This window comes from Pseudomonas sp. BF-RE-25, from assembly GCF_019956105.1.
In the GTDB taxonomy this organism is placed as follows: domain Bacteria; phylum Pseudomonadota; class Gammaproteobacteria; order Pseudomonadales; family Pseudomonadaceae; genus Aquipseudomonas; species Aquipseudomonas migulae.
The window spans coordinates 1-41,926 of record NZ_JAHBDB010000045.1; the positions used below are offsets into that span (position 1 = coordinate 1).

The 41,926-nt window shown below is 60.4% G+C and carries 30 protein-coding genes and 1 pseudogene; 19 read left to right on the top strand and 12 right to left on the bottom strand.

Annotated elements, in window-relative coordinates; all coding sequences use genetic code 11:
- Positions 1-426 precede the first annotated feature (426 nt).
- From KGB24_RS20500 to prpD, 6 genes are all read left to right on the top strand, one after another.
- Positions 427-1,146 carry a GntR family transcriptional regulator gene (locus KGB24_RS20500; RefSeq protein ID WP_177318157.1) on the top strand — a complete coding sequence of 240 codons (720 nt, stop codon included), beginning with the start codon at positions 427-429 and terminating at the stop codon, positions 1,144-1,146.
- Entirely contained in the window at positions 1,143-2,033 is an 891-nt protein-coding gene (gene prpB, locus KGB24_RS20505) for a methylisocitrate lyase (protein WP_008027432.1), read from the top strand. Before KGB24_RS20500 ends, prpB begins: the two co-directional genes overlap by 4 nt.
- Positions 2,034-2,188: 155 nt before the next feature.
- Complete coding sequence (gene prpC / locus KGB24_RS20510; protein WP_008027431.1) at positions 2,189-3,316, top strand: 2-methylcitrate synthase; 1,128 nt, start codon at positions 2,189-2,191, stop codon at positions 3,314-3,316.
- Between the two features lie 203 nt (positions 3,317-3,519).
- Positions 3,520-6,117: a Fe/S-dependent 2-methylisocitrate dehydratase AcnD gene (gene acnD, locus KGB24_RS20515; protein WP_223415710.1), complete on the top strand. Its 2,598-nt coding sequence runs from the start codon at positions 3,520-3,522 to the stop codon at positions 6,115-6,117.
- Between the two features lie 56 nt (positions 6,118-6,173).
- Entirely contained in the window at positions 6,174-7,364 is a 1,191-nt protein-coding gene (gene prpF, locus KGB24_RS20520) for a 2-methylaconitate cis-trans isomerase PrpF (RefSeq protein WP_223415711.1), read from the top strand.
- 195 nt (positions 7,365-7,559) lie between these two features.
- Complete coding sequence (prpD, locus tag KGB24_RS20525; protein ID WP_223415712.1) at positions 7,560-9,044, top strand: 2-methylcitrate dehydratase; 1,485 nt, start codon at positions 7,560-7,562, stop codon at positions 9,042-9,044.
- A gap of 93 nt (positions 9,045-9,137) precedes the next feature.
- Here the strand turns inward: prpD and KGB24_RS20530 are convergent, their stop codons facing one another.
- Positions 9,138-10,076 (bottom strand): DMT family transporter, encoded by a 939-nt coding sequence (locus KGB24_RS20530; protein ID WP_223415713.1) that lies wholly within the window; start codon positions 10,074-10,076, stop codon positions 9,138-9,140.
- A gap of 94 nt (positions 10,077-10,170) precedes the next feature.
- Between KGB24_RS20530 and KGB24_RS20535 the strand changes: the two genes are divergently transcribed.
- The gene (locus KGB24_RS20535) at positions 10,171-11,580 is read left to right on the top strand and encodes a PLP-dependent aminotransferase family protein (protein ID WP_223415714.1); all 1,410 of its coding nucleotides are present in this window, start codon (positions 10,171-10,173) and stop codon (positions 11,578-11,580) included.
- Positions 11,581-11,676: 96 nt separating this feature from the next.
- Here KGB24_RS20535 and KGB24_RS20540 read toward each other — a convergent pair whose 3' ends face one another.
- Complete coding sequence (locus KGB24_RS20540) at positions 11,677-12,495, bottom strand: pyruvate, water dikinase regulatory protein (protein ID WP_008027418.1); 819 nt, start codon at positions 12,493-12,495, stop codon at positions 11,677-11,679.
- Positions 12,496-12,669: 174 nt separating this feature from the next.
- Here KGB24_RS20540 and ppsA point away from each other — a divergent pair, with 174 nt between their 5' ends.
- The 8 genes from ppsA (at position 12,670) to KGB24_RS20580 (ending at position 20,792) form a co-directional block, all read left to right on the top strand.
- Positions 12,670-15,045 (top strand): phosphoenolpyruvate synthase, encoded by a 2,376-nt coding sequence (gene ppsA / locus KGB24_RS20545; RefSeq protein ID WP_008027416.1) that lies wholly within the window; start codon positions 12,670-12,672, stop codon positions 15,043-15,045.
- A 164-nt stretch (positions 15,046-15,209) separates the two neighbouring features.
- Positions 15,210-16,199, top strand: coding sequence for an alpha/beta fold hydrolase (locus KGB24_RS20550; RefSeq protein ID WP_032832384.1), 990 nt, complete (start codon positions 15,210-15,212; stop codon positions 16,197-16,199).
- Between the two features lie 121 nt (positions 16,200-16,320).
- The gene (gene rraA, locus KGB24_RS20555) at positions 16,321-16,812 is read left to right on the top strand and encodes a ribonuclease E activity regulator RraA (protein ID WP_008027412.1); all 492 of its coding nucleotides are present in this window, start codon (positions 16,321-16,323) and stop codon (positions 16,810-16,812) included.
- A gap of 26 nt (positions 16,813-16,838) precedes the next feature.
- Complete coding sequence (locus tag KGB24_RS20560) at positions 16,839-17,834, top strand: zinc transporter ZntB (RefSeq protein ID WP_008027409.1); 996 nt, start codon at positions 16,839-16,841, stop codon at positions 17,832-17,834.
- Positions 17,835-17,897: 63 nt separating this feature from the next.
- Complete coding sequence (locus tag KGB24_RS20565) at positions 17,898-18,146, top strand: hypothetical protein (RefSeq protein ID WP_007944521.1); 249 nt, start codon at positions 17,898-17,900, stop codon at positions 18,144-18,146.
- Between the two features lie 2 nt (positions 18,147-18,148).
- Positions 18,149-18,973, top strand: a complete 825-nt coding sequence (locus KGB24_RS20570) for a mechanosensitive ion channel family protein (protein WP_008027407.1) — start codon at positions 18,149-18,151, stop codon at positions 18,971-18,973.
- Between the two features lie 86 nt (positions 18,974-19,059).
- Positions 19,060-19,650, top strand: coding sequence for an RNA polymerase sigma factor SigX (gene sigX, locus KGB24_RS20575; protein WP_017337463.1), 591 nt, complete (start codon positions 19,060-19,062; stop codon positions 19,648-19,650).
- A 107-nt stretch (positions 19,651-19,757) separates the two neighbouring features.
- Positions 19,758-20,792: an OmpA family protein gene (locus KGB24_RS20580; protein WP_008027405.1), complete on the top strand. Its 1,035-nt coding sequence runs from the start codon at positions 19,758-19,760 to the stop codon at positions 20,790-20,792.
- 126 nt (positions 20,793-20,918) lie between these two features.
- Here the strand turns inward: KGB24_RS20580 and cobA are convergent, their stop codons facing one another.
- The 7 genes and pseudogenes from cobA to KGB24_RS20615 all read right to left on the bottom strand — a co-directional run bounded on the left by cobA (position 20,919) and on the right by KGB24_RS20615 (position 31,077).
- The gene (gene cobA, locus KGB24_RS20585) at positions 20,919-21,689 is read right to left on the bottom strand and encodes a uroporphyrinogen-III C-methyltransferase (protein ID WP_223415715.1); all 771 of its coding nucleotides are present in this window, start codon (positions 21,687-21,689) and stop codon (positions 20,919-20,921) included.
- Positions 21,690-21,699: 10 nt separating this feature from the next.
- The gene (locus KGB24_RS20590) at positions 21,700-24,417 is read right to left on the bottom strand and encodes a nitrate reductase (RefSeq protein WP_223415716.1); all 2,718 of its coding nucleotides are present in this window, start codon (positions 24,415-24,417) and stop codon (positions 21,700-21,702) included.
- Positions 24,418-24,437: 20 nt separating this feature from the next.
- Positions 24,438-25,637 (bottom strand): annotated as a pseudogene (locus tag KGB24_RS20595) (NAD(P)/FAD-dependent oxidoreductase); the annotation flags it as partial.
- Positions 25,638-26,046: 409 nt separating this feature from the next.
- Positions 26,047-27,717 carry a bifunctional protein-serine/threonine kinase/phosphatase gene (locus KGB24_RS20600; RefSeq protein ID WP_223415717.1) on the bottom strand — a complete coding sequence of 557 codons (1,671 nt, stop codon included), beginning with the start codon at positions 27,715-27,717 and terminating at the stop codon, positions 26,047-26,049.
- 7 nt (positions 27,718-27,724) lie between these two features.
- Positions 27,725-28,936: a nitrate/nitrite transporter gene (locus KGB24_RS20605; RefSeq protein WP_008027395.1), complete on the bottom strand. Its 1,212-nt coding sequence runs from the start codon at positions 28,934-28,936 to the stop codon at positions 27,725-27,727.
- Positions 28,937-29,274: 338 nt separating this feature from the next.
- The gene (locus KGB24_RS20610; RefSeq protein ID WP_008027390.1) at positions 29,275-29,850 is read right to left on the bottom strand and encodes an ANTAR domain-containing response regulator; all 576 of its coding nucleotides are present in this window, start codon (positions 29,848-29,850) and stop codon (positions 29,275-29,277) included.
- A 15-nt stretch (positions 29,851-29,865) separates the two neighbouring features.
- Entirely contained in the window at positions 29,866-31,077 is a 1,212-nt protein-coding gene (locus KGB24_RS20615; RefSeq protein ID WP_008027389.1) for a CmpA/NrtA family ABC transporter substrate-binding protein, read from the bottom strand.
- 229 nt (positions 31,078-31,306) lie between these two features.
- On the opposite strand from KGB24_RS20615, the gene KGB24_RS20620 reads away from it, so the two are divergent.
- A complete protein-coding gene (locus KGB24_RS20620; protein WP_223415718.1) occupies positions 31,307-32,326 on the top strand; it encodes a quinone-dependent dihydroorotate dehydrogenase in 1,020 nt (339 codons plus the stop codon).
- Between the two features lie 368 nt (positions 32,327-32,694).
- Here KGB24_RS20620 and rmf read toward each other — a convergent pair whose 3' ends face one another.
- A complete protein-coding gene (rmf, locus tag KGB24_RS20625) occupies positions 32,695-32,910 on the bottom strand; it encodes a ribosome modulation factor (RefSeq protein ID WP_003223300.1) in 216 nt (71 codons plus the stop codon).
- A 531-nt stretch (positions 32,911-33,441) separates the two neighbouring features.
- Here rmf and rlmKL point away from each other — a divergent pair.
- Both rlmKL and KGB24_RS20635 read left to right on the top strand, forming a co-directional pair.
- Positions 33,442-35,712, top strand: a complete 2,271-nt coding sequence (gene rlmKL, locus KGB24_RS20630; RefSeq protein WP_008027386.1) for a bifunctional 23S rRNA (guanine(2069)-N(7))-methyltransferase RlmK/23S rRNA (guanine(2445)-N(2))-methyltransferase RlmL — start codon at positions 33,442-33,444, stop codon at positions 35,710-35,712.
- A 143-nt stretch (positions 35,713-35,855) separates the two neighbouring features.
- Positions 35,856-38,246, top strand: a complete 2,391-nt coding sequence (locus tag KGB24_RS20635) for a diguanylate cyclase (protein ID WP_223415719.1) — start codon at positions 35,856-35,858, stop codon at positions 38,244-38,246.
- A gap of 129 nt (positions 38,247-38,375) precedes the next feature.
- Here the strand turns inward: KGB24_RS20635 and dacB are convergent, their stop codons facing one another.
- Positions 38,376-39,836 (bottom strand): D-alanyl-D-alanine carboxypeptidase/D-alanyl-D-alanine-endopeptidase, encoded by a 1,461-nt coding sequence (gene dacB, locus KGB24_RS20640; RefSeq protein ID WP_223415720.1) that lies wholly within the window; start codon positions 39,834-39,836, stop codon positions 38,376-38,378.
- 235 nt (positions 39,837-40,071) lie between these two features.
- Between dacB and KGB24_RS20645 the strand changes: the two genes are divergently transcribed.
- The gene (locus KGB24_RS20645) at positions 40,072-40,416 is read left to right on the top strand and encodes a YggL family protein (RefSeq protein ID WP_008027379.1); all 345 of its coding nucleotides are present in this window, start codon (positions 40,072-40,074) and stop codon (positions 40,414-40,416) included.
- A gap of 185 nt (positions 40,417-40,601) precedes the next feature.
- Here the strand turns inward: KGB24_RS20645 and KGB24_RS20650 are convergent, their stop codons facing one another.
- Entirely contained in the window at positions 40,602-41,795 is a 1,194-nt protein-coding gene (locus KGB24_RS20650) for a benzoate/H(+) symporter BenE family transporter (RefSeq protein ID WP_223415721.1), read from the bottom strand.
- Positions 41,796-41,926 lie beyond the last annotated feature (131 nt).

Genomic DNA, 41,926 nt, shown 5'->3' on the forward strand with positions numbered 1-41,926 from the left:
GAGCGCCCCCTCGAGAGGCCGAGTGGAGGTTCTGCGCAGTGGGCAACCCGGCATGGATGCCGGGTTAGCCGCCCCCGGCCATGGATGGCCGATGGCGGCGGGCCCACGGAGCAGGACCGGAGCGAGGGTATGCCGAGCCACAGCGAGGCACCGAACGAAAGGGGCAAGAGCGCTTTGGTTACTTTCGCGCTTTTCGAAAGTGACTCGCTGTAAAAGCGAAACCATTAGCAGCCGTTACCACAACAACGGATATGTACTCCCTCAAAAAACCGACCGCCTGACACACAGCCTTCGCGAGCAAGCTTCGCTCCTACAAAAAGCAGATAGGTTATTAGACGATTGTCGACAATACCTATTTATCCTTTGACTAATATCCCCGTATTCGCTAGTTTTTGCCGCATCAGCTTTCAAGGTGTCGACAATATGCTGGATCAACTCGATCCCCCAGTCATAGCCCAAGACGATTCGGAAACACTTTCCGAGAACGTCTTCCGGCGCATTCAGGCGGCCATCGTCAAAGGCGAGATCGCCCCGGGCAGCAAGATCTCCGAGCCGGAACTGGCGCGCACCTACGGCATCAGCCGCGGCCCGCTGCGCGAAGCGATCCACCGCCTGGAAGGCCAGCGCCTGCTGGTTCGCGTGCCGCACGTCGGTGCACGAGTGGTTTCCCTGAGCCATGCCGAGCTGCTGGAACTCTACGAAATCCGCGAATCCCTCGAAGGCATGGCCTGTCGCCTGGCCGCCGAACGCATGACGGTCGAAGAAATCGACGAACTGCGCCGGGTCCTCGAAACCCACGAGCGTGACGCCGCGTTTCAGGCCGGTGTCGGCTACTACCAGCAGGAAGGCGATTTCGACTTCCACTACCGAATCATCCAGGGCAGCGGCAACCGCACCCTGACGCAGATGCTTTGCGGCGAGCTTTATCAACTGGTGCGCATGTACCGCATCCAGTTTTCCACCACGCCCAATCGCCCGCGCCAGGCCTTTGCCGAGCACCACCGGATTCTCGATGCCATCGCCGACCGTGACGGTGAACTGGCCGAGTTGTTGATGCGCCGTCACATCGGCGCCTCCAAACGCAATATCGCCCGTCACTACCAGGACGGCGCTAACCCGACAGCCACTGAACGAGGTGAGTCATGAGTTCCAACAAGAGCACTCCAGGCCAGCGTTTCCGCGATGCGGTCGCCAGCGAACATCCGCTGCAAGTGGTCGGCGCGATCAACGCCAACCACGCGTTGCTGGCCAAGCGCGCCGGTTTCAAGGCTATTTACCTGTCGGGCGGCGGTGTCGCTGCCGGCTCCCTCGGCGTGCCGGACCTGGGCATCACCGGCCTGGACGACGTGCTGACCGACGTACGCCGCATCACCGACGTCTGCGACCTGCCGTTGCTGGTGGACGTGGACACCGGTTTCGGTTCCTCGGCGTTCAACGTCGCCCGTACCGTCAAGTCGATGATCAAGTTCGGCGCGGCAGCGATTCACATCGAAGACCAGGTCGGCGCCAAGCGTTGCGGTCACCGTCCTAACAAAGAAATCGTTTCGCAGCAGGAAATGGTCGACCGCATCAAGGCGGCGGTTGATGCGCGCACTGATGACAGCTTCGTGATCATGGCCCGCACCGATGCCCTGGCCGTTGAAGGCCTGGAATCCGCACTGGATCGCGCTGCAGCGTGCATCGAGGCCGGCGCCGACATGATCTTCCCGGAAGCCATCACCGAGCTGGAGATGTACAAGCTGTTCGCCAGCCGTGTGAAAGCACCGATCCTGGCCAACATCACCGAATTCGGCGCGACGCCGCTGTACACCACCGAGCAGTTGGCCGGTGCCGATGTGTCGCTGGTGCTATACCCATTGTCCGCGTTCCGCGCCATGAACAAGGCCGCAGAAAACGTCTACACCGCGATCCGCCGCGACGGTACGCAACAGAACGTGATCGACACCATGCAGACGCGCATGGAGCTTTACGATCGCATCGACTACCACACGTTCGAGCAGAAACTCGATGCGTTGTTCGCCGCGAAGAAGTAATGAACACCCTGTACCTGTAAATGTGGGAGCGAGCCTGCTCGCGATGAGCGCCAACGATAACGCGGGGCTCCTGACACACCGTGGTGTCAGAACTTGCATCGCGAGCAAGCTCGCTCCTACAGGTTTCCCTAATAAATTCAAGATTGGAGACAGCAATGGCCGAAGCAAAAGTACTCAGTGGCGCCGGGCTCCGTGGCCAGGTTGCCGGGCAAACCGCACTGTCCACCGTGGGCCAGTCGGGCGCAGGCCTGACCTATCGCGGCTACGACGTTCGCGAACTGGCGGCTGACGCCCAATTCGAAGAAGTGGCCTACCTGCTGCTGTACGGCGAACTGCCGACCCAGGCGCAACTCGCCGCTTACGTGAGCAAACTCGGCAAGCTGCGCGACCTGCCGCAAGCGCTGAAAGAAGTGCTGGAACGCATCCCCGCCGACGCCCACCCGATGGACGTGATGCGCACCGGTTGCTCGTTCCTGGGCAATATCGAGCCGGAGAAAGACTTCTCCGAGCAGCATGACAAAACCGACCGCCTGCTGGCCGCGTTCCCGGCGATCATGTGCTACTGGTATCGCTTCAGCCACGACGGCAAACGCATCAGTTGCGTGAGCGACGAGCCCTCCATCGGTGGCCACTTCCTGCACCTGCTGCACGACAAGAAACCGAGCGAGCTGCACGTCAAAGTGATGAACGTTTCGCTGATCCTCTACGCGGAACACGAATTCAACGCCTCGACCTTCACCGCACGGGTGTGTGCATCGACTTTGTCCGACCTGTTCTCCTGCATCACCGCCGCCATCGGCTCCCTGCGCGGTCCGCTGCACGGCGGCGCCAACGAAGCGGCGATGGAAATGATCGAGCGCTTCAAATCGCCGGAGGAAGCGATCAAAGGCACCCTCGGCATGCTTGAGCGCAAGGACAAGATCATGGGCTTCGGCCACGCGATCTATAAGGACAACGATCCGCGCAACGAGGTGATCAAGGGTTGGTCGAAAAAACTCGCTGAAGAGGTGGGTGACACTGTCTTGTTCCCGGTTTCCGAAGCCATCGACAAGACCATGTGGGAGCAGAAAAAACTGTTCCCCAACGCCGATTTCTACCATGCGTCGACGTACCACTTCATGGGTATCCCGACCAAGTTGTTCACGCCGATTTTCGTCTGCTCGCGCCTGACCGGCTGGGCGGCGCATGTGTTCGAACAACGTGCCAACAACCGCATCATCCGCCCGAGCGCCGAATACACCGGCGTCGAACAGCGCAAGTTCGTGCCAATCGAACAACGCTGAATGGTGGGGGCCTGAACCGGGATCTGAAATCAACGCAGATCCCTGTGGGAGTGAGCCTGCTCGCGATAGCGGTGGGTCAATCGGCATCAATGTCGGATATGACTCAGTCATCGCGAGCAGGCTCGCTCCCACAGTGGATTGTGTTGGATTCAAGCCCGGTGCCAGACCCCACCCTTTGTTATTACCGTGACCGAGTCCTGACGATGAACACTGAATTCCGTAAACCGCTGCCCGGCAGCCATCTGGATTATTTCGACGTCCGTGCGGCAGTCGAAGCCATCCAGCCCGGCGCCTACGACACTCTGCCGTACACCTCCCGCGTGCTGGCGGAAAACCTGGTGCGTCGCTGCGACCCGGCCACGCTCACCGAATCCCTGAAGCAATTCATCGAGCGCAAACGCGACCTCGATTTCCCATGGTTCCCGGCCCGCGTGGTGTGCCACGACATCCTTGGCCAGACCGCATTGGTCGACCTCGCCGGCCTGCGTGACGCCATCGCTTTGCAAGGTGGCGACCCGGCGCAAGTGAACCCGGTGGTGCCGACGCAACTGATCGTCGATCACTCGCTGGCCGTTGAGCGCGGTGGCTTCGATCCACAGGCGTTCGAGAAGAACCGCGCTATCGAAGACCGTCGCAACGAAGACCGTTTCCACTTCATCAATTGGACCAAGAAGGCCTTCAAGAACGTTGACGTGATCCCGCCGGGCAACGGGATCATGCACCAGATCAACCTGGAGAAAATGTCTCCGGTGATCCAGGTGCGCGACGGCGTGGCGTTCCCTGACACCTGCGTCGGCACCGACAGCCACACCCCGCACGTCGATGCGCTGGGCGTGATCGCCATCGGCGTCGGTGGCCTCGAAGCAGAAAGCGTAATGCTCGGCCGCGCATCGTGGATGCGCCTGCCGGAAAGCGTCGGCGTTGAACTGACCGGCAAGCTGCAACCGGGCATCACCGCCACCGACATGGTGCTGGCGCTGACCGAGTTCCTGCGCAAGCAAAAAGTCGTCGGCGCATGGCTGGAATTCTTCGGCGAAGGCGCTTCCGCGCTGACCCTCGGCGACCGCGCAACCATCTCCAACATGGCCCCGGAATACGGCGCCACCGCGGCGATGTTCTACATCGACCAGCAGACCATCGACTACCTGAAACTCACCGGCCGCGAAGACGAGCAGGTGCAGTTGGTCGAGAACTACGCCAAGACCACGGGCCTGTGGGCCGACAGCCTGAAGGGCGCGCAATATGAGCGCGGCTTGACCTTCAACCTGTCCTCGGTGGTGCGCAACATGGCCGGCCCGAGCAACCCGCACGCCCGCGTCGCCACCTCCGATCTGGCCGCGCAAGGCATTTCCGGCCAGTGGGAAGATGTGCCCGGCCAGATGCCGGACGGCGCGGTGATCATCGCCGCCATCACCAGCTGCACCAACACCAGCAACCCGCGCAACGTGATCGCTGCCGGCCTGCTGGCGCGCAACGCCAACAAGCTCGGGTTGACCCGCAAGCCGTGGGTCAAATCGTCCCTGGCACCGGGCTCGAAAACCGTGGCTTTGTACCTTGATGAGGCAGGCCTGACTGACGAACTGGAACAGCTCGGTTTCGGCGTCGTGGCTTTCGCTTGCACCACCTGCAACGGCATGTCCGGCGCGCTCGATCCGGTGATCCAGCAAGAGATCATCGACCGCGACCTGTACGCCACGGCCGTGCTCTCCGGCAACCGCAACTTCGATGGCCGGATTCACCCGTACGCCAAGCAAGCGTTCCTCGCTTCGCCGCCGTTGGTGGTCGCGTACGCCATCGCCGGCACCATCCGTTTCGACATCGAAAAAGATGTGCTGGGCCTGGATGCGAACGGCAAGGAAATCCGCCTGAAAGACATCTGGCCGAGCGATGAAGAAATCGATGCGGTGGTGAAAGCCTCGGTGAAGCCGGAGCAGTTCCGTCAGGTCTACATTCCGATGTTCGCCATCCACGAAGACACCGGCCCGAAAGTCGCGCCGCTGTACGACTGGCGCGAGATGAGCACCTACATCCGCCGTCCGCCGTACTGGGAAGGTGCACTGGCCGGTGCGCGCCCGCTCAAGGGCATGCGCCCGCTGGCGGTGCTGCCGGACAACATCACCACCGATCACCTGTCGCCGTCGAACGCGATCATGCTCGACAGCGCCGCCGGCGAATACCTGGCGAAAATGGGCTTGCCGGAAGAGGACTTCAACTCCTACGCCACGCACCGCGGTGACCACCTGACCGCGCAACGCGCCACCTTTGCCAACCCGAAACTGTTCAATGAAATGGTCCAGGAAAACGGCAAGGTCAAGCAGGGTTCGCTGGCCCGCGTCGAGCCGGAAGGCAAGGTCATGCGCATGTGGGAAGCCATCGAAACCTACATGGAGCGCAAGCAGCCGCTGATCATCATTGCCGGCGCCGACTACGGTCAGGGTTCGTCCCGCGACTGGGCGGCCAAAGGCGTGCGTCTGGCCGGTGTGGAAGCGATTGCCGCCGAAGGTTTCGAGCGCATCCACCGCACCAACCTGGTGGGCATGGGCGTGTTGCCGCTGGAGTTCAAGCCGGGCACCAACCGTCACACCCTGGCCATCGACGGCAGCGAAACCTACGACGTGATCGGTGAGCGTACGCCGCGCGCCGAGCTGACGCTGGTGATCAATCGCAAGAATGGCGAGCGCGTCGAGGTGCTGGTCACCTGCCGTCTCGACACCGCCGAAGAGGTGTCGATCTACGAGGCCGGTGGCGTGCTGCAACGCTTCGCCCAGGACTTCCTCGAAGAATCGGCGGTTGCCGTCTAAAACACGTTTGGCAGGCAGGGGATTTTAAGTCCCCTGCTTGCTTTGAAGGAGCACCAATGGCTCACGCACCTCAAATCAAAATCCCCGCCACCTACATGCGTGGCGGCACCAGCAAAGGCGTGTTTTTCAGCCTGAAAGACTTGCCCGAAGCGGCGCAGGTTCCAGGCTCGGCGCGCGATGCCTTGTTGTTGCGGGTGATCGGCAGTCCCGACCCGTACGACAAGCAAATCGACGGCATGGGCGGCGCGACCTCCAGCACCAGCAAAACCGTGATCCTGTCGAAAAGCATCAAGGCTGATCACGACGTCGATTACCTGTTCGGTCAGGTATCCATCGACAAACCTTTCGTCGACTGGAGCGGCAACTGCGGCAACCTGTCCGCAGCGGTCGGTTCGTTCGCCATCAGCAACGGTCTGGTCGATGCCAGCCGCATTCCGCACAACGGTGTGGCGGTGGTGCGCGTGTGGCAGGCCAATATTGGCAAGACCATCATCGCCCACGTGCCGATCACCAACGGTGAAGTGCAGGAAACCGGTGATTTCGAACTCGACGGCGTGACCTTTCCGGCGGCCGAAGTGCAGGTCGAATTCATGGACCCGGCGGCAGAAGAAGAGGGCGGCGGTGGTTCGATGTTTCCGACTGGCAACCTGGTGGATGACCTCGAAGTGCCCGGCGTCGGGACCTTTAAGGCGACCATGATCAATGCGGGTATTCCGACCATCTTCGTCAATGCCGAAGACATCGGTTACACCGGCACCGAGTTGCAGGGCGCCATCAACGGTGATCCGAAAGCGCTGGCGATGTTCGAGACCATTCGTGCGTATGGCGCGTTGCGCATGGGGCTGATTTCGAATCTGGATGAAGCGGCCAAACGTCAACACACGCCGAAAGTGGCCTTCGTTGCAAAGCCTGCGGACTACGTGTCTTCCAGCGGTAAAGCGATTTGTGCGGGGGATGTTGACCTGTTGGTGCGCGCGTTATCGATGGGCAAGTTGCACCACGCCATGATGGGCACCGCAGCGGTGGCCATCGGCACTGCGGCGGCGATTTCCGGCACCCTGGTAAACCTTGCTGCGGGCGGCATCGAACGCAACGCCGTACGCTTCGGTCATCCGTCCGGCACTTTGCGTGTGGGTGCTGAAGCCAGCCAGGTGAACGGCGAGTGGACCGTCAAGAAAGCCATCATGAGCCGCAGTGCGCGGGTGTTGATGGAAGGCTTCGTGCGCATACCTGGCGACGCCTTCTAACCCACACAGCCCCTGTAGGAGCCGGCTTGCCGGCGATGGCGTCCTTTCAGGCGATACATGTATCGCTGACCCACCGCTATCGCCGGCAAGCCGGCTCCTACAGTTGATTGCATTTCAGAATAAGAGAGCAGTTACCGGCTGAGATTTACCTGAACCGAGGTCCCATCAACGAACCACTTTACGAGTGAATCGAACATGAGCACCAACGTCGACCCGAACAACCGCCCCGACTACGACACGGTCCTGCAGAACATTGCCGACTACGTCCTCAACTTCAAAATCGAATCCAGAGAAGCCCTCGACACCGCCCGCAATTGCCTGATGGACACTTTGGGCTGCGGCCTCCTGGCCCTGCGCTTCCCCGGATGCACTAAGCACCTTGGCCCGATCGTCGAAGACACCGTCGTCCCGTTCGGCGCTCGCGTGCCGGGCACCCGCTACCGTCTCGATCCGGTCAAGGCAGCTTGGGACATCGGCTGCATCGTGCGCTGGCTCGACTACAACGACACCTGGCTCGCCGCCGAATGGGGGCATCCCTCCGATAACCTCGGGGGCATTCTCGCGGTGGCCGATCACCTGTCGCAGAAGCGTCTGGCCAATGGCGATGCGCCGCTGACCGTTCGCGCCGTACTCGAAGCGATGATCATGGCCCACGAGATTCAAGGCGTGATTGCGCTGGAAAACTCCTTCAATCGTGTAGGCCTCGATCACGTCATCCTGGTGAAAGTCGCCTCGACCGCCGTCACCGCCAAACTTATGGGCGCCAATCGCGAGCAGATGCTGTCTGCGTTGTCCCATGCTTTTGCCGATGGTCAGGCGTTGCGCATGTATCGGCATGCACCGAATGCCGGATCGCGCAAATCCTGGGCGGCGGGCGATGCCTCCAGCCGGGGCGTGCGTCTGGCCGACATCGCGATGCGTGGCGAGATGGGCATCCCCGGCGTATTGACTGCCAAACAGTGGGGCTTCTACGACGTATTGTTCAGTCACAGCAACAACGACCTGGCGCTCAAGCCTGAAGGCAAACGTGTCTTCAGTTTCTCCCGCCCGTACGGCAGTTATGTGATGGAAAACGTGCTGTTCAAGATCAGCTTCCCGGCCGAATTCCACGCACAAACCGCCTGCGAAGCCGCCGTCACCTTGCACCCGCAAGTCAGGAATCGCCTGCACGAAATCGACAAAATCGTCATCACCACCCACGAGTCGGCGATCCGCATCATCTCCAAGGTCGGCCCGCTGGCCAATGCGGCGGACCGCGATCATTGCCTCCAATACATGGCCGCCGTGCCGCTGGCGTTCGGCAATCTGGTGGCCGAGCAATACGAAGACGAGTTCCACGCGGCGCACCCGATCATCGATGTGCTGCGCGAGAAAATGGTCATCGTCGAAGACCCGCGCTTCACCCGCGAATACCTGGAGGCTGACAAACGCTCGATCGCCAATGCGATTCAGGTGTTTTTCAAGGACGGCTCCAGCACTGAGAACGTGGTGGTGGAATACCCGATCGGCCATCGCCGTCGCCGCACCGACGGCATTCCGTTGCTGGAAGACAAGTTCAAAGCCAACCTGGCGACACGCTTCACCGGCCAGCGCAGTGCCGAGATTTTTGCCTTGTGTAAGGACCAGGCAGCGCTTGAAGCCACACCGGTGAACCGCTTCATGGACCTGTTCGTGATCTGACGGAACCCCTTGTAGGAGCCGGCTTGCTGGCGATAGCCGTTACGCGGTCTACCTGAAACACCGCAGCGTCTGTGATCGCCAGCAAGCCGGCTCCTACAAGGCCCGTGTCAGCCATTTCTCTAGCGGCAATTTGGTGATCGCAAACCCTGTCAGCAGAATCGCCGAATAGATCATCAACTCTCGCGAAAGGCTTTGCCCCTCATACCAAGCGCCGATCACCACTGCGAACACCGGAAAAATGATGAACACAAACGACAAAATGATCGGGCTCAGTCGTTTGAGCAGCAAAAAATAAACGATAAACCCGCCCACCGACGCCACCAGTCCCAAGTAAAGCAGGGCGCCCCAGGAACGCAGGCTGATCCCATCGAACACCGGCGCTTCGACATTCAACCCCGCGACAAACAGCATCAAGCCCGCAATGCCGATCGGTAGCGTGTTGTAGGTAATCACGCTGATCGCCGAGCCGTGTTTCTTGGTCACCACGTAACACAACGCATGCATCACCGCCGCACAGAGAATCGCCAGCACGCCGAACAGTTCAGCGTGATCCAGGTGCAATCCCTGGCTGTGAACAATCATGAACAGACTGCCGAAGCCGATGGCAATGCCGAGCACTTGTGACGGGTAGATTTTTTCCCGCAGAAACAGCGCGGAAAACAGCAGGATGAACACCGGCATGCAACTGAACAGCAGTGCTGTCAGGCCTGATGAAACGTGCATCTCGCCGTAATTGAGCAAGTAATACGGCAGGCTGAAATACGACAGCGTCACGAACAGGAAAAACCAGCGGCTTTCCCTGGGGAACATCAACGGTTCACGACGGATGAGGGCGAAAACAAGGAACAACGGAAAGGCGATCAGGAACCGCAGCCCGGCGGCCGTCAGCGGTGGCACCGTTTCAACCGCAATCTTGATCCCGAGCCATGTCGTTCCCCAGCTCAGGCACACGATCAGAAACAGGACGCTGGTGATCAGCGCGGCTAGCCAGGGTTTTCCAGTGCTTGAATTCGCGCTGAGAGCGATGGACATGATCGAGTTCCTTTTTTGTTGTCGGAATTGACCTGCATCTGCAAAAGGTCTATCCCTGATTGAACCTGTTTAAAGCACGCTATTCGGGACTTAAATGAGTGTCAAAGTAAGTATTGCGATGGTGTCAATCCTGCGCGACGGGCTCGTCAACGGACTGGGCGTGAAGTACAAGCGCCTGGCGGACGCTGTGGAAAAAGCGATTGTGGAAGGCGTGATCGAGCCCGGCTGCAAACTGCCGCCGCATCGGCTGTTGGCCGACAGCCTCGGCGTGACCATCGGCACCGTCAGCCGTGCTTACGGCGAACTCGAACGCGTAGGACGGGTGGTCGCTCGCGTAGGAGATGGCACTTACGTGCGTCAGCGCGGGATGGAACGTCAGCGCGATGCTGGCTTTCGCAATGTCAGCGACGAGCCGCAGGCGTTTTTCGACATGAGCCGTAATCAACCGATTCCGGGGCAGAAAGCACTGTTTTTAAGCCAGAGCTTGCAGGCGTTGGCGCTCGATCCCGATGCCTTGCAGAGCATCGGCGGCTACACCGCCGATGCCGGTTCGCTACGCCATCGTGCGGCGGGTGCGCACTGGTTGCGGCACCTGCAATTTGTGCCGGACGCTGAACAGGTCGTGTGCGTGAACGGCGGCCAGCACGGTCTGTTGTGTGCCTTGATGGGGTTGCTCAAGGCGGGCGATACCGTGGTCACGGAACACCTGACTTACCCGGGGTTGATCAGCGTTGCACGCATGCTTGGGATCAAACTGATCGGCGTCGCGATGGATGACGAAGGGCTGATGCCGGATGCGCTGGAAGACGTTTGCCGCAACCATCGTGTGTCGGCGCTGTACTGCACGCCGACGGTCCAGAATCCTACGGCGGCGGTGATGTCCGTCCCACGGCGTGAGGCGATTGCCGAGGTCTGTCGGCAGCACAATCTGCTGATCCTTGAGGATGAAGCCCACGCGTTGTTGGCTCTGCAGCGACCGTTACCCTTGAGTTATTTCGCCCCGGAGCGCTCGGTGTTGATCGGCAGCCTGAGCAAAGCGGTTTCGGCAGGCTTGCGCGTCGGTTATCTGCATGCGCCGCAACCGTTGATCGGGCGCTTGAGCGCAGCGGTACGCGGAACGTGCTGGATGGCCAGTCCATTGGCGCTGGAGGTGGCGAGCCTTTGGATCGAAAACGGTAGTGCGGCGCAGTTGCTGGCTCAGCAGATTATCGAGATCGGTCGGCGCAAGGCGTTGGTCTGTGGGGTGTTGGAGGGCGTGGCGTACAAAACCCATCCCGACAGCCCGCACTTCTGGATCGAAGTGCCCGAGCCGTGGCGGGCGTCGCAGATTGCGGCGGAACTCAAGGAGAACAATTACCTGGTCGCCACCGCCGAGGCGTTTGCGGTCGGGCATGGGGCGGTGCCGCAGTTCATTCGGGCGAGTGTGTGTAATTCGGCGGGGGATGATGGATTGTTGATTCGAGGGTTTGAAGCGTTGATCGGAGCAATAACAGAGACCGTGTAATCGTTCTTCGCGGGCAAGCCTCGCTCCTACAGGGTTCGCGGACATCCTGTAGGAGCGAGGCTTGCCCGCGAAGGCGGCCTGAAGGGCGCTAAAGAGCTACTTGAACCGCCGCTCCACACCTTTCTCCACCAGAATCTTCGCCGAAATCTCTTCCACCGAAAAATGCGTGGAGTTGATGTGCGCAATGTTCTCGCGGCGGAACAGGTTCTCCACTTCTCGCACTTCAAACTCGCACTGCGCGTAGCTCGAATAGCGGCTGTTGGGCTTGCGCTCGTTGCGGATCGCGGTCAGGCGGTCCGGGTCGATGGTCAGTCCGAACAACTTGTGCTGGTGGGCGCGCAGGGCGTTTGGCAGCGTCAGGCGCTCCATGTCGTCTTCGGTCAGCGGATAGTTGGCCGCGCGGATGCCGAATTGCATCGCCATGTACAGGCACGTCGGTGTCTTACCACAACGCGACACCCCCACTAGGATCAGGTCGGCCTTGTCGTAATAATGCGTGCGCGCACCGTCGTCGTTGTCGAGGGCGAAGTTCACCGCCTCGATGCGTTCCATGTAATTGGAGTTGCCACCGATAGAGTGAGACTTGCCGACAGTGTAGGAAGAATGCTCGGTCAGTTCCTGTTCAAGCGGTGCCAGGAAAGTCGAGAAAATGTCGATCATGAAACCATTGGACGTCGCGAGAATCTCACGAATGTCCTGGTTGACGATGGTGTCGAATATGATCGGCCGGAAGCCGTCGGTTTCGGCGGCCTTGTTGATTTGTTGTACCATGGCCCGCGCTTTATCCACGTTGTCGATGTACGGCCGCGTGAATTTGCTGAAGGTAATGTTTTCGAACTGCGCCAGGAGGCTTTGACCCAGGGTTTCGGCGGTAATGCCGGTGCCATCGGAGATAAAGAAAGCAGATCGTTTCATTTGCACCTTGGGCCTTAAGCTAGTGACGAATCTTGGATATGATAGGCGCGGTTTGCCGGCCTCGAGTGGCCCGCATTCTCACTTATTTTCCAGGTCCAGGCCATACAGCCGGCAAATGCTCCTTTCGAGCGCCGGCTTCTGAGCTTTTCCAACACAGTTAGTGGAGAGATCACCTTGGTAGAGTACGTAGTTTCCCTCGATAAGCTCGGCAAACACGATGTTGAGCATGTGGGGGGCAAGAACGCATCCCTGGGCGAGATGATCAGTAACCTTGCAGGTGCCGGTGTATCGGTGCCCGGTGGCTTCGCCACGACAGCTCAGGCTTATCGTGATTTTCTGGAACTGAGCGGCCTGAACGATCAGATCCACGCCGCCCTCGACGCCCTGGACGTCGATGATGTCAACGCCCTGGCCAAGACCGGCGCCCAGATCCGTCAATGGATCATGGAAGCCGAGTTCCCCGAGAAGCTCAACACCGAGATCCGCACCGCGTTCGCCACGCTGTCGGCCGGCAACCCTGACATGGCCGTGGCCGTGCGCTCTTCCGCTACCGCCGAAGACCTGCCGGACGCTTCCTTCGCCGGTCAGCAGGAAACCTTCCTGAACATCCGTGGTGTCGAAAACGTCATTCGCGCCGCCAAAGAGGTGTTCGCTTCGCTGTTCAACGACCGTGCGATCTCCTACCGCGTGCACCAGGGCTTCGACCACAAACTGGTCGCTCTGTCGGCTGGCGTGCAGCGCATGGTCCGCTCCGAAACCGGCACCGCCGGCGTGATGTTCACCCTCGATACCGAATCGGGCTTCCGTGACGTGGTGTTCATCACCGGCGCCTACGGCCTGGGTGAAACCGTCGTACAAGGCGCGGTGAACCCGGATGAGTTCTACGTCCACAAAGGCACGCTGGCCGCCGGTCGTCCGGCCATCCTGCGTCGCAACCTGGGCAGCAAAGCCATCAAGATGATCTACGGCGAAGTCGCCACGGCCGGCAAGTCGGTCAAGACCATCGATGTCGACAAGGCCGATCGCGCACGTTTCTGCCTGAGCGACGCCGAAGTCAGCGAACTGGCCAAACAAGCGATGATCATCGAGAAGCACTACCAGTGCCCGATGGACATCGAATGGGCCAAAGACGGCGACGACGGCAAGCTCTACATCGTTCAGGCCCGTCCTGAAACCGTGAAGAGCCGCACCCAGGCCAACGTCATGGAACGTTACCTGTTGAAAGAAACCGGCACCGTGCTGGTTGAAGGTCGCGCCATCGGCCAGCGCATCGGCGCCGGTAAAGTGCGGATCATCAAGGACGTGTCCGAGATGGACAAAGTCCAGCCAGGCGACGTACTGGTTTCCGACATGACCGACCCGGACTGGGAACCGGTCATGAAGCGCGCCAGCGCCATCGTCACCAACCGTGGCGGTCGTACCTGCCACGCGGCGATCATCGCTCGCGAACTGGGCATTCCGGCCGTGGTCGGTTGCGGCAACGCCACCCAGCTGTTGAAAGACGGCCAGGGCGTGACCGTTTCCTGCGCGGAAGGCGACACCGGTTACATCTTCGAAGGTGAGCTGGGCTTCGACATCAAGAAGAACTCCGTGGATGCCATGCCGGATCTGCCGTTCAAGATCATGATGAACGTCGGCAACCCGGACCGCGCCTTCGACTTCGCGCAACTGCCGAACGCCGGTGTGGGCCTGGCCCGTCTGGAATTCATCATCAACCGCATGATCGGTGTGCACCCTAAAGCGCTGTTGAACTACGACGGCCTGCCGCAGGAAATTAAGGACAGCGTCGACAAGCGCATCGCCGGTTACAACGATCCGGTCGGCTTCTACGTCGAGAAACTGGTCGAAGGCATCAGCACGCTGGCGGCTGCGTTTTATCCGAAAAAGGTCATCGTGCGTCTGTCGGACTTCAAGTCCAACGAATACGCGAACCTGATCGGCGGCAAGCTTTACGAGCCGGAAGAAGAAAACCCGATGTTGGGCTTCCGTGGCGCCTCGCGTTACATCAGCGAATCGTTCCGTGACTGCTTCGAACTCGAGTGCCGCGCCCTCAAGCGTGTGCGCAACGAGATGGGCCTGACCAACGTTGAAATCATGGTGCCGTTCGTCCGTACCCTGGGCGAAGCGAGCCAGGTCGTCGACCTGCTGGCCGAAAACGGTCTGGCCCGTGGCGACAACGGTCTGCGCGTGATCATGATGTGCGAACTGCCGTCCAACGCGATTCTGGCGGAAGAATTCCTTGAGTTCTTCGACGGTTTCTCCATCGGCTCCAACGACCTGACTCAGCTGACGCTGGGCCTGGACCGTGACTCCGGGATCATCGCTCACCTGTTCGACGAGCGTAACCCTGCGGTCAAGAAGCTGCTGGCGAACGCCATTGCTGCGTGCAACAAGGCGGGCAAGTACATCGGTATCTGCGGTCAGGGTCCTTCGGACCACCCTGATCTGGCCAAGTGGCTGATGGAGCAGGGCATCGAAAGCGTTTCGTTGAACCCCGATTCCGTACTGGAAACCTGGTTCTTCCTGGCTGAAGGTCAAGCTTCGGCGTGATGCAGTTGTTGTAGGAGCGAGCTTGCTCGCGATGGACGCTAACGGTGACGCGTTTATCCTGGATAAACGCGGTGTTCTGAAGTCCATCGCGAGCAAGCTCGCTCCTACAGTTGATTACGTAGGGCGGGCTCCTCTGGATGCCGCCCTTTTTTGTGCAAGAGACTATGCAAAGCAGCAGCAACCTATTTCCTGTCGCCCTGATCAGCGCCGAGCGGCGCGGTGATCTGAGCGAAGACGTCTATCGTTTGAAACCCGGCAACAGCCCTGACGGCACCGTGGAACTGGCCGTGACCCGTCTGGGCATGGCGGACGCGCCCGCGCACGGTGGTGTGCCGGTGATTCTGTTGCACGGCAGTTTTTCCAATCGGCGCTTCTGGTTCTCCCCTAAAGGCCTGGGGCTGGGCGCTTATCTGGCGCGTCTGGGATTTGATGTGTGGATCGCGGAAATGCGCGGTCATGGCCTGTCCCAGCGCAACCAGAACTATCGCAAGAACCGCGTCGCCGACTACGCTCGTTACGATCTGCCGGCCATTGGCGCGTTCGTGCGCGAGCAGAGCGGCCAGGTTCCGCACTGGATCGGTCACTCGCTGGGTGGCATTACCCTGGCGGCAGCCTTGGGTGGCGGATACATCGGCGAACCGGTCGTCGCGTCTGCGGCATTCTTCGGTACGCAAGTCAGCCGCACCTATTGGCCGTTGAAAATTCCGCCGGTGGAGTGGAGCGGGCGCTTCATTCTCAAGCGTTTTGCGCAACTTTCGGGGTCAAGACTCAAGCGCGGCCCGGAGGACGAGCCGATTGGCCTGGCCCTGGAAAGCATGCGTTGGTATGGCCTGTTCGGGCGTTTTGGCGATGCCGACAAGGATTGGTGGGCCGGTTTGGCTGACGTTCAGAGCCCTGTGTTGGCCGTGAGCGCCGTCAGCGATCATCAGGATCCAGCGTGGGCGTGCCGCAAGTTGTTTGATCAGATCGGTTCAGAGCACAAGCAATTCATCAACCTTGGCCGCGAGCAGGGCTTTGGCGACAATTTCGGTCACGTGGAAATGTTGGTCAGCAAAGCGGCTCAAGCCGAAGTCTGGCCGTTGGTGGCGCGTTGGCTGTCGGACCAGCACACGCCTTTGCTCGGTGAAAAAGCGGATTTGGCCTCGGCAGTCTGAGCCCGATGCTCTATCAAGGGCATTCCGCTCTGATCGGCTTGCGGCTAAGATATGACGCATTGAGCTTTTCTGGTCACTTTGCGACATCCTCGATTGTCTTCCTCTTTACAGGAGTTTCTCGATGAACCATTACATCACGCCTGACCTGTGCGACGCCTATCCGGAACTGGTGCAGGTGCTGGAACCGATGTTCAGCAATTTCGGCGGCCGTGATTCCTTCGGCGGCGAAATCGTGACCATCAAGTGCTTCGAAGACAACTCGCGGGTCAAGGAGCAGGTCGAGCTCAAGGGGAATGGCAAGGTGCTGGTCGTCGATGGTGGCGGTTCCCTGCGTCATGCGTTGCTGGGTGACATGCTGGCGGAGAAAGCCGCGAAAAACGGTTGGGAAGGGCTGGTGATCTACGGGTGCATCCGCGATGTCGATATCATCGCTCAGACCGATCTGGGCGTTCAGGCTCTCGCCAGCCACCCGAGGAAATCCGACAGGCGCGGGCTCGGCGATCTCAACGTTGTGGTGACGTTTGCCGGTGTGACGTTCCGTCCAGGCGAATACATTTATGCGGACAATAATGGCGTGATCATCTCGCCAAGCCCGCTGAAGATGCCTGAATAAGCGTTGCACCAACCGAAGGGGTGAGGATGTTCGAGGAAGAAAACGCGCAGTGGGGGCTGGTGCATGCCCTGGTGCTGGATGGTAAAGGCGGCGCGCGTTCGATAGCCCGGACTGAACTCGATGACTTGCAGCTTCAGGCCCATGAAAGCCTGTGGCTGCACTGGGATCGCAGTCACCCGCAAACCCAGACCTGGCTGCGCAAATCCAGCGGTCTGAGCGAATTCAGCTGTGATCTGCTGCTTGAAGAGAACACTCGTCCGCGTCTCTTACAGCTTTCCGACAGCGAACTGCTGCTATTTTTGCGTGGGGTCAACCTCAACCCCGGGGCCGAGCCGGAAGACATGGTCTCGGTGCGGATCTTCGCCTCGGCACAGCGGGTTATTTCCCTGCGCCTGCGTCCATTGCGCGCCACCGACGAGTTGCTGGTGCAGCTCGCAGAAGGCAAGGGGCCGAAGACCGCTTCCGAACTCATCCTTTATATGGCCCAGTATCTCACCAATAAGGTGCAGGATCTGGTCAGTTGCCTCTCGGAAGTGGTCGATGAGGAAGAAGAAAAACTGGATGCCGACGAACGGTATTCACCCGAGCATGACTCCATTTTGCAGATCCGTCGCAGGGCTGCTGCGCTGAAACGTTTCCTGGCACCGCAGCGCGATATTTTCGGGCAACTGACCCGGATAAAACTGCCCTGGTTTGTCGAAGATGACGGCGACTACTGGAACGAATTGAACAACAGCCTGACCCGCTATCTCGAGGAGCTGGAATTGACCCGGGAGCGTGTGGGACTGGTCCTCGAGGCTGAGGACAGGCGTTTGAGCGTGCGCATGAATCGCACGATGTACCGCTTCGGGATCATCACCGGAATCTTTTTGCCGATGAGTTTTCTGACCGGTCTTTTGGGTATCAACGTCGGCGGTATTCCGTTCTCTGCCAGCCCGTATGGCTTCCTGATTGCCTGCCTGATGATGATCTCGGTGGCACTGGGGCAGTGGTGGTTATTCCGACGTTTGCGCTGGGTATGACGATGCGCCATGTGACCCGGGTAAATTTGACCGCGTCTTTCACAGACATCACGAGAGGTGCGTATGCACGATCCGTTTGAACAGTCTTTGCGTGACATGCTGAACGCTTCGCCGTCTACCCGCGACGACGATGCGTGTCTTGGGCGCGTCCTGAAAACCGCCAACCGCCAGGTCGGCGCCGGCGATCTGTTCAGCCTGCTGGGCCGCTGGTTGCCCGCGCTGATGATCGCCTTGAACAACGGATCGGCTCACGTCTCGCCGGTTTCCCGTCACCGTAAACCTACCGTTCGCACTGCTGATAAGGCTGATTGAATATGGAACTTGATCTCTGGACTCAGAGCCTCGTCACTGCAATGACTGCGTTATGGACCAAGGTTGCGAATTTCATTCCGAACCTGTTCGGCGCACTGGTCGTGCTGCTGTTGGGTTTCGTCGTGGCGAAACTTTTGGATACTTTGCTGTCCAAGTTGCTCGCCAAGCTCGGTCTCGACCGCTTGATGGGCGGCACCGGTCTGACAAAATTGCTGTCCCGGGCCGGCCTTCAAGTGCCGATTTCGACGCTGATAGGCAAAATTGTCTATTGGTTCGTTCTGCTTATTTTTCTGGTTTCTGCAGCAGAATCGCTTGGACTTGAGCGAGTTTCGGCTACGCTGGACATGCTTGCGCTGTATTTGCCGAAAGTGTTTGGCGCCGCGCTGGTGCTGCTGGTAGGTGTTTTGCTGGCACAACTGGCCAATGGGCTGGTGCGAGGTGCGGCAGAGGGCGTAGGGCTGGATTACGCCGCCGGGCTGGGGCGAATTGCCCAGGGCCTGGTGATTATCATCAGTATTTCGGTCGCAATCAGCCAGTTGGAGGTCAAGACTGACCTGCTCAACCATGTGATTGTGATTGTTTTGATTACCGTTGGTCTGGCGGTAGCGCTGGCCATGGGGTTGGGAAGCCGGGAAATTGCCGGTCAGATTCTTGCGGGAATCTATGTGCGTGAGTTGTATCAGGTTGGGCAACAAGTGCGTGTTGGCGAGGTCGAAGGTCAGATCGAAGAGATCGGCACGGTTAAGACCACATTGCTGACCGATGAGGGTGAGCTAGTCTCTCTCTCTAATCGGATTCTCCTGGAGCAGCATGTGAGTAGCCGCTAACCCGGCAAACCCTGCTAATGTATGCCGCCGCAAAATGCCCTGAAGGGCTGCGGCGGACATTGACCTGACTGTCGGCCAGACTTGTTTTGAATAAAGCTCAATCGCTCTCCACGCGCTACGACCCCCGCGAGCTCTCTGATGAGGAGTTGGTCGCGCGCTCGCATACCGAGCTGTTTCACGTAACACGCGCCTATGAAGAATTGATGCGCCGTTACCAACGAACATTATTTAACGTTTGTGCGCGGTATCTTGGGAACGATCGCGATGCAGACGATGTCTGTCAGGAAGTGATGTTGAAGGTGTTGTATGGCTTGAAGAACTTCGAAGGTAAATCGAAGTTCAAGACATGGCTATATAGCATCACGTACAACGAGTGCATCACACAGTATCGGAAAGAACGGCGAAAGCGTCGCTTGATGGACGCGTTGAGTCTGGACCCCCTTGAGGAAGCGTCTGAAGAAAAGGCGCCGAAACCCGAGGAGAAGGGCGGGCTTGATCGCTGGCTAGTGTATGTGAACCCGATTGACCGTGAAATTCTGGTGCTACGATTTGTCGCAGAGCTAGAGTTTCAGGAGATCGCAGACATCATGCACATGGGTTTGAGTGCGACAAAAATGCGTTACAAACGCGCTCTAGACAAATTGCGTGAGAAATTTGCAGGCATTGCTGAAACTTAGTTCGGCGCAAATATCTCTTACGTGTAGGCAAGTTCTGATAGACTTGCCGCCGAGTTGTCCCCCGGTTTGCGGGACTGCTTCACAATCACCAGATGGGGATTTAACGGATGAAACTGAAAAACACCTTGGGCTTGGCCATTGGTTCTCTTATTGCGGCCACTTCGTTCGGCGCATTGGCACAAGGCCAAGGCGCAGTTGAAATCGAAGGCTTTGCAAAGAAAGAGTATTACGATAGCCAGCGCGATTTCAAAAACGACGGCAACCTGTTCGGTGGTTCGGTTGGTTACTTCCTGACCGACGACGTTGAACTGCGTCTGGGCTACGACGAAGTGCACAACGTTCGTAGCGAGTCGGGCAAGAACATCAAGGGCTCCAACACTGCCCTGGACGCTCTGTACCACTTCAACAACCCAGGCGACATGCTGCGTCCGTACGTTTCGGCCGGCTTCTCCGATCAGAGCATCGGTCAGAACGATCGCGGTGGTCGTAACGGTTCCACCTTCGCCAACGTTGGCGGCGGTGCCAAGCTGTACTTCACTGACAATTTCTACGCCCGTGCCGGCGTTGAAGCTCAGTACAACATCGACCAAGGTGACACCGAGTGGGCTCCAAGCGTCGGTATCGGTGTGAACTTCGGTGGCGGCTCCAAGCCTGCAGCTGCTCCAGTTCCAGCACCAGCTGAAGTCTGCTCCGACAGCGACAACGATGGCGTTTGCGACAACGTTGACAAGTGCCCGGACACCCCAGCCAACGTAACTGTTGACGCTGATGGCTGCCCAGCAGTTGCCGAAGTCGTTCGTGTTGAGCTGGACGTTAAGTTCGATTTCGACAAATCTGTTGTTAAAACCAACAGCTACGGCGACATCAAGAACCTGGCTGACTTCATGAAGCAGTACCCATCCACCACCACTACTGTTGAAGGTCACACTGACAACGTCGGTCCTGACGCTTACAACCAGAAACTGTCCGAGCGTCGTGCAAACGCCGTTAAGCAAGTTCTGACCAACCAGTACGGTGTTGAATCGTCCCGCGTTCAGTCTGTTGGCTACGGCGAATCCCGCCCAGTTGCTGACAACAAAACTGACGCTGGCCGCGCTGTAAACCGTCGCGTAGAAGCGCAGGTTGAAGCTCAAGCTAAGTAATTAGCCCGCAGCTCTGAGAAAAGCCCGGCTTAGGCCGGGCTTTTCTTTGTCTGCGATTTGGGTTTTCGAATCACCGGCCCCCCTGTAGGAGCCGGCTTGCCGGCGATGGTCGTCAACGATGACGCTTTAAGCCTGACACGCTGCGGTGATCTCAGGTTCTTCGCCAGCGAGCTGGCTCCTACAGGTTTCGGGGTGTGCCGCCACCGTACCGATCACCAGAATCGCCGGGCTTTTCAACTCAAAGGCGTAGGCATCTTCCTCCATCGCTGTCAGATCGCTCCGACATTCCCGTTGATGCGGCAGGGAGGCGTTTTCAATCATCGCCACCGGCGTATCCGCCGCCATCCCTCCGGCCAGCAGTTGCTCGCGAATTTCACTGAGCTTCGCCACGCCCATGTACACCACCAGCGTTGTGCCACTTTGCGCCAGGGCTTGCCAATTCAGGCTGCTGCCATCCTGAGTGTGGGCGGTGACCAGCGTCACGCCGCGCGCCACGCCCCGCAGGGTCAATGGAATATCGCATTGCGTCGCACCGGCCAGCCCGGCGGTGATGCCATTGACCAGCTCCACGTCGACCCCGCGTTCGCGCAGCCACTGCGCTTCTTCACCGCCCCGCCCAAAAATGCACGGATCGCCACCCTTGAGCCGCACCACGCATTTACCGTGGCGGGCATAACGCAGCATCAATCGATGAATGAACGCCTGAGGCGTCGAGCGACAGCCACCTCGCTTGCCCACCGGAATGATCCGCGCCTGCGGGCAATGTTCCAGCACGGCGCCATTCACCAGATCGTCGATCAGCACCACATCCGCTTCGCTCAACGCCCTGACGGCTTTGAGGGTCAGCAATTCCGGGTCACCAGGACCCGCACCCACCAGCCAGACTTTTGCGTTCATAGTGTTTTCCTCACGAGATGACGGCGATCGGCTGTGCCGTGGTGGCCAGCAAACGCTTGATTTCCGGGACGCACGAGCCGCATTGCGTGCCGCAGCCCAATTCCTGTTTCAACCCCTGCAAATCCAGGCCTCGACGGATACCGGCACAGACCGCGCCTTGGCTGACGTTTTTGCAGTTGCACAAGGTTTTAGTGCCGGCAACCGATGTGGTGGCGTTGCCCGGTGGTGCGCTCAGCGGTGCAAGCAGCCAGCGCCGCAGTTGTTCATCGGCGCGACCTTCTTGCCAAAGGTCCTGCAGCCAGTGCTGTGCGAGGGTTTCGCCGGCCAGGCGAATCGCGGTGATCCGGCCGTGCTCGATCCGCACCCGTTTGCCGATGGCGCGCCGTGGGTCGTCGTACGCCAGGACCGGCCCTTCATTGAGCCCAAGGCCGCGGTCGATATCGCATAACAATTGCGGATCTGGCGCTGTGGCGCTGGCAGCGCGTATGAGCAGCGCAGGGCGCTCACGACCAGCGAGACTGAGGCTAACGTAGGAAAACGCCTCACAGAGTGGTCGTAGCGTCTCAAAATGCTGTTGAACATCGCCCTCAATCAGTACGAAAAGGTTCCAGGGCAAATGCACGGGGTCGATTCGTACGCCGCTGTGTTTGAGTTCCGGTTGTTTCGACAACGGATCGAATGCCGGTTGGGTGAGCGCATTGACCCCGCCCTTCAGGAACCGGTCGCCCCAGTGCATCGGCAGAAACGCCTGGCCCGGACGCACGCTGTCATCGCTGCCGACGGCGACAATCACCGCGCCGCGACGGCTTTTCAAACTGACCAGTTCTCCCGGTTGCAGCCCATGGCGATGCAATTCATCCGGGTGCAGGCTCAGCACGGCTTCGCTGACATGACCGAACAACTGCGCGGCAGTGCCGGTGCGGCTCATGCCGTGCCATTGATCGCGCAGGCGGCCGGTGATCAGGGTCAGCGGGAATTGCCCATCGCGTTGTTCCTTGGCGGCAAGGTACGGATCGGCCACGAACCGGGCACGCCCGTTGGCGGTCGGGAAAATTCCGTCCCGATACAGTCGGGCCGTACCTTCACGGGCGCCGGCGGGAAACGGCCATTGCTGTGGACCGAGACGATCAATCAGCTCATGACTGATACCGGACAAATCCAGGTCCCGGTCGCGCGTCAGGAGTTTGTACTCATCGAAGACCTGCGCCGGGGTGTCGAACGCAAACAGACTGGGTTGTCCGGGACGCAGGTATTTTTCCAGGCGCTGTGCGAAATCCACTGTAATTGCCCAGTCGGAACGCGTTTCTCCGGGGGCGACAATCGCCCGGCGAACGTGGGAAATCCGCCGTTCGGAGTTGGTCACCGTGCCGTCTTTTTCACCCCAACTGGCAGCAGGCAGCAGCAAGTCGGCGAACGCGGCGGTTTCGGTGGTGCGAAAGGCTTCCTGCAACACCACAAACGGGCAGGCTTGCAGCGCCTCGCGCACGGCGCTCTGGTCCGGCATCGATTGCGCGGGGTTGGTGCAGGCGATCCATAGGGCTTTGATGGTTCCGTTACGAACCTGCTCGAACAATTCGATCGCGGTGAGCCCCGTGTTTGCCGGCAGTTGATCCACGCCCCAATAGGCTGCGACTTCTGCGCGATGCTCGGCATTGGCCGCTTCGCGATGGCCTGGCAGCAGGTTCGACAGGCTGCCGGTTTCGCGGCCACCCATGGCATTCGGCTGACCGGTCAGGGAGAAAGGTCCTGCGCCGGGACGGCCGATCTGCCCGGTGGCGAGGTGCAGGTTGATCAAGGCACTGTTTTTCGCACTGCCGGCGGTGGACTGGTTCAGCCCCATGCACCACAGCGACAGAAAACTCGGCGAGGTCCCGACCCACTCGGCGCATTGCTGCAGTTGCTCGACGCTGATCCCGCACAGCTGCGAGACCATTGGCGGCGTGTAATCGCGCACCAGGTTTTTCAGTTCGGCCAGGCCTTCGGTGTGGGCCTCGATGAAGTCGCGGTCGATCCAGTCTTCCCACAGCAGCAGGTACAAAATCCCATGGAACAAGGCGACATCGGTGCCCGGAAGAATCGCCAGATGCAGGTCAGCCAAGTCGCAGGTATCCGTACGACGTGGGTCGATGACGATGACTTTCATCTGTGGTCGGCGGGATTTGGCCTCTTCCAGGCGGCGAAACAAGACCGGGTGGGCGTAGGCCATGTTACTGCCGACGATCATCACGCAGTCGCTTGTCTCAAGGTCTTCGTAGCTGCATGGCGGTGCATCGGCACCGAGGCTGCGCTTGTAGCCGACCACTGCCGATGACATGCACAGGCGCGAATTGCTGTCGATGTTGTTGGTACCGACCAACGCTCGCGCCAGTTTGTTGAAACTGTAGTAGTCCTCGGTCAGCAACTGCCCGGAGATGTAGAACGCCACGCTGTCCGGGCCATGTTCGGCGATGGTTTCGGCGAATACGCTGGCGGCGTGATCGAGGGCGGTGTCCCAGTCGGTGCGGCTGCGGGCCAGGCCTTTGCCCAGGCGCAGTTCCGGGTACAGCGCTCGGGCTGCGAGGTCGCCGGTCAAGTGCAGGGTTGAGCCCTTGCTGCACAGCTTACCGAAGTTGGCCGGGTGGGCCGGATCGCCGCTGACGCCGAGGATGCGCTCGCCGTCATGCTCGATCAGCACGCCGCAGCCGACCCCGCAGTAGCAACAGGTGGAGGCGGTGATCTGGCGGTTCATCAGCTGGCTTCCCGCATGGTTTCACCAAACATCAGGTGATTGCGGATTTCGTCGATATTCCGGTTCTCGCGAATCTGCCGGAAATACCAACCGCCATCGGCCGTGTCGCCGTACAGGCAGGCCCCGACCAGCACGTCGTCCTTGATCACCAGTTTTTTGTAGATCCCGCCGATCGGGTCGGAAAGGGTGATGGTTTCGGTGCCTTCGCCGCCCATGAAATCGCCGGCGGAGAACAGGTCGATGCCGGTGACTTTCAATTTGGTCGAGGTCACCGAGCCTTTGTAGCTGGCGAAGCCAAGCTGTGCGAGATGATTGGCGCAGACCTTGGCCTGTTCGAACAGCGGCGCCACCAGGCCGTAGGCGATGCCACGATGGCTGGCGCATTCGCCGATGGCGTAAACCCGTGGGTCGTAGGTTTGCAGGGTGTCGTTGACCAGAATCCCACGGTTGCACGGGAGCCCGGAGCGTTCCGCGAGTTCGGTCGCAGGGCGGATGCCGGCGGCCATCACCACCAGGTCGGCGGGGATGCGGTCGCCGTTCTTGAACTCGACCGAGCCGACCCGGCTATTGCCGGCATCGTGCAGGGCCTGGGTTTGCTCGTGCAGGCGAAAGTGCAGGCCACGGTCTTCTAGCGCGGTTTGCAGCAAGCGGCCGCTGACGCTGTCCAGTTGCCGCTCCAGCAACCATTCGCCGTTGTGCACCACGGTGACGTGCATGCCGCGCAGCATCAGGCCATTGGCCGCTTCCAGGCCGAGCAGGCCGCCACCGATGACCACCGCGTGCTTGTGGGTTTTTGCGGTGTTGATCATGGCTTGGGTGTCGGCGATGTCGCGGTAGCCGATCACGCCGTGCAACGTGTTGCCCGGGATCGGCAGGATGAACGGGGTCGAGCCGGTGGCAATCAGCAGGCGGTCGTATTCGGCCTCGGTGCCGTCGTCGGCGATGACCCGACGTTTGATCCGGTCGATTTCTACGACTCTGCGGTTGAGCAGCAACTTGATGTTGTTGTCCAGGTACCAGTCCAGGTCGTTGAGCGCGATCTCTTCGAAGGTTTGCTCGCCGGCCAGTACCGGCGACAGCAGGATGCGGTTGTAGTTGGTATGGGGTTCGGCACCGAAGACCGTGATGTCGTACAGCTCGTTGCTCAGCTTGAGCAGCTCTTCCAGGGTGCGAACCCCGGCCATGCCGTTGCCGATCATCACCAGTTTTAGTTTTTTCATCAGGTTCTCCGGGGAGCTCGGACCCGCCTCGACAGGGCGTTCAGGTCGTGCTCGACAAATTTTGCGCAAACAAAAAAAGGCGTCCCGCTAGTTGCCTAGCGAGGACGCCTTTGTCCTGGTCCCGTTCTCTCGGGAAGCGCATCCTTCGTCGTTGAAGGCTGGGCTTTATGTCTGTTGAGAGAGGTAATGCAGTGGTTGTGCCAAGTTGACCTGCACCCGGTTTTGTTGGCTCAGAGTGCTTAATCAAAGGGGGCTTCTGCACCGAATCGAAGCGTGGTGCCCGCTAATGGAGCGGGTTGCTGATGGATTTGTGTTGGCTGGTCGTCAGCTATCGCGAGCAGGCTCGCTCCTACAGGGGAATGCGATCAACTGTGGGAGCGAGCCTGCTCGCGATGGACGCGACGCGGTATCAACGATGAAACAGCAAAACCAGCAGCACCATATTCACCAGCAGCGCCACCAACGCCAACGTCCGCCAGACCTTCACTGGCTCGCGCTCCAGCAGTGGCCGGGGCCGTACGCTCAAACTGCGTCGTTCACCCTGTTCCAGCACCAATAACCATTCTTCCGCGGTTTCGAATCGCTCCGTCGGGTCCGCCGCCACCGCGCGCTCCAGGCTTTGTGCGATCCATTCGGGCAGGTCCGGTCGGTAGCGACTGGCGCTGACCGGTACACCAAACCGTGGACGCTGGAACGCTTCGATTTCGCCGTAGGGATAATGCCCGGTGAGCAGGAAATACAAGGTCACGCCTGCCGCATACAGATCCTGTTGCGGGCTCGGCGCGTCACCGCGAAAAGCTTCCGGCGCAATGTAACTGGGTGTTCCGGGCAGGGTCGAGGCCTGATCTTCAGACAGGCCAGGGCAGTAGGCCAGGCCGAAATCCAGCAGCCGCAGCTCGCCGTCATCCCCCAGCAGCAGATTCTCCGGTTTGATGTCGCGATGCAGAATCTGCCGTCGATGCAACATACCGACCGCCCGCAGCAAACGTTCCGCCAGATCCTGCCATTGGGCCAGCGGCAGCGTTGTGGTTCGCTCAGCCAGTTGCGCCAAAGTCGAGCCGGAATATTCACGCATCACGTAGTACAAATGCTGACGCTGACTGGCGGCATGGACTTCAGGGAAATGCCGGCCAGCCACGCGCTTGAGAAACCATTCCTCCGACAGCAAGGCTTGCCCGGCCAGGTGATCGTCGCGCAACGCGCCGGGCAGGGTTTTCAGCAGCCAGGGTTGTTGCTGAGCGTCGCGCACCCGATAGAGCAGCGACTGCTGGCTTTGGCCGAGTATTCCTTCGACGTGCCAGCCCTCAAACGTCTGGCCCGGTTTCAGCGCTGGCGGCAGTGGCCATTGCTGCACATGAATCAACGCATCGCCGATGCTCGTTTCACCGAGGGCATCGACCCGCACCAATAACGCGCTGGCGTTGTCCTGACTGCCCGCCAGATGCGCCGCATTCACCAGGGTTTGCGCGGCGCTGTGCAGATCCGGTTGATCGCGCAGAATCGCCGCAATCGCGGTGTCGCCCAGCACAGCCCAGATGCCGTCGCTGAGCAGCACGAAATGCTCATTCAGCCGCAGTTCGCCATCGAGAAAATCCAGCACCAGATGCTGATCGAGGCCGAGCGCCCGTTTGAGCACATGCTGCATGCCCGGTTGATCCCAGACGTGGTCCTCCGTGACCCGCTGCAATTGATCGGCGTGCCAGCGATAAACCCTGCAGTCCCCGACATGCGCCAGGGTAAAACGCCTGCCGCGCACGACCAAGGCACTGACCGTGGTCAACAGCGGTTGCCCACCGCCATTGGCCTGCAACCAGCGATTTTGCGCCAGCAGCAAACGATCCAGTGCCTGGGCGACACCCCAGGTTTCCGGGGTGGCGTAGTAGTCCAGTGCCAGCGCCTGCAAGGTCGAACGTGCCGCGAGGCCGCCATCGGCGCACTGGCTGACGCCGTCGGCGATGGCGAACAGGTAACCCTTGCTCGCCGCCAGCGCCGGGGCCGGCGTCACCAGGCGCAGGGCGTCCTGGTTCTCCTCGCGCGGACCGATGGCGCTGGCTTCGGCAAAACTCAGTTGCAGGCTCATTCAGCCCTCACACCCGCGCAGCGGTGACGGCCGCCGAACCCCAAGTGGTTCTCCAGCGACGCTTCACACCGTGCAGACCGAACCAGGCGAGGACGCCGAGGCTGGCGAACAACCACAGCGCCAGTTGATAACTGCCGGTGCTTTGCTTGATCGCGCCCATGCCCGCCGCGAGGGCGAAGCCGCCGATGCCACCGGCCATGCCGATCAAACCGGTCATCACACCGATTTCGCGACGAAAACGTTGCGGGACCAATTGGAAAACCGCGCCGTTACCGGCACCCAGGCCGAGCATCGTGCAGACGAAAAGTGCCAGCGCCGCGTAGGAACTCGGCAAGTTGAAACCCACCGCCGCAATGCAGATCGCCGCCACCGTGTACATCGCCAGCAATGTGCGAATCCCGCCGAAGCGGTCGGCCAGTGCGCCGCCCAGAGGACGCATCAAACTGCCGCCAAACACGCAGGCCGCCGTGTAGTAACCGGCAGTCACCGGGCTCAGGCCGTATTGGTCGTTGAAGTAGCCGGGCAGGGCGCTGGCCAGGCCGATGAAGCCGCCAAAGGTCACGCTGTAGAAAAACATGAACCACCAGCTGTCGCGGTCGCCCAGGGCTTTGAAGTAGTCGGACACCGACTTGGCTTTCGGCCGCTCAGGGGCGTTTTTGGCCAGCCAGGCGAAGACGATGATGGTCAGGATCAGCGGGATCAGCGCGAAGCCGAACACGTTGCTCCAACCGAACGCGGCGGCCAGCACCGGAGCGATCAGCGCGGCCAGCACCGTGCCCGAGTTACCGGCCCCGGCGATGCCCATGGCCTTGCCTTGATGCTGCGGCGGATACCACTGCGACGCCAGCGGCAGGGCCACGGCGAACGACGCGCCCGCCATGCCGAGGAACAGGCCCAGCAGCAGCGCTTGTTCGTAACTTTGGATGCCGTGCTTCCAGGCGACGAACAGGGCGCAGATGACGATCACCTGGCCGATCAGCCCGGCGGTTTTTGGCGACAGGCGATCGGCCAGCATGCCCATGATAAAGCGCAGTACGGCCCCGGCCAGAATCGGCGTGGCCACCACCAGCCCGCGTTGTTGGGTGGTCAGGTGCAGGTCGGCGGCAATCTGCACCGCCAGAGGGCCGAGCAGGTACCAGACCATGAAACTCAGGTCGAAATAGAGGAAGGCCGCGAACAGGGTCGGGGTATGGCCGGATTTCCAGAAGCTTGAATTCATCGCGCACCTCAGCTGTGAGTCGTCTCGAGAAGGAGTCATGAGCTTGCAGGTGGGGGGCCGCAACGGCCGCACCACCGGCCCCGGTCTGTGGGGCCAAAACAAAAAAACGCCGCCACCCGATTCGCCATGGGCAAATGAGGTGAGCGACGTCTTTGTCGTAGGTGGGGCAACCGCCGTTGGTTACCTGTAGTGATTGCTTAGCGAGATTTGTGCCAACAGTCGGAGACCGGGTCGACCCTTTCGCGGGCAAGCCTCGCTCCTACAGGTTTTGTGTCGTTCACACCATGCGAGTTCGACGCGGAACCTGTAGGAGCGAGGCTTGCCCGCGAAGGCGTCCTTCAGCCGAGCAATTCACTCATCGCAATGATCTGCTCCGCCACCTGAATCAGCTTCTGCTGCCGGCTCATGGCCTGGCGGCGCATCAGCGTGTAGGCCTCTTCTTCGTTGCAGTCCTTCATCTTCATCAGCAGCCCCTTGGCCAGCTCGATGCGCTTGCGCTCGGCCAGTTGCTGGTCGCGGGCGTGCAGTTGCGCGCGCAGGGCCTGGTCGCTTTCGAAGCGTGCCATGGCCACGTCGAGAATCGGCTGCAAGCGTTGTGCGTGGATGCCTTCGACGATGTAGGCGCTGACCCCGGACTTGATCGCCTGACGCATCACGTCGGGGTCATGTTCGTCGGTAAACATCACAATCGGCCGTGGCTGGTCTCGACTCACCAGCACCACTTGCTCCATCACATCGCGGCTCGGTGACTCGGTATCGATCAAAATCACATCGGGACGCACCGTTTCGACGCGCGCGGGCAGGTCGATGGTCAGGCCGGACTCGTCGATGACCTCGAATCCGGCTTCGGTCAGGGCAGCCTTCAAGCGGCCGACTTTCTTCGCGGTGTCGTTGATCAGCAGGATACGCAGCATGTTCGTAGTCTCCTGTCAGCGGCTGGCGAGTAGGGGCGAGCTGTCGCTCATGGCGTGCAGTTTGAAGCTGCGGGCATACCCGGCCGGGTCCGAGCCGTCCCAGATTTTGCCGTCGATCAACTGGCTGCTGCGCATTTCCCTGGCCGAAGAATCGACATCGACCGCGCTGGCGGCCTCTCGATACAAGTCTAGTTGCTGGACCTGACGGGCCACGGCGAGGTAGTCCGGGTCGTCGCGCAGCAAACCCCAGCGACGGAACTGGGTCATGAACCACATGCCGTCGGACAGATAAGGCTGATTGACCTCGCCAGCGCCATGGAAGCGCAGCGCGTGCAGGTCTTGCCAGCGGTTGCCGAGGCCGTCGGCGTAGTCGCCGAGCAGGCGCGGTTCGATGCAGTCGAGCGGCGCGTCCAGGTATTGGGGGGCGCTCAGCAACTGCGCGGTGCTGCGGCGATTCTCGACGCTTTCTTCAATGAAGCGGCTGGCCTCCAGAATCGCCTTCACCAGTGCCCGGGCGGTGTTGGGGTATTGCTCGACGAAGGCGCGGGTGCAGCCGAGGACTTTTTCCGGATGATCGGGCCAGATGGTCTGGGTCGTTGCCATGGTGAAGCCGAGATTGTGTTTCACGGCGCTGGCGGACCACGGTTCACCGACGCAGAAACCGTCGATTCGCCCGGCTTGCAGGTGCGCGACCATTTGCGGCGGCGGCACCACCACACTGTCGACGTCATGCAGCGGGTGAATGCCCTGGCTCGCCAGCCAGTAATACAGCCACATGGCGTGGGTGCCGGTCGGAAAAGTCTGGGCGAAGGTGAGTTTTGGGCGAGTTTGGTGCACGTGGCGGTCCAGTGCTTCAGGACCGGTCACGCCCAACGCCTGCAAGCCGTGGGAAAGGTTGATGCTCTGGCCGTTCTGGTTCAGGCCCATGAGCACCGCCATCTCGGTCGGCGCCACGCCGCCGATGCCCAGGTGCACGGCGTAGATCAAACCGTACAGGCTGTGGGCGGCATCGAGTTCGCCGCTGACCAGTTTGTCCCGCAGGTTGGCCCAGGAAGACTGGCGCTTGAGGTTCAAGGTCAGGCCGTAGGGCTGGGCGAAGCCCTGAGTGGCGGCGACCACCACCGAGGCGCAATCGCTCAGGGCCATGAAACCGAGGTTGATGTCGGTCTTTTCCGGGGCATCGCTGCCGTTGACCCAGGCCAGAGGGCCCGCTGTGGTTTCATTCATGGCAAAACACCTTCCAAAAAAAACGTCGTCCCAGGCCTTCGCTCAAGCAAAGCCGGGTGACGACGCCATTGTCCTTCCACTCATCCCGTCGTTGGCATGAGTGCTGATGCCTGTGTTGGTGCAAGGCATATGCCATCGCTTGCTGATTTTGTCGCGCGCCTCGCTTGCGACCCCGATGCCCGGCTATAATCGCCGCCTCATTTCGCCGCCATTCGAGTCAACGCCGCCCATGTACACCCTGGCCCGTCAGCTGTTGTTCAAACTTTCCCCGGAAACCTCCCACGATCTGTCCCTGGACCTGATCGGCGCGGGCGGGCGTTTGGGCCTCAACGGCTTGCTGTGCAAGGCGCCGGCAAAAATGCCGGTGAGCGTCATGGGCCTGGACTTCCCGAACCCGGTGGGTCTGGCGGCCGGTCTGGACAAGAACGGTGCGGCCATCGACGGTTTTGCCCAGTTGGGTTTTGGTTTTGTCGAAATCGGCACCATCACGCCGCGTCCACAGCCGGGCAATCCGAAACCACGGATTTTCCGTTTGCCGGAAGCCGAGGCGATCATCAACCGCATGGGCTTCAACAACCTCGGCGTCGATCACCTGCTGGCCCGCGTGGCTGCGGCCAAGTACAAGGGCGTGCTGGGCATCAACATCGGCAAGAACTTCGATACCCCGGTCGAGCGTGCGGTCGACGATTACCTGATCTGCCTGGACAAGGTCTACGCCCACGCCAGCTATGTGACGGTCAACGTCAGCTCGCCGAACACCCCGGGCCTGCGCAGCCTGCAGTTCGGTGATTCGCTCAAGCAATTGCTGGCTGACCTGGCGACTCGTCGTGCCGAGCTGGCGTTGCGTCACGGCAAACATGTTCCGTTGGCGATCAAGATCGCACCGGACATGACCGACGAAGAAACCGCACAAGTCGCTCAAGCGCTGATCGAAACCGGGATGGACGCGGTGATCGCCACCAACACCACCCTGAGCCGCGTTGGCGTCGAAGGCATGGAATACGGTGACGAGGCGGGCGGTCTGTCCGGGGCGCCGGTTCGTGACAAGAGCAACCACACCGTGAAGGTGCTGGCGGCCGAGTTGGCGGGTCGTTTGCCGATCATCGCCGTGGGCGGCATCACCGAAGGCAAGCATGCCGCCGAGAAAATCGCGGCGGGTGCGAGCCTGGTGCAGCTCTATTCCGGCTTCATCTACAAGGGCCCGGCGCTGATTCGCGAGTCCGTGGACGCCATCGCCGCCCTGCGCTAAACCCCGTACTTGTAGGAGCGGCCGGGCGGCGTTCCGTTTGCCGGCGAAGGCGTCCTGACGATCGCTTTCGCCGGCAAGCCGTGCTCCTACAGGGACTTTGGCGTCCTCGAGATCGCTTTCGCAGCATTGCATAACCCTTGTAGGAGCCGGCTTGCCGGCGATAGCGGTGGGTCAGCGACACATGTATCGCCTGATAGGACGCCATCGCCAGCAAGCCGGCTCCTACAAGGGGAATGTGTTTTGTCAGAATGCAGGCATAAAAAAGGGCCCCTCGAAGGAGCCCCTGGGCCGAAGCCCGCCGCCCGGATGGGGCGTGCGTGGTAAGTCGTTACGTAATCAGTTTGTCGTGTCGGAGTGTGTGCCCTGTGTTAGCCGACGGCGTGAAGTTCGTTGAGTCTATGGATTCCCGCAGTGCCGGTCATACCGTCCCAGTTGTCGCCGCGTCCTTCTCGCCAGCCGTTAATCCAGGCTTGGCGTACTGACGGTAGAGTAAATGGGCAAAGCTCACGGGATTTGCCACCAACGCCATATTGATATCCGCGTAAAAATGCTCTTTCCAACGGATCACGCTTAAGTCTTCTCATAGGGTGTTGCCCTCACTTGTTGACTGTATGTATCGCGTTGACCTCAATCGAGGTCTGGCAGAAATGTCTGCCGTTGGGGGGCTCGCTGCCGGCGTGGCGAGCCAAGGTGTTGACGTCCGTTGTGGCGCCAACCTGTATTGAGTTCTAACCAATGCGTCACATCGAGGGAATGATCGTTTTGTCATAAGGACGTAACCATAAAGATGCTATGGCCATAAGTAACACGATGTTTGTCCCGTGTTTATTAGCCAAAGCCCTGTATGATCGGCCCCCCGCAGGATGATGGGGTTAATCCTTTAGTGAGAATGCCTCGCGTTGGTCTCGGGCATTATTCGACGAAGGGTCGAGTTATGACATTTTGTTGCATCAACTTTTTTATCTGCCCGTGCATCTAAGCTCTTCTAACCTGAGCAGCACGGGTGGGACGGCACACCTTCGTGCCACGCGGGCGCTCTTTTAGAAAAGCGCCTGATTGAAAACCGGGCCGGCAATGCGTTGTCGGTTCACTTAGCCAAAGGCTCTGAAATTCCAATGTCCGATCAATTCGAAATCTTCCTCACTTGCCCCAAAGGCCTCGAAGGCCTGCTCATCGAGGAAGCCGTCGGGCTTGGCCTTGAAGAAGCGCGTGAGCACACCTCTGCCGTGCGCGGCATGGCGACCATGGAAACCGCTTATCGCCTGTGCCTGTGGTCGCGTCTGGCGAACCGGGTGCTGCTGGTGCTCAAGCGTTTCCCGATGAAGGACGCCGAAGACCTGTATCACGGCGTGCTCGATATCGAGTGGCAAGACCACATGCTCAACGACGGCACCCTTGCCGTCGAGTTCAGCGGTCACGGTTCGGGCATCGATAACACGCACTTCGGCGCCCTGAAAGTCAAAGACGCCATCGTCGACAAACTGCGTACCCCGCAGGGCGACCGTCCGTCCATCGACAAACTCAACCCGGACCTGCGCATTCACCTGCGCCTGGACCGTGGCGAAGCGATCCTGTCCCTCGACCTCTCCGGCCACAGCCTGCACCAGCGTGGCTATCGCCTGCAGCAAGGCGCGGCGCCGCTGAAGGAAAACCTCGCGGCCGCCATCCTGATCCGTTCCGGCTGGCCGCGCATTGCCGCCGACGGCGGCGCGCTGGCTGACCCGATGTGCGGTGTCGGTACGTTCCTCGTCGAAGCGGCGATGATCGCCGCCGATATGGCGCCGAACCTGCGTCGCGAGCAGTGGGGCTTCACCGCGTGGCTTGGCCACGTGCCGGCGCTGTGGAAAAAGCTTCACGAAGAAGCCACCGAGCGCGCTGCGGCCGGTCTGGCCAAACCACCGCTGTGGATTCGTGGCTACGAAGCCGACCCGCGCCTGATTCAACCGGGCCGCAACAACGTCGAGCGTGCCGGACTGAGCGAGTGGATCAAGATCTACCAGGGCGAAGTCGGCACCTTCGAGCCGCGTCCGGACCAGAACCAGAAAGGCCTGGTGATCTGCAACCCACCGTACGGCGAGCGTCTGGGCGATGAGGCGAGCTTGCTCTACCTCTACCAGAACCTCGGCGAGCGTCTGCGTCAGGCCTGCCTGAACTGGGAAGCGGCGGTGTTCACCGGCGCGCCGGACCTGGGCAAGCGCATGGGCATCCGCAGCCACAAACAGTATTCGTTCTGGAACGGCGCGCTGCCGTGCAAGTTGCTGCTGATCAAGGTCACGCCGGATCAGTTCGTCACCGGCGAGCGTCGCACCCCGGAACAGCGTCAAGTCGAGCGCGAGCAGGCGGAATACGATCAGGCACCGAACGAGCCGCAGGAACGCCAGTACAACAAAAACGGTAACCCGATCAAACCGGCCGCGGCACCCGCTCCGGTGATCGAGCAACCGCGTTTGAGCGAAGGCGGGCAAATGTTTGCCAACCGCCTGCAAAAGAACCTCAAGGCGCTGGGCAAGTGGGTCAAGCGTGAAGGCATCGACTGCTACCGCGTCTACGATGCCGACATGCCGGAATACTCGATGGCCATCGACCTGTATCAGGATTGGGTCCACGTCCAGGAATACGCCGCGCCGAAATCCATCGACCCGGAAAAAGCCTCGGCGCGCATGTTCGATGCTCTGGCAGCGATTCCGCAGGCGTTGAACATCGACAAGAACCGCGTAGTGGTCAAGCGTCGCGAGCGTCAGAGCGGCACCAAGCAGTACGAACGCCAGGCGGCGCAAGGCAAGTTCGTCGAGGTCAACGAAGGCGGCGTGAAGCTGCTGGTGAACCTCACCGACTACCTCGACACCGGGCTGTTCCTCGACCACCGGCCAATGCGCATGCGCATTCAGAAAGAGGCGGCCGGCAAACGTTTCCTCAATCTGTATTGCTACACCGCGACGGCTAGCGTCCACGCAGCCAAGGGCGGCGCGCGCAGCACCACCAGCGTCGACTTGTCGAAAACCTACCTCGACTGGGCGCGTCGCAACCTGTCGCTGAACGGTTTCTCCGACAAGAACCGTCTGGAGCAGAGCGATGTGATGGTCTGGCTGGATGCCTGCCGTGACGAGTTCGACCTGATCTTCATCGACCCGCCGACCTTCTCCAACTCCAAGCGCATGGAAGGGATCTTCGACGTGCAGCGAGATCAGGTGCAGTTAATCGACCTGGCCATGGCGCGACTGGCGCCGGGTGGCGTGTTGTACTTCTCCAACAACTTCCGCAAGTTCGCGCTCGAGGAAAACCTCACCGAGCGTTACGCGGTCGAGGAGATCACGACCCAGACCATCGATCCGGACTTCGCCCGCAACGGCAAGATCCACCGGGCCTGGAAAATCACTGCGCGTTGACAGTTTTTTGCATTGGATCCACAGAGCCTTGATTTTTAAAGGCTCTTGGCTTCTTTCAGTGCTGGTCAAATTGATGGCTAATAGCTATAACTCATCGCATGGCCAATGGGCTTTTCCGGCACCTGGCGTTTTGAGTTGCCTCTATGTCGTTGCACGCCGTGCGCCCAAAGATCCTGGGTTTTATCAGTGAAGACGTCTCGGCCTGGCTGGTCGCGCTGTTTGTATTGGTCGTCGGCGGGGTTCTCACCGGGTTGCTCGCCTGGTCGACCCTGAATCTGTTTCACCAACAATTGCGGCAACGTTTCCAACTGCTGGCCAGTGAACGTTACAGCCGTATCGAAGAACGTTTCGAAGATCAGGAGCAGCGCCTCGATGGCCTGCGCCGATTCTTTGTCAATTCCGATTCGGTTGCCCGCGAGGAATTCGACGGTTACACCCAACCTTTGCTGCACCGGACTCAGGCCTATTCGTTCGCCCTGCGGGTCAGCCGTGCCGAGCGGGCGGAGTTTGAGCGTCGGGTGCGGAAAGAGGGGGTACCCGATTTCAACATTCGTGAGCTCAATGCCGACGGTCAGCTGCAATTGGCGGCGGAGCGCGATGAGTATGTCGCGGTGCTGTACAGCCAGACCCAGAGCAAGCTCGGCTCACCGTTGGGCTACGATCTGGCCGCGCAGCCCCTGCGCCGTGCCACCCTGGACCGGGCGGACCAGCATGGCCAGATGGCGGTGTCGCAGCCGATGCATCTTGTCGCTATCGAGCCGGCTTATGCGCGGGGCGTGTTGTTGGTGGCGCCGGTCATGCCACGCAGCAGTCCAGACACGAAACCTTACGGTTATGTGATGGCGGTGATCAGCATGCGGCAGTTGCTGGCCGATGGCTTGCCGGAAGCGGGCCGTGATTATCTGTCAGTGCGAATCCTCGACCTGTCCATCGAAGAACAGCACGAAGTGCTTTACGAATCGCCCAACGGCCCTGCCGTCAGTGAGTTGTCCGCGACCCGGCTGCTGCGGCTGGCCGACCATGACTATCAGGTCGACATCCAGCCCAGCGAGGCTTTCCTGCAAGCCAACCACTCTTCGGTCAGCAGCCTGGTAGTGCTGGGTGGTTTGCTCAGTCTGCTGCTCAGCTCGCTGCTGTATGTGTTGGTCAGTCAGCGGCAACGTGCGCTGAAAATGGTCGAGCAGCGGACCCAGGAGTTGCGCGCCCGAGAGCAGGAGCTGCGCGGTACCCATGGTCAACTGCGTGGCGTATTGAATGCCGCGACCCAGGTGGCGATCATCGCCACCGACCTGCGCGGCGTCATCAGCACGTTCAACGCCGGGGCGGAGCAGATGCTCGGCTACTCAAGCGTGGAAGTGGTGGGGCACATGACCCTGGAAAACCTGCACCTGCCCCGGGAACTTGCCGCGCGTTCGGCCGAGTTGAGTGCACGTTATGGCAAACCGATTCCGACCTGCCAGGCGATGTTGGTCGAGGGCGGCGAGGAGGGCGGTCACGAGGCGCGGGAGTGGACGCTGGTGCGTGGCGATGGCAGCCAGTTGACGGTGAACATGCTGGCGACCCCGGTGCTCGACGAGCAAGGTTTGTGGGTCGGGCACCTGGCGATCTGTATCGACGTCACCGAGCGCAAACGGGTGTACGAAGCGCTCGCCGCACGGGATTTGCTCTTGAAGAAACTCAGCGCCCATGTGCCCGGCGGGATTTACCAGTTCAAGATGGAATTCGACGGGCGCTTCAGTGTGATCTACGCCAGCGACGGCATCCGCGATATCTACGAGCTCGAGCCGGATGTCTTGTTGCTCAATGCCGAGGCGATTTTCACCCGGATTCACCCCCAGGACACCACCCGGGTCCGCGCTTCGATCCGGGCGTCGGCGGACACGCTCAGCCCGTGGCGCGAAGAGTACCGCGTGCAGTTGCCAACGCGGGGGGGGCGCTGGGTTCGTGGCGAAGCGACCCCGGAGGAACTGCCCGGCGGCGGCGTGCTCTGGCATGGCTATATCTCGGACATCTCCGACCTCAAGCGCGTCGAAGAAGAGCTGCGGGCGCTGTCGATCACCGACTCGCTGACCGGGATCCACAACCGTCGCTACTTCCAGGAGCGCCTGACCACCGAGATGGTTCGTGTGGAGCGCGGTGGTGGCGAGTTGTCGGTGATCATGCTCGACATCGACCATTTCAAACGCATCAATGACCAGCATGGCCACGCCGTGGGCGACCGGGTGTTGCAGGCGGTGTGCGAGCGCATCGGCAATCGCCTGCGTCGCACCGATGTGTTTTGTCGCCTGGGCGGTGAAGAGTTCATGGTGCTCTGCCCGGACATCGATGGCGAACAAGCCTATGGACTGGCGCTGGAGCTGTGGCAGGGCTTGCGCAGTTCACCGATCGACGACGTCGGGATCGTCACGGCGAGTTTCGGCATTGCCAGTTGGCGTGTCGACGAAGGCGCGGATGCGTTGCTGCTGCGGGCGGACTCGGGGGTGTATGCGGCGAAACAGGCGGGACGGGATCGGGTTCAGGGCGAGTTGGGTTAAGTCGGGGCTACACACAACCCCCTGTGGGAGCTAGCCTGCTAGCGATAGCGGTGTGTCAGTCAATACATGTGCCGACTGACACACCGCTATCGCTAGCAGGCTAGCTCCCACATTGGATTTGAGGTGTGCTTACAACACTGAAGCCGTATCCGGTAGTTTCGGCTGGCGATACAAGTCCAGCAGCACCTGATCCAGCACCGACGATGCGCCAAACGGGGCCTTGTCGTTGAGGATCGCCACCACCGCCCAGGTGTTGCCATTGACGTCGCGGCTGAAGCCGGAGATCGCGCGCACGGTGTTCAGGGTGCCGGTCTTGACGTGGGCTTCGCCGCGCATCGCGGTGGTCTTCAGGCGTTTGCGCATGGTGCCGTCGGTGCCGGCAATCGGCATCGAACTGATGAACTCGGCAGCGTACGGGCTATGCCATGCGGCTTGCAGCATCGCCGCCATTTCACGGGCGCTCACGCGTTCTGCGCGGGACAGGCCGGAACCGTTTTCCATCACCAGGTGCGGCGCGGTAATGCCTTTCTTCGCCAGCCACTGACGCACCACGCGCTGGGCCGCTTTGGCGTCATCGGCGTCGGCGTCGGTGCGGAATTTCTGGCCCAGGCTCAGGAACAGCTGCTGCGCCATGGTGTTGTTACTGTATTTATTGATGTCGCGGATGACTTCCGCCAGGTCCGGCGAGAAGGCGCGAGCCAGGACCTTGGCGTCTTTCGGCGTGGGCGCCAGAACATCCCTGCCCTGAATGCTGCCGCCCAGTTCCTTCCAGATCGCCCGGACGGCACCGGCGGTGTACGTCGCGTGGTCGAGCAGCGACAGGTAAGTCTGCGAGCTGCAGCCATCGCCCAACTGCCCGCCGACGGTCACGGTGACGCTGCCGTCGGCCTGGGTCACCGGGTTGTAACGCACGCCACCGGTGCATTGCTTGCCGTTGACGGCCTTGACCTGGTTTTCGATGCGGATGCTGGCAATCGGAGGCTCTACCGAGATCAGCACACGGCCGTTGTCGTTGCGCGCGACGAAGCGCAGGGCCTTGAGGTTGACCAGCAGCGAATCGGGTTTGACCAGGAACGGTTTGTTCTCGTCATTGCCGTCATCGTTGAACTCCGGCAGTTGCGGTTGCACGAAGAAGCCACGATCCAGCACCAGGTCGCCGGTGACTTGCGTCACGCCGTTGGCCCGCAGGTCGCGCATCAGCAGCCAGAGTTTTTCCATGTTCAGCTTCGGATCGCCGCCACCCTTGAGGTAGAGGTTGCCGTTGAGAATGCCGCCACTGAGGGTGCCGTCGGTGTAGAACTCGGTTTTCCACTGGTGGTTCGGGCCGAGCATTTCCAGCGCTGCATAGGTGGTCACCAGTTTCATGGTGGACGCCGGGTTGACCGAAACGTCAGCGTTGAAAATGGTCGGGGTGCCAGGGCCGTTGAGCGGGATCATCACCAGCGACAGGGCGTTGTCCTGCAGCTTGCTGGCCTTGAGGGCTTTTTCGACGTTGGGCGACAGCGCGGTGTTGATGGTGGCGGCGGAAACGGGGAGGGCCAGCGGGAGAAGAAGACTGGCCAGCAGCAGTGGACGCAAAGATTTGATCATCTGAAATAAAACCCTACAGCCGAGGGGGAAAAAAGACGAGGGCATGAAGATAATTTCCCTCAGTGGTCATGAAAGTGTCGGCATTATGCCCCAAGGTGTAGCGGCTTGTGCCGTGCCCGCGCCTTCTAATCCGCTATTTTTTTACCGGCGGTAACGCGTTGCGCCCAGAGAGTCGGGCAATTGGCGGCTTAAACTGCTAAAGTGCCGCCCGTTATTACTTATGAGGATTGTTCCAATGGCGACTAACCGTTCCCAGCGTCTGCGCAAAAAACTGTGCGTCGATGAATTTCAAGAGCTGGGTTTCGAACTGAACCTGGATTTCAAAGAAGATTTGGCTGATGAAGCCATTGATGCTTTCCTCGACGCGTTCCTGAAAGAAGCCATGGAAGCCAACGGTCTGGGCTATGTTGGCGGCGACGACTTCGGTCTGGTTTGCCTGCAGAAACGTGGCTCGGTGTCCGAAGAGCAGCGTGCAGCTGTTGAAGCCTGGCTCAAAGGCCGCAGCGAACTGACTGAAGTCACCGTCAGCCCGCTGATCGACGTCTGGTATCCGGAAAAGCCGATCAATCCGGTAGCTTGATGTCATAAAAGAAGCGGCGACCCAAGGGTCGCCGTTTTTTTATGCCTGTCAGAAACCACCGCCGGCTCCCCTGTGGGAGCGAGCCTGCTCGCGATGGACTTCAGAGCACCGCGGGGTATCAGATTCCCCGCGTAATCGTTAACGTCCATCGCGAGCAGGCTCGCTCCTGCAGGGGACGGTGTGTATCAAGCAGCCTTGCGCCAATTCAGAATCACCAGCGTCAACACCCCCGCCACAATCCCCCAGAACGCCGAACCCACGGAAAACAACGTCAACCCCGACGCCGTGACCATAAAGGTGATCAGCGCCGCTTCGCGTTCCTTCACTTCGGCCATCGCAATGCTCAAGCCATTGATGATCGAGCCGAACAACGCCAGTGCCGCAATCGACAGCACCAGTTCTTTGGGCAGCGCGGCAAACAGCGCCGCCAGCGTCGCGCCGAATACCCCGGCAATCCCGTAGAAAACCCCGCACCACACGGCGGCCGTGTAACGCTTGTTGCGGTCTTCGTGGGCATGCGGCCCGGTGCAGATCGCCGCGCTGATGGCGGCCAGGTTGATCCCGTGGGAACCGAACGGCGCCAGCAGCAGCGAGGCGATGCCCGTCGTAGTGATCAGCGGCGAGGCCGGCATGGTGTAACCGTCGGCGCGCAGCACCGCAATGCCCGGCATGTTCTGCGAGGTCATCGCCACCACAAAAAGCGGAATGCCGATGCTGATGGTCGCGGCCAGGGAGAAGTGCGGCGTGGTCCAGACCGGCGTCGCCACTTCCAGGTGAAACGCGCTGAAATCCAGCAGCCCCATGAACCTTGACAGCGCTGTACCGATCAGCAGCGCAGCGAGTACCGCGTAGCGCGGCGACAGGCGCTTGACCACCAGGTAGGTGAAAAACATCCCCAGCACCAGCGCGGTGCGATGTTGGGCGGCGACAAAAATTTCGCTGCCGATCTTGAACAGAATCCCGGCCAGCAACGCGGCGGCCAATGAGGCTGGAATCTTCTTCACCAGGCGTTCGAAGCTGCCGGTCAAGCCACAGATGGTGACCAGCACCGCGCAGGTCATGTAGGCGCCAATGGCTTCGCCGTAACTCACACCGCCCAGGCTGGTGATCAGCAACGCCGCGCCGGGTGTCGACCACGCGATGGTGATTGGCGTGCGATAACGCAGGGACAGGCCAATCGAACACACCGCCATGCCAATGGAAATCGCCCAGATCCACGACGAAATCTGCCCGCTGCTCAGGCCTGCCGCTTGCCCGGCCTGGAACATCAGCACCAGGGAGCTGGTGTAGCCGGTCATCATCGCGATGAACCCGGCGACGATGGCGGAAGGGGACGTGTCCGCCAATGGGCGGAGCTGCGTGTGCGTGGCGTCGTTCATGACAACGGTGTTCCTTAATACGTACGAAAATACCCAAAGCCAACTCAAACCCCTTGTAGGAGCGAGGCTTGCCCGCGAAGGCGTCGTGTCAGTTGACATCAATGTTGAATGACACGACGCCTTCGCGGGCA

What these genes read in the sequence shown, in the direction of transcription:
- cobA (WP_223415715.1), bottom strand. Translation starts at nt 21,689, where the DNA reads ATGAACGCAAAAGTCTGGCTGGTGGGTGCGGGTCCTGGTGACCCGGAA.
- KGB24_RS20580 (WP_008027405.1), top strand. Translation starts at nt 19,758, where the DNA reads ATGAAACTGAAAAACACCTTGGGCTTGGCCATTGGTTCTCTTATTGCG.
- KGB24_RS20530 (WP_223415713.1), bottom strand. Translation starts at nt 10,076, where the DNA reads ATGTCCATCGCTCTCAGCGCGAATTCAAGCACTGGAAAACCCTGGCTA.
- prpF (WP_223415711.1), top strand. Translation starts at nt 6,174, where the DNA reads ATGGCTCACGCACCTCAAATCAAAATCCCCGCCACCTACATGCGTGGC.
- rlmKL (WP_008027386.1), top strand. Translation starts at nt 33,442, where the DNA reads ATGTCCGATCAATTCGAAATCTTCCTCACTTGCCCCAAAGGCCTCGAA.
- KGB24_RS20565 (WP_007944521.1), top strand. Translation starts at nt 17,898, where the DNA reads ATGCACGATCCGTTTGAACAGTCTTTGCGTGACATGCTGAACGCTTCG.
- KGB24_RS20635 (WP_223415719.1), top strand. Translation starts at nt 35,856, where the DNA reads ATGTCGTTGCACGCCGTGCGCCCAAAGATCCTGGGTTTTATCAGTGAA.
- KGB24_RS20615 (WP_008027389.1), bottom strand. Translation starts at nt 31,077, where the DNA reads ATGAATGAAACCACAGCGGGCCCTCTGGCCTGGGTCAACGGCAGCGAT.
- KGB24_RS20600 (WP_223415717.1), bottom strand. Translation starts at nt 27,717, where the DNA reads ATGAGCCTGCAACTGAGTTTTGCCGAAGCCAGCGCCATCGGTCCGCGC.
- dacB (WP_223415720.1), bottom strand. Translation starts at nt 39,836, where the DNA reads ATGATCAAATCTTTGCGTCCACTGCTGCTGGCCAGTCTTCTTCTCCCG.
- KGB24_RS20650 (WP_223415721.1), bottom strand. Translation starts at nt 41,795, where the DNA reads ATGAACGACGCCACGCACACGCAGCTCCGCCCATTGGCGGACACGTCC.
- KGB24_RS20605 (WP_008027395.1), bottom strand. Translation starts at nt 28,936, where the DNA reads ATGAATTCAAGCTTCTGGAAATCCGGCCATACCCCGACCCTGTTCGCG.
- acnD (WP_223415710.1), top strand. Translation starts at nt 3,520, where the DNA reads ATGAACACTGAATTCCGTAAACCGCTGCCCGGCAGCCATCTGGATTAT.
- KGB24_RS20540 (WP_008027418.1), bottom strand. Translation starts at nt 12,495, where the DNA reads ATGAAACGATCTGCTTTCTTTATCTCCGATGGCACCGGCATTACCGCC.
- KGB24_RS20570 (WP_008027407.1), top strand. Translation starts at nt 18,149, where the DNA reads ATGGAACTTGATCTCTGGACTCAGAGCCTCGTCACTGCAATGACTGCG.
- prpC (WP_008027431.1), top strand. Translation starts at nt 2,189, where the DNA reads ATGGCCGAAGCAAAAGTACTCAGTGGCGCCGGGCTCCGTGGCCAGGTT.
- prpD (WP_223415712.1), top strand. Translation starts at nt 7,560, where the DNA reads ATGAGCACCAACGTCGACCCGAACAACCGCCCCGACTACGACACGGTC.
- rraA (WP_008027412.1), top strand. Translation starts at nt 16,321, where the DNA reads ATGAACCATTACATCACGCCTGACCTGTGCGACGCCTATCCGGAACTG.
- prpB (WP_008027432.1), top strand. Translation starts at nt 1,143, where the DNA reads ATGAGTTCCAACAAGAGCACTCCAGGCCAGCGTTTCCGCGATGCGGTC.
- KGB24_RS20550 (WP_032832384.1), top strand. Translation starts at nt 15,210, where the DNA reads ATGCAAAGCAGCAGCAACCTATTTCCTGTCGCCCTGATCAGCGCCGAG.
- rmf (WP_003223300.1), bottom strand. Translation starts at nt 32,910, where the DNA reads ATGAGAAGACTTAAGCGTGATCCGTTGGAAAGAGCATTTTTACGCGGA.
- KGB24_RS20645 (WP_008027379.1), top strand. Translation starts at nt 40,072, where the DNA reads ATGGCGACTAACCGTTCCCAGCGTCTGCGCAAAAAACTGTGCGTCGAT.
- KGB24_RS20620 (WP_223415718.1), top strand. Translation starts at nt 31,307, where the DNA reads ATGTACACCCTGGCCCGTCAGCTGTTGTTCAAACTTTCCCCGGAAACC.
- KGB24_RS20535 (WP_223415714.1), top strand. Translation starts at nt 10,171, where the DNA reads ATGAGTGTCAAAGTAAGTATTGCGATGGTGTCAATCCTGCGCGACGGG.
- KGB24_RS20560 (WP_008027409.1), top strand. Translation starts at nt 16,839, where the DNA reads ATGTTCGAGGAAGAAAACGCGCAGTGGGGGCTGGTGCATGCCCTGGTG.
- KGB24_RS20610 (WP_008027390.1), bottom strand. Translation starts at nt 29,850, where the DNA reads ATGCTGCGTATCCTGCTGATCAACGACACCGCGAAGAAAGTCGGCCGC.
- KGB24_RS20590 (WP_223415716.1), bottom strand. Translation starts at nt 24,417, where the DNA reads ATGAACCGCCAGATCACCGCCTCCACCTGTTGCTACTGCGGGGTCGGC.